46 protein-coding genes and 1 riboswitch (1 of these 47 cut by a window edge) are annotated in these 42,480 nt (G+C 45.8%); of the genes, 6 read left to right on the forward strand and 40 right to left on the reverse strand.

Features of this window, described 5'->3' with window-relative positions:
* From M3661_RS11175 to M3661_RS11255, 17 genes are all read right to left on the reverse strand, one after another.
* On the reverse strand, positions 1 to 1,342 hold the 5' portion of the coding sequence (locus M3661_RS11175; RefSeq protein ID WP_251484813.1) for a hypothetical protein. It extends 233 nt beyond the left edge of the window; 1,342 of the gene's 1,575 nt are visible here — the first part of the coding sequence; the start codon lies at positions 1,340 to 1,342; its stop codon lies beyond the left edge, outside the window.
* A gap of 204 nt (positions 1,343 to 1,546) precedes the next feature.
* The gene (locus M3661_RS11180; RefSeq protein WP_251484816.1) at positions 1,547 to 2,281 is read right to left on the reverse strand and encodes a YfjL-like protein; all 735 of its coding nucleotides are present in this window, start codon (positions 2,279 to 2,281) and stop codon (positions 1,547 to 1,549) included.
* A gap of 111 nt (positions 2,282 to 2,392) precedes the next feature.
* Positions 2,393 to 2,947 carry a GNAT family N-acetyltransferase gene (locus M3661_RS11185; protein ID WP_285852959.1) on the reverse strand — a complete coding sequence of 185 codons (555 nt, stop codon included), beginning with the start codon at positions 2,945 to 2,947 and terminating at the stop codon, positions 2,393 to 2,395.
* 13 nt (positions 2,948 to 2,960) lie between these two features.
* A complete protein-coding gene (locus M3661_RS11190; protein WP_155987193.1) occupies positions 2,961 to 3,110 on the reverse strand; it encodes a hypothetical protein in 150 nt (49 codons plus the stop codon).
* 79 nt (positions 3,111 to 3,189) lie between these two features.
* Positions 3,190 to 4,062, reverse strand: coding sequence for a GNAT family N-acetyltransferase (locus tag M3661_RS11195; RefSeq protein ID WP_251484820.1), 873 nt, complete (start codon positions 4,060 to 4,062; stop codon positions 3,190 to 3,192).
* Between the two features lie 123 nt (positions 4,063 to 4,185).
* Entirely contained in the window at positions 4,186 to 4,620 is a 435-nt protein-coding gene (locus tag M3661_RS11200; protein ID WP_251484823.1) for a GNAT family N-acetyltransferase, read from the reverse strand.
* A gap of 56 nt (positions 4,621 to 4,676) precedes the next feature.
* The gene (corA, locus tag M3661_RS11205) at positions 4,677 to 5,630 is read right to left on the reverse strand and encodes a magnesium/cobalt transporter CorA (RefSeq protein ID WP_065290607.1); all 954 of its coding nucleotides are present in this window, start codon (positions 5,628 to 5,630) and stop codon (positions 4,677 to 4,679) included.
* Positions 5,631 to 5,870: 240 nt separating this feature from the next.
* Entirely contained in the window at positions 5,871 to 6,353 is a 483-nt protein-coding gene (locus M3661_RS11210; RefSeq protein WP_251484838.1) for a GyrI-like domain-containing protein, read from the reverse strand.
* 39 nt (positions 6,354 to 6,392) lie between these two features.
* Positions 6,393 to 6,941 carry a GNAT family N-acetyltransferase gene (locus M3661_RS11215; RefSeq protein WP_065290609.1) on the reverse strand — a complete coding sequence of 183 codons (549 nt, stop codon included), beginning with the start codon at positions 6,939 to 6,941 and terminating at the stop codon, positions 6,393 to 6,395.
* Positions 6,942 to 7,171: 230 nt separating this feature from the next.
* Positions 7,172 to 7,615 (reverse strand): NUDIX hydrolase, encoded by a 444-nt coding sequence (locus M3661_RS11220; RefSeq protein WP_065290627.1) that lies wholly within the window; start codon positions 7,613 to 7,615, stop codon positions 7,172 to 7,174.
* The gene (locus M3661_RS11225; protein WP_083189067.1) at positions 7,615 to 8,610 is read right to left on the reverse strand and encodes a 5'-nucleotidase; all 996 of its coding nucleotides are present in this window, start codon (positions 8,608 to 8,610) and stop codon (positions 7,615 to 7,617) included. The genes M3661_RS11220 and M3661_RS11225 overlap by 1 nt, the downstream gene beginning before the upstream one ends.
* Before the next feature lie 16 nt (positions 8,611 to 8,626).
* A complete protein-coding gene (locus M3661_RS11230) occupies positions 8,627 to 9,058 on the reverse strand; it encodes a hypothetical protein (protein WP_065290610.1) in 432 nt (143 codons plus the stop codon).
* Between the two features lie 102 nt (positions 9,059 to 9,160).
* The gene (locus M3661_RS11235) at positions 9,161 to 9,727 is read right to left on the reverse strand and encodes a GNAT family N-acetyltransferase (protein WP_065290611.1); all 567 of its coding nucleotides are present in this window, start codon (positions 9,725 to 9,727) and stop codon (positions 9,161 to 9,163) included.
* Positions 9,728 to 9,732: 5 nt separating this feature from the next.
* On the reverse strand, positions 9,733 to 10,203 hold the full coding sequence (locus M3661_RS11240; RefSeq protein WP_397376513.1) for an NUDIX domain-containing protein: 471 nt from the start codon (positions 10,201 to 10,203) through the stop codon (positions 9,733 to 9,735).
* Positions 10,204 to 10,289: 86 nt separating this feature from the next.
* Positions 10,290 to 10,649 (reverse strand): VOC family protein, encoded by a 360-nt coding sequence (locus M3661_RS11245; protein ID WP_251484843.1) that lies wholly within the window; start codon positions 10,647 to 10,649, stop codon positions 10,290 to 10,292.
* Between the two features lie 296 nt (positions 10,650 to 10,945).
* Positions 10,946 to 12,043 carry a DUF4303 domain-containing protein gene (locus tag M3661_RS11250; protein ID WP_251484846.1) on the reverse strand — a complete coding sequence of 366 codons (1,098 nt, stop codon included), beginning with the start codon at positions 12,041 to 12,043 and terminating at the stop codon, positions 10,946 to 10,948.
* Positions 12,044 to 12,210: 167 nt separating this feature from the next.
* Positions 12,211 to 12,969, reverse strand: a complete 759-nt coding sequence (locus M3661_RS11255; RefSeq protein WP_251484849.1) for an SMI1/KNR4 family protein — start codon at positions 12,967 to 12,969, stop codon at positions 12,211 to 12,213.
* 233 nt (positions 12,970 to 13,202) lie between these two features.
* Here M3661_RS11255 and M3661_RS11260 point away from each other — a divergent pair, with 233 nt between their 5' ends.
* The gene (locus M3661_RS11260; protein WP_251484852.1) at positions 13,203 to 13,619 is read left to right on the forward strand and encodes a hypothetical protein; all 417 of its coding nucleotides are present in this window, start codon (positions 13,203 to 13,205) and stop codon (positions 13,617 to 13,619) included.
* Between the two features lie 24 nt (positions 13,620 to 13,643).
* On the forward strand, positions 13,644 to 14,726 hold the full coding sequence (locus tag M3661_RS11265; RefSeq protein WP_251484854.1) for an ankyrin repeat domain-containing protein: 1,083 nt from the start codon (positions 13,644 to 13,646) through the stop codon (positions 14,724 to 14,726).
* A gap of 123 nt (positions 14,727 to 14,849) precedes the next feature.
* Here the strand turns inward: M3661_RS11265 and M3661_RS11270 are convergent, their stop codons facing one another.
* On the reverse strand, positions 14,850 to 15,827 hold the full coding sequence (locus M3661_RS11270) for a serine hydrolase domain-containing protein (RefSeq protein WP_251484857.1): 978 nt from the start codon (positions 15,825 to 15,827) through the stop codon (positions 14,850 to 14,852).
* 391 nt (positions 15,828 to 16,218) lie between these two features.
* On the opposite strand from M3661_RS11270, the gene M3661_RS11275 reads away from it, so the two are divergent.
* Complete coding sequence (locus tag M3661_RS11275; RefSeq protein ID WP_251484860.1) at positions 16,219 to 16,560, forward strand: DUF485 domain-containing protein; 342 nt, start codon at positions 16,219 to 16,221, stop codon at positions 16,558 to 16,560.
* Positions 16,561 to 16,563: 3 nt separating this feature from the next.
* Positions 16,564 to 18,111: a solute symporter family protein gene (locus tag M3661_RS11280; protein ID WP_251484862.1), complete on the forward strand. Its 1,548-nt coding sequence runs from the start codon at positions 16,564 to 16,566 to the stop codon at positions 18,109 to 18,111.
* Positions 18,112 to 18,540: 429 nt separating this feature from the next.
* On the opposite strand, the gene M3661_RS11285 is transcribed toward M3661_RS11280, so the two are convergent.
* Both M3661_RS11285 and M3661_RS11290 read right to left on the reverse strand, forming a co-directional pair.
* A complete protein-coding gene (locus M3661_RS11285) occupies positions 18,541 to 19,986 on the reverse strand; it encodes an MFS transporter (protein ID WP_251484864.1) in 1,446 nt (481 codons plus the stop codon).
* Entirely contained in the window at positions 19,983 to 21,047 is a 1,065-nt protein-coding gene (locus M3661_RS11290; RefSeq protein ID WP_251484866.1) for a bifunctional transcriptional activator/DNA repair enzyme AdaA, read from the reverse strand. The genes M3661_RS11285 and M3661_RS11290 overlap by 4 nt, the downstream gene beginning before the upstream one ends.
* A gap of 544 nt (positions 21,048 to 21,591) precedes the next feature.
* Between M3661_RS11290 and M3661_RS11295 the strand changes: the two genes are divergently transcribed.
* Positions 21,592 to 22,101 carry a GrpB family protein gene (locus tag M3661_RS11295; protein WP_251484868.1) on the forward strand — a complete coding sequence of 170 codons (510 nt, stop codon included), beginning with the start codon at positions 21,592 to 21,594 and terminating at the stop codon, positions 22,099 to 22,101.
* A 409-nt stretch (positions 22,102 to 22,510) separates the two neighbouring features.
* Positions 22,511 to 23,488, forward strand: coding sequence for an EndoS/ChiA family endoglycosidase (locus tag M3661_RS11300; protein WP_065293806.1), 978 nt, complete (start codon positions 22,511 to 22,513; stop codon positions 23,486 to 23,488).
* Positions 23,489 to 23,707: 219 nt separating this feature from the next.
* Here M3661_RS11300 and eutH read toward each other — a convergent pair whose 3' ends face one another.
* The 20 genes from eutH to M3661_RS11400 all read right to left on the reverse strand — a co-directional run bounded on the left by eutH (position 23,708) and on the right by M3661_RS11400 (position 42,222).
* Positions 23,708 to 24,823 (reverse strand): ethanolamine utilization protein EutH, encoded by a 1,116-nt coding sequence (gene eutH / locus M3661_RS11305; RefSeq protein WP_065293805.1) that lies wholly within the window; start codon positions 24,821 to 24,823, stop codon positions 23,708 to 23,710.
* A 274-nt stretch (positions 24,824 to 25,097) separates the two neighbouring features.
* Positions 25,098 to 25,643 (reverse strand): BMC domain-containing protein, encoded by a 546-nt coding sequence (locus M3661_RS11310; protein WP_065293804.1) that lies wholly within the window; start codon positions 25,641 to 25,643, stop codon positions 25,098 to 25,100.
* Entirely contained in the window at positions 25,636 to 25,911 is a 276-nt protein-coding gene (locus M3661_RS11315) for a EutN/CcmL family microcompartment protein (RefSeq protein ID WP_021252525.1), read from the reverse strand. Before M3661_RS11315 ends, M3661_RS11310 begins: the two co-directional genes overlap by 8 nt.
* A gap of 15 nt (positions 25,912 to 25,926) precedes the next feature.
* Entirely contained in the window at positions 25,927 to 26,655 is a 729-nt protein-coding gene (locus M3661_RS11320) for an ethanolamine utilization protein (protein ID WP_251484870.1), read from the reverse strand.
* 18 nt (positions 26,656 to 26,673) lie between these two features.
* On the reverse strand, positions 26,674 to 27,309 hold the full coding sequence (gene eutD, locus M3661_RS11325) for an ethanolamine utilization phosphate acetyltransferase EutD (protein WP_251484942.1): 636 nt from the start codon (positions 27,307 to 27,309) through the stop codon (positions 26,674 to 26,676).
* Positions 27,310 to 27,319: 10 nt separating this feature from the next.
* A complete protein-coding gene (locus tag M3661_RS11330) occupies positions 27,320 to 28,135 on the reverse strand; it encodes a cobalamin adenosyltransferase (RefSeq protein WP_065293801.1) in 816 nt (271 codons plus the stop codon).
* Positions 28,126 to 28,263 carry a hypothetical protein gene (locus tag M3661_RS11335; protein ID WP_155987197.1) on the reverse strand — a complete coding sequence of 46 codons (138 nt, stop codon included), beginning with the start codon at positions 28,261 to 28,263 and terminating at the stop codon, positions 28,126 to 28,128. The genes M3661_RS11330 and M3661_RS11335 overlap by 10 nt, the downstream gene beginning before the upstream one ends.
* A gap of 40 nt (positions 28,264 to 28,303) precedes the next feature.
* Positions 28,304 to 28,594: a BMC domain-containing protein gene (locus M3661_RS11340; protein ID WP_005549798.1), complete on the reverse strand. Its 291-nt coding sequence runs from the start codon at positions 28,592 to 28,594 to the stop codon at positions 28,304 to 28,306.
* 107 nt (positions 28,595 to 28,701) lie between these two features.
* Entirely contained in the window at positions 28,702 to 30,177 is a 1,476-nt protein-coding gene (locus M3661_RS11345) for an acetaldehyde dehydrogenase (acetylating) (RefSeq protein ID WP_251484872.1), read from the reverse strand.
* Positions 30,178 to 30,204: 27 nt separating this feature from the next.
* On the reverse strand, positions 30,205 to 31,134 hold the full coding sequence (locus tag M3661_RS30740) for a BMC domain-containing protein (RefSeq protein ID WP_285852961.1): 930 nt from the start codon (positions 31,132 to 31,134) through the stop codon (positions 30,205 to 30,207).
* 11 nt (positions 31,135 to 31,145) lie between these two features.
* Positions 31,146 to 31,799, reverse strand: coding sequence for an ethanolamine utilization microcompartment protein EutL (eutL, locus tag M3661_RS11355; protein ID WP_021252532.1), 654 nt, complete (start codon positions 31,797 to 31,799; stop codon positions 31,146 to 31,148).
* Positions 31,800 to 31,877: 78 nt separating this feature from the next.
* The gene (gene eutC, locus M3661_RS11360) at positions 31,878 to 32,843 is read right to left on the reverse strand and encodes an ethanolamine ammonia-lyase subunit EutC (protein ID WP_251484874.1); all 966 of its coding nucleotides are present in this window, start codon (positions 32,841 to 32,843) and stop codon (positions 31,878 to 31,880) included.
* An 18-nt stretch (positions 32,844 to 32,861) separates the two neighbouring features.
* Positions 32,862 to 34,226 carry an ethanolamine ammonia-lyase subunit EutB gene (locus M3661_RS11365; RefSeq protein WP_251484876.1) on the reverse strand — a complete coding sequence of 455 codons (1,365 nt, stop codon included), beginning with the start codon at positions 34,224 to 34,226 and terminating at the stop codon, positions 32,862 to 32,864.
* 218 nt (positions 34,227 to 34,444) lie between these two features.
* Positions 34,445 to 35,875, reverse strand: a complete 1,431-nt coding sequence (gene eutA, locus M3661_RS11370; protein ID WP_251484878.1) for an ethanolamine ammonia-lyase reactivating factor EutA — start codon at positions 35,873 to 35,875, stop codon at positions 34,445 to 34,447.
* Between the two features lie 173 nt (positions 35,876 to 36,048).
* Positions 36,049 to 37,473 carry a sensor histidine kinase gene (locus M3661_RS11375; RefSeq protein ID WP_065293518.1) on the reverse strand — a complete coding sequence of 475 codons (1,425 nt, stop codon included), beginning with the start codon at positions 37,471 to 37,473 and terminating at the stop codon, positions 36,049 to 36,051.
* Positions 37,466 to 38,038 carry an ANTAR domain-containing response regulator gene (locus M3661_RS11380; RefSeq protein ID WP_251484881.1) on the reverse strand — a complete coding sequence of 191 codons (573 nt, stop codon included), beginning with the start codon at positions 38,036 to 38,038 and terminating at the stop codon, positions 37,466 to 37,468. Before M3661_RS11380 ends, M3661_RS11375 begins: the two co-directional genes overlap by 8 nt.
* Positions 38,039 to 38,115: 77 nt before the next feature.
* Positions 38,116 to 38,547, reverse strand: coding sequence for a EutP/PduV family microcompartment system protein (locus M3661_RS11385; RefSeq protein ID WP_065293522.1), 432 nt, complete (start codon positions 38,545 to 38,547; stop codon positions 38,116 to 38,118).
* Between the two features lie 12 nt (positions 38,548 to 38,559).
* Positions 38,560 to 38,916, reverse strand: a complete 357-nt coding sequence (locus tag M3661_RS11390) for a BMC domain-containing protein (protein WP_021252539.1) — start codon at positions 38,914 to 38,916, stop codon at positions 38,560 to 38,562.
* 195 nt (positions 38,917 to 39,111) lie between these two features.
* Positions 39,112 to 40,254 carry a 1-propanol dehydrogenase PduQ gene (locus M3661_RS11395; protein WP_251484884.1) on the reverse strand — a complete coding sequence of 381 codons (1,143 nt, stop codon included), beginning with the start codon at positions 40,252 to 40,254 and terminating at the stop codon, positions 39,112 to 39,114.
* A gap of 387 nt (positions 40,255 to 40,641) precedes the next feature.
* Positions 40,642 to 40,793, reverse strand: a riboswitch (adenosylcobalamin (AdoCbl) riboswitch).
* Between the two features lie 112 nt (positions 40,794 to 40,905).
* Positions 40,906 to 42,222 (reverse strand): alpha/beta hydrolase family protein, encoded by a 1,317-nt coding sequence (locus M3661_RS11400; RefSeq protein ID WP_251484887.1) that lies wholly within the window; start codon positions 42,220 to 42,222, stop codon positions 40,906 to 40,908.
* Positions 42,223 to 42,480 lie beyond the last annotated feature (258 nt).

Raw genomic sequence — 42,480 nt, forward strand, 5'->3', positions numbered from 1 at the left:
CGGACGCATGCCCCTCAACCTGAGTTAGCGCCTTCTGAAGGGACTGGCGAAGCGCAATTGTGAAATCTACATCCACACTTCCATACCAATTATCCCTCGAATAGACCCATACTACCGGATAACCATGCAGCGGCTCCCCCACCGCAATAATAGACTCACCTCCCATGATACCTAGCGACTGCAAATAATACTGACATCGGCTGTCTGCTACATGTTCAAATCGCAGTCGCGATACGATCATCTGATTCGCCCCGTGTCGGCTGCGGTCAATACGATCCTGCAATCGTTTCGTCAAGCATGCCCTAATTCCCCGTCCAACAGCTTCAGCTGCCTCACAACCTGCACCTACACCGATAGCAGCCACATGGTCATTCCCCGATACAGGGAACAGAAACGGTAATAAACGTGCCGCATACGCTTCCAATCCTGCAAGCCCCGACTCACGCCGAGCCTCTTCATGTGTCAATCCACTGCATATGATTGCTGGCAGTAGTCGGACAAATGATTCTGATGCCGGATCAATCGGCTGAACCATGCATTGTGCGAGAGGAAGCTGCACAATTCCCGCCTCTTCCCATTTGTGAAAATTTCCAATTGAAGAGGAAGTCATATCGACGAAGCTGGTATACCAATCTGAATCATTCATTCGCTCAGTACTTGCTGTGATGATTTCATCCACTGTAGATATACGGCAAGCCGCCTTACTCCCTCGTTCAACATCGAAGAGATGTGAACGAATGGAATGCCAGCTCCCTGTTAAGCTGTTCGGATCAAAAATATAGCATTGATCTCTACAATTCCCGTCTCTTCCTGCTGTCACTTCCCGATGATATTCATGCACAACCAGATTTGTAAGAATATGAAGTGCCGTTAACGAGAAGCTCTGTTGCTCATTCTCACTTCGGAACACGGTCGGGTGCAGGCTCCGCCACACCGCTTCTGGTCGTGCTGATCCGTCCACATCTAACAATGGCCCAACTAATCCAACCCCACGTAAGGTTATCGCAGGCAGAAGGGGTTTCCCCTCCAATTCACATGCATCTTGAAGGTCTCTCCATTCAACCAAATTATCAAGTTGAGCGGCGTATAGGATAAAACGGTATGGTCGAATAATACTGAGCCAATCTTGTTTGAGATCTCTCCGTTTCATCGTGACATTTGAGGTCAATCCTCCCTGTTCGTCAGGCTCCTGATATACCGCAAATGCAACATGATCGGGAGTTTCCGTGTCAGTTATGCAAACCGTCAGTGTGAAGTCTCCCGCTTCATGCCAGGTTTTAACCAATGAATCCAGCATGGATCCCGAGCCAATAGCAAGTACTCCCTTCTCTTGCTTAGACATAAACAATCCTCCTTTCCCACAAACACCTATATTTCATTGAATTCGATTCGCTTCGTTATCGTGAATCCGACCTAGAAATGTCATTGTTAACGTATGTCGACGTCTGCTTCACTATGACTCGCTTATGGCCCAGTCCTACTGCAACAAAAAAAGAGCTGCCTCATGTCATTAGCGTAATGACAGTTGAGACAGCTCTGCGTTCCCTTACAAGAGCTTTATGTTCTTCTTCAAATCCTCTATAGACTGGATAAACTTGAGTTGATCGTGCTCTAGATGAAGAATTTCGTTCTTTGACATTTTATTTTGTTGAGTCCCTTTCGTCTCAGCTGCCCTTACGAAGACACCCATGGGTTGGGAGGTTCTCACCATATCATTGATTACCTCACGCAATTGCTCCAACACATGGTCGCCTATATCGACAGACTTCAATCGAATAAACAATTCAGGAACATCCTTCGGCTTTACCGGAATGTGCACCCCGTTCTGATCCTGATCACCGCTGAGCCCTTCGGTAAGTGATAATGTGTAATATGCGTATTCAATCTGAATCGATTCAATATCTTGAAGCTTGAACAGATCAGGATGCTTTACTTGCAGTCCATCGCGAATAGATTCAGACCAATACACAAGGGTATAATCGTCTTGCAATCGCTTCCCAACATAGTTGCCCTCGGCGTCGAAGTCACTATCATCGTCCACACGAATAATCGCTTTGTTCGAATCCTTCACGTTATATACTTTCGCTGTATATACTTTAAATTTAAAATTATAAGAACTTCCTTCCGCTGCAACATCCATATTGTACTTTTGTTTCATATAATCGATTGCCTTCCGCTTTACTTCAGCATGTTTCCAAGGTAATCCTTCAATTTCCGTATAGACGAAAAACACAAAGGACAAAAGCAAGACAACAACCACAATCGATATTATTTTCTTCATGCAACACCTACCTAACCTAATTGTACACACTAGCTTCATTGTTCTCACTTCTCCGCGTAACTGATTCGTGTACTACATGCGAGTGAGGGGTGTACAGTATCACTTCATCTTTTATATGTTTTCTGCATGATCCTTTTGAAGCTTGGCAAATAGAATAGCATCTATAAACCTGTCATTTTTGCGATAGCACTCCTGCAGCAATCCTTCTTGGTGGAATCCGGACTTCTCAAGCAGTTTTTGTGAAGCCGTATTTGTTCCAAACACATAGGCTTCGATTCGGTTTAATTGCATCTCCTCAAATCCAAATGCGACTATGCGGTTCAATGCTTCCATCATCAGGCCCTTACTCCAATGACTTGGATTCAATTCGTATCCTATCTCGGCTTTGCAATCTGCTCTCCGCCAGTTGTGATAGCCGCAAGTCCCAATGATTCTATCCTCCGATCGTAGTGCAATTCCCCAGCGAATGCTCTGTCCTTCCTCAAATCGTTGGTTCCATCTCTCTATTAATTGTTCGGCTTGTTCAATCGCCACGAAATTATCCAAGTTATAATACTGCGTTACTTCGTCCGTTGAGAAGTTCTCGAATAGATTGGGCGCATCCTCCGACCTGAGCTGCCGTAGAATCATTCTGTCCGTTTCTAATCTAGGAAATGTTGATATCATCTTGCTTCCTCCTTCAATTCTTCATGTTCTTTAATTCATCCAAGATATCCTGAAGCTGTTTCATTATCTTCTTATCATTATCAAGCTTCTTCTTGGTGTTAATTTCAATTCTGACGAGTGTAGCTAAGAAGAAAAACGAAATAATAAGAGCAGACCACTCCATATTCATTTCACCTCAGTTTACATTGTCGTTGACCAGCTACACGCGTATGGGCAAGACACTTCTGACCTAGTTCCACCCGTTATCCAAATATTTGCGCTGCAATCCCGTATAGTGTACGATTTCTTGCCGGCAGCTGTTGTGCATTCTTAATCATCACCGGAGGATGGGTTTCTCTCTCAAAACCAGCCTGTATCAACAGCTCGATAAATTCAGGTTGTTCCTCTGGCACATCAATACGAAGCAGCTTGCCCCGGTTATCTTCGGCCAAGTAATGAATCATGGCTGATGCCGCTTCCTGCCGTACAGCTACCACTGGTCCAAGAACGAGATACTTCGGGCCTTGAACGGCAAATCCATACCCGATCAGAGTACCTTTGTTATCCAGTACAACTACCCCCTGCTTCGCCTGTTTCCAGCGAGCAGATAGGAATGTCTCTCTGTCTGCTCCAATGGCCAACTGATCCAGCTCACGAATCCCGGGGAAGTGTTCCAACCCTAGCGGCATGGTACGCATTTCAGAGACATAGTCACTCCGATTAGATAATGTGGAATTGTAGCTAGAACATACAAGCTTATTGACGTACGACACGGTATGATATCCCATGCCTTCATACAAAGGTCGGCCTTCTTCCGTTGCAATCAGCATAATGGTGTCGCTGTTATCAACAGCGTCCATACAAGCTTGAACAACCGCCTTCCCTAAGCCCATCCCTCTATAGCGTTGATCAACGATAACCATACCAATGGTAGACAATCCAGGCTTGTAGGTAAGAATAGCGGCACTAGAAATAATGTCCCCTTGCTCATTGCGATGTCCCCATACCGTTCCCGATGACATAATCGTCTGAATATCCTGTTCATCATAATCCCAACCGATCGAAGCGGATAGGTCTATCAATCCCTGCGTATCTGTTATACGCAATTGCTCTACAGCTAATGTCTGATTCGGCATCAAATCTATCACCTTTCTGAGCACACACTTTAGAAATAGAAATAAAAGAACCCAGCTTTACAAGATCATGCTTCTGTAGGACTGGGTCTGAAGTCGAAATTCAATTATTCCATTATTATACACCTAATAACTCTTTAACACGCATAAAAATCGCTCCACACCCGGATATTTTTCACCAAGACTTGTAACATCAAAGCCAGCTCTCTGATAGAACCCAACCGCATCTCGATCCGTTTCTGCTTCAAGTCTAACAAGATTGTGGATCTGCATCACATGTTTGATCATCGCATGTCCAATTCCTTGACCACGAAGGTGCGGCTTTACCGCGATATGACGCAGTACGCCTTCTCCGGTTGCATCTGCACGTACACCAATTAATCCGACCAGCTCTGCTTGAATGACAACTCCATACAGGAACAGTGACTCATCGCTTCGGTAGAGAACAACCTGTCTATTGATCTTCTCTTCGTTTGGGTACATACATGCTGCTAGCAACTCTCGCACCTGTTCCCAATCCGAATCCCTCTTGAGGTTAACTGGTGTATTCATGTTGTTCATGTTGTTGCGGCCTCCCTATAGCGACTCTTATATTCTTGAATTCCCTGCTCCATTTTTCAATCAAACCAGCCTTTTCTTTTAAACCATGCGTACATTCCAATGCCGCCGCCAACGAGAACTGCCAAAACGATAAAATAACCCCATTTCCAATGAAGCTCAGGCATGTTATCAAAGTTCATACCGTATATTCCAACTATGAAAGTTAGTGGCATAAAAATAGTCGTTATGACTGTCAATGTCTTCATAATCGTATTCATTCGATTGGAGTTTAAGGACATATAGCTGTCTCTCATATCAGCAGTCATCTCACGGTTCGATTCGATCATTTCGGAGAGCTTCAACAAATGGTCATAAATATCTGTGAAGTAGAGCATGTTGGTCTTTACGCCTTCGATACGCTCGGAATTAATGATTCGGTACATCAATTCCCTCATCGGCAATATCGTTTTTCGCAGTTTTAACAGCTTGGATCTGATTTCAAATATGTCGTCCATCACGCTTTGGATAGAGTCTTTCCCCTCTTTGGATTCAATATCAGACAATTGATCTTCAAGCTGATAGGCCGCAGGGAAATATTGATCGACTAACTTATCGATAACCAAATGAGCCGCATACACATGGCCAGCTTCGAACAACTGCTGATTCTCCGCAATGCGATTCCATGCGTCGTCGATTTCCTGTGAAGGATTCAAATGAAATGTTACAATAAAATTGTCTCCCCAAAATAAATCCACTTCTTCCGCCGCAAATGTATGAGGGTGGAGTGAGTGCAGAACAAAAAAATGAGTGTTTTCATAATGATCAACTTTCGGCCGCTGCAGCAAATGGTGCAAGCAATCTTCAACTGCCAACGGGTGGAAATGGAAATACTGCTCCAGGAGCAACGCTTCTTCAGGCGAAGGTTCATTGAAGTCGACCCAGTACCACTTTGCTTGTATCTGCTTAAGCTCCTCTAAGGTGATATCCCTTCTCAATTCTAACTTATCCGTCACAGCCAATACACGAATCATAGTACATCGATCCCCTCAAGTTAGTTAAATGACATTCAGATAAAATAGGATCCAGTTGTATTATGTGTCATAATCATAACTTACTGCGTATAAATCGGACGACCATTCAGACGATATGCTTTCCATACCTTTCGAAAGATGAAATACAGTCTCACTTCGAGACTTGCTCGCCATAGTTTATACCGATTCGATCTAAGATTTGATTTTTGCTATTCCAAACAGCGTTCATCCCCACGCTCTTCACGATTCTGATATTATAGGCAGCATCAGCTCGATAACTTCTTCTCCTTGATCGCCTTCGACAGATACTCTTCGAAATTCAATGCCGTATGAATCAGCAAGTTCATAGGTTGATTGCTCAATCCAGTTATATAAAAAGTCATAGACTTGATAAGCTTCATGAGGTTGCCCTTGATAGGCAGCTCGAACATAAGTGCTGGCAGGAAGGGTAATCGAACTCATTCCTTCGGGAATGTTTTCTAATGAAGATACTTCTACAGCAGCCATCCATGTGAAGGGATCCGTTCTGTAATCATAATTGGGTGGATCGATAAAGATACCAATCGAATCATTATTCATTCTGTGCTCGATTTCACTTATCCGACTTTCGAATGCATCGTGAAGCTTCGGGATATTTCTTTCTTCCCGTTCAATTGGCAAGATCGCTTGTAATGAAACACCTACTGCCATCATCGACCCTTTATCAACAAGTATTGCCTCCATGCCCGCATCTCCCCTCAATAAATAGCATCCAAACAACGATTATGAAACTACAACTCCAATTTCCTTTTGGTATTTGCTATGACCGTCTGTACTCCCTACCTTTTCGAAGCCTTGTTTCAAGTAATATGCATTCAACTTCTCATTATCACCAACGCAATCAAGCCTTATATACTTCTTTGCAGAAGGAAATTGCAAGCCATTCTCTACCCACGTTATGATTTGCTTGCCTATCCCCGTCCCGGCATAGTCCCGTGACACGGCCAATCGATGAATCATTACAGAATCCTCTAGATTGGTATCAGGCCAAATATGGTGATCCCACTCCTCTGGTTCTATGAGAACACAAACCGTGCCAATCACAGTATCTCCTTGCAAGACGACATAGGCAGAACCACTGTCAATGCTCGCTGTAATATCATCTCTGCCATATCCGTCAAGAAAATGTCCCCATTGTCTTATTCCCTTGCTGTTGAGCCACTCGGCCGTCTCTAGAAATATGTTCAGCATTGCCTCAAAATGCTCAGATGTCGCCTGGCAAATCAGATATTCCTGAGCTATGTAATGTTGCTTGATGATCGTATTTTCCATTATTGTCACCCCGTCTGATGTTCACTTATTCCTCTTCTAATAATAGGATGCAAAACAACCCACATCTAGCGAATATCGAAAGGTGGGTTGCAGTACGTTTAGTTATGCAGCTATTCAAAAACGGAATATAAGGGATAGAAATCTCACGATGCGCTCTTTTCTTCCGATCCCAGATTTTAACTATACTACATTCTCTAACAAAATAAAAGAACGAATGTTCGCATTTTCATTCAAATGTCAGCATCAAGCTCGAACAATAAGGCTAGAAAAGGAGTAACTTTACACTTGGGCAAATCTTCAATGGCAATCCAACAAGCACCAAGTGAATCCTCCCCATCTCCGCCCACTCTCAATTCATGATCATTAGGTATGTCTACATTGTAAATGATGCCGATGTGATGGAGCTCTTCTAACGTATCCTCGGCATAGGGATAAATCAGGGTGTAAGAGAGCGCGGTTCGTATCGTTCCCGAACAATTCGTGACGCCTGTTTCTTCTTCTATTTCCCGCAAAAGCGCTGCATAGGGCTCTTCACCGAACTCGATTCTTCCTCCCGGAAGATCCCATTTCCCTGCATGCGGGCCTCTTGCTTTTTTGATTAGCAGTATTTCATTATTTCTCATCATCACGCCATATACGCCAAGATGAGTATGTTTTATTACGCTGCTCTGCATCACTGCATCCCAGTCCCTTCTGTTAAGAGGATCGATGCAAGTTCTCTGCTCTGTCGTGTTTCGCCTGCTGCCTCAACATTCTTTACTCCGAACGGGACGTGGACGGAAGGCGCGATTCTCGCAACTCCTTCTATATGCCCAACCTGGTCATCAAAGAAGATGTGCGGTTTAAAGATTTTAAGTACCCGCTCCTTCTCAACTCCGCCCAAGAAAAATGCTTCATCAATCCGAATATCCAGCTTTCGTAGAGTGGAAATCACCCGTTCATGCGCAGGAGCATTCCGTGCCGTCGCAATGGCGACTCTTATTTTCGGCCGGTAATCTGGATTCTCGATTCTGCGATTAATCTCTCTCCGCTGCAGCTTGGATATTTCAAGAAAGAAACGCAGCAACGGCCCGGCAGGGAGCGGCTCTCCCGCCTTCAACCGCTCATGCTGATGAAACAGCTCAATTGCTCCCTTTTCATATACAGCCTCTGCCGAATCATCTGCAATAATTCCGTCGAAATCAAAGGCAATACGGAGCTCTTCATCTTCCTCATCATCAACGAAATCAGTCGGATACACGCAGCCCGCTGGCAATCCCAACTCAACGGCCTGCTTCACATCATCCTTATTGCCAGACAAGAAGAGCGACGCATTAAAAGCATCCATATATACAAACGGATCATTTCCCGTGACGAATACCGCGCGCGTAATAGGCAGACCATAATGCTCTATCGATTTGAATACGCGTAGACCAGTATCCGGATCATTGCGGGACAACAGAACGACCTCAACGGCTTGAGCGCCGATATCCGCATCGTTCAGACCGAGCAATCTTTTAATAAGTGGGAAAGCCACACCTTTATCCAGCACTCGCTTCTCATTCTCACGCTGATACTTCCGATATTCTTCTTCACCATGTTCCTGAAACACAGCATCTGATTCTGTCAAATCAAACAACGCACTCGACGCTACAGCCACTACCAATTTATCTTGGATGTGATACCCCATATCATTTTCCTCTCTGCTAGATCTCCTGTCCTTTTTGGATATGCTCGCGCATTTTCTCCCCAATGATGTCATAGAACGACACGATATTATCCTCGGGACCGTTGACAATGCGTTTATATGCCTTCCCTATCGGATTGGCCTGGGCTCCATGAGCATTTAACAGGTACCCTCCATCAACCTCTTCCCATCTGCATTCTTCGCCCAGCTCAATCCTCATAATCTCTCCTACATAGATGCCCCAAATCGCCGCTATTGACCACACCTCTCGATCGAGCGGCTTAATCATATCATCATGACTCGCATAATCATTCGCGTAGTTATCCAATATGTCCTCCACCCGATGAATACTCTCGCTGCTGAAGTCCAGCGTGTGCCCCATCGTTTCAGCAATTTGAATGGCCAACTTCGTATGATGTGCGACCATTTCATTCAAGCTGTTTGTACCCATATTATGATCCTCCAATTTATTCTCGTTATTGTTATTCTCTCTCTTATCATGAACCAGTTCCTTTTCAAGCCCCAGGTGCTAAACATTCATTTCTTCACACTTCTACTTCCCAGTCCATTCAGACTTGCGCAGCTTGTAATACAAATGCGCCTTCCCATCGATATCGATCTCACCATATTGAATGAACCCACACTTTTGGATCACTCTATTTGAAGAAATATTGTTCAATAGCGCTACAGCATTCAGCTCTGTTACATCCGTATTCTCGAACAAATAGGCGATAAGCGCTCGTGCCGCCTGCGTCATATATCCCTTCCCGGAATAATCTCGGGAGATTGCATACGCAATTTCCCGATTCGGAGACGGCAATTCATCCTTCATCCCTGTTACGCACCAGCCTATAAATGCACCTGTCTCCTTCAGCACAATTCCCAAGCGTAGGCAAAGATCACCAATATGTCCGTCTTCTGCGACCGCCTGCAGAAAATGTTTATTCTCTACCAACTCGTAGTTGGCCATCCAATCCAACCTTTGCTCCTTCGTCGCGTTCCAATCCGGTAAGAATTCCAAAATAGCAGGCTGCTGCGTTAATGCACATATTGCATCCACATCTTCCATTCGATACTCACGCAGTAATATGTCGCCACAATCAATTGTTAACTCTGTCATTCTAGTCAGCTCTCCCCTGATGATGCAATGTCGCTCCCCCAGAAGGGAGTTCGATTGCCACTCTTACAATGTGTAATCGCTTCCCGAACAGGATACGGGAGTAGATTATGCTTGTCCATTTCATTGACATGAATCCAATAAAATTCTAAATGTTGTTCCTTCGATTCCGGGTTTCGAGAATGATCAATGCCCTGCGCATCCGCAATAAATAAATGATTGATTTCCTGATGATAAACATTGTTGTCTTCATAACCCGCTTCAACCGCACCAATATACTGCTTCACTTCACACTGTAGGCCCATCTCTTCGAATATTTCACGAGACAGCGACTCCTGCATTCCTTCCCGAAATTCAACATGTCCACCAGGCAGGAACGTATTGTCCATCCCAATACAATGTGCCACTAGCAGGTATTCCCCTGATAACATAATGCCTCTGGCTAACACGTGATATTTTTGTCGCATCTCACACTGCATTCCAAGCTCATTCCTCTCCGATGTTACCGCTCTTTTGCTACCTTCATGCAATAATGCACGCAAGAATCTATCCATTGATAGCTCAATTACGAATGATCCACATGTGCCAAAATATTTACAAGCTTTCCGAAAGGATCTCGCACATAAAAGCGTCTCACTCCCCATGGCTCATCTGCAGGCCCGTATTCAATCGGGAATCCAGCACGCTCCATCTTTTCTAGTACAGGATCGACATCATCCACTTCCATCGACACATCCGGCACAGGCGTGTCAGAACCTCCTTGTGAAGCAATGCTTATCTGGATGCTCATTTGGTCGTTAGAACCATAAGTAGCGATCCAGCCATGATCCATCATGAGATCAAGCCCCAAAATTTCCTCGTAGAAACGCTTGGCTTCCGATAGATTCGACGCAGCTATATTGGCAACGATTCGTTTAACCGTCATAGGTACCTCCATCATAAGAAATCAGACCTGACTCTGCATTCGCCTCGGACTACCATGAACTTCCTTTCTTAAGTGTACTTTACCTACAAAAGGAAGTATATACTATCATTTCGATGAAGCGATGATAACCATATGCATCGTAATTTTGGACTGTTTTGTCAATGAACCTTTTTGGGGTTTGGCAAAAAACAAGCCAGAGCGTATTGCTCGGGCTTGTCGGAATTTTATTAATTCTGCTGTTCAAAATCTTTCTTAGCTCCAACGACCTTAATAGATTTGCGAAAAGTTGAACTCTTTCAATATGCCAAAAGTGCGCGGATCTTTTTCCTTTTTGCAATAGAAACATCGCCGTTTGAAGCGCCGACACTAAGCAAGACTGGTGAATTATATTCTTCGGAGAAGAAATCCTCTGCTTTTAATTCCACCAATACGTCCGTACAAAGATCAAGCAACTTATCGCGGAAACGTTTCATTTTGCCATCTGATCCCAAAGCCGCACTATACATGGCAAGTTCGTTGCAAATCGGCTCGAACAAATCGAGCGTAAAATCTGTGCCTTCATAACGCCATTCGTTAGTGGCGTAAGCAAAATAATCCTTATCTGAGGGATCTTCAGCCACAAGTTTTTCGAAATGTGCTTTTGTATTTGCCGCGTCCGCTACCATAGAGCCTTCATCATCAACGTACAGGCCAAAAGAGATAATTACTTCATGTCCATGCGCTTTTATTATTTCGCGGAATGATTTTTGTGCGGCTTGTTTCAATGGCGCTTTTAGTGCTGCAAAGTCAAAGGCGGGCAGTTTGGGCATAACGATAAGGTCTTTGATATATGCATCAAAAGTAGGGGCAACGGTTGTCAATTCCCAATAATATGTTTCGTTAATATTCCGCCAGTCTTCTTTTCCATTGACAGGTTCGCCGTTTTTGCCACGTCGAACTTTTCGAGTTATGAAAGCTACAGACGGCTCCCCGCTTGTCCCACACTCCAAATAGTTTAAAACAAAGAAATCATAATAAGGTGCACCCAAGATGCTGCCAATTTCCAATAGATTTGGAATGTCATAGAAGAGTGGGGGCATATCACGCGCCTTGTGTCCGGCATAGTGCGTTGGAAGACTTTCATCTCCAGGACGGTGACCGATTGCATTAATATAATCAATTTTTACATGCCGAATCGTATTGCCGGATCCATCAAGAATAGGAAAGCCATTGCGTTTAAGTAATCCACCATTTTGCGATGTGGACACAAACTCAATGTAAGAAGCGGGAAGTTTAACGCCAAGCCGTTGCTCCAACGCTGCTAATTCTTCATCGGATGGCAGTGGCAGGATAAAATATGCTGATCCTTCCCTCTTCCATAAGTTTTTAAAATCAGCTTCAGTAAAATAACTCATCTAGGTACCCCTTTTCACAAGCATTCTTTGCGTTCGCCCAAAACATCCAAAACATCCAAAACAAGTCGTACACAAACGTCGCCACGCAAAATATAATTATTGCCGTTCGCTAAAATTGAACTACCTACGCCGTATGCTTATTAGGTGTATGTAAATTTATGCCCATACTACTGATCCAGTTCCTTACACGTCCCGTTCACTTCATCCCAAAATTCATTATTCAAATCAATTTCTAAAGACAGTTCGTTTAAATCAAAGGGAACCTCTAAATCTTTACTCTTGAGTACTCTCGAAATCTGTTCAAATTGTTCTAACGTATCTGCAATTTTAATCGGAACCCACTTTCCCGTTCCGTGATATGAAAAGTAAACAGGAAAGCCAATATCTTTTTGAGTAAAGTCAATATAAAAAGGATCGTCCATCGTGTTCACCGCGAAAACATACCAGCCATCTTGCCAATCGCCGTTTTTATCTGAAACGAGAAATTCCCCTGAGAGAGAGTTAAAGCGATAGCCTTCCTGCATTTTATTAAAATCATTTATGTCTGCGTAATATGCTGGAAGCATTCCTATATAATCAAAGCAGATATCAAGATTTATAAATTCTACTAGTTGCTTCGGCAATTCTGGAATCTGTTTGGCTTCCTCGGGGATCCGAGCTTCAACGGATATCACTTCCTCCCTATCATCCCTTTCGATGATTTGAAGGATCTCTGGGTTCTTTAGTCGCTTTACTAAATAGTCGGCTGTACCAAAGTACACCTTTTCCATAAGCGTATATGGCAATGACTTAGATTGTTGGTATAAATGTGTGGCATTCGTGGTGAGTTGCAAGGCTTCTCTAAGATGTACAAACCCCTTCAAGCCATCAGGTGGCAACTTAACAAGCACGATATCAACCCATACACGGTTAGGCCTATCCTTCATCCTCTAAAACCTCCTGTCTGTATTGCAAATACGGTAGCATACCCACCTACTAAAATCTACATCTAGACTGTCTGTCAATGTTTTTATATCTGTTGAAAGCCTTATTTATACTCAAATTTTGATTTTTGAGTGCATACAACCGATTGAACTTTTTGGAGTAATCTGGTGTAATTAATGAAGTTGAATGTTGATAGAAATCGTTGAGAAATTATATAGTGCGAGGATTTAAAAGTATGTTAATTTTAAAACCTGTAATGCCCGAATTCAAAATATCCACCACTGACCTAAAGGTAGTTTATACAGAATCTGATGGCGTAAAAGTTGAAGTTGGTGCTATACCATTGAAGAATCCGCAAAGCATAGATTGGGACAAGTGTGTGAATATTGAAATTTGTTTCCCACTAGTGGCAGAAGCTAAATGCGTAACTGTACCTTTCTATGAGAATCATTATAATGGTTATTATATTGATGTCCCTGATCAAGAAAAATTTCATCATTTAGGTTTTTATGAAGTGGTTAATTCTACATACCTGCAGGAAAATGTTAAAAAATATGACCCTAAAAATAGGCTTGGTCTAAGGCATTATATGATTACAGGATATGATGGCTATGTTGAATTAATAGCTTCAACGTTTTCGGTCAATGAATAACTGCTGTAGAGTGGAGTTGTTGAGATGTTTAAGCTAAAGGACATTGGAACCGATACGTCGCTTCCTGATCTTGTCAGACACATCAATGAAGGCAATCTATCAGAGCTGCGCGATGCCATTGCACAGGGCTGGGATATGGAACAAGAGATTAGAATAAGCCAATATACGACTGTGATCCCGATAGAAGCAGCCTTAATTGCGGGACAATTCGAGGTAATTAAATTGCTTATCGAGCATGGTGTGAATTTGAATCATAAGAAGGAACCGTCCTTCCTGCTCGCTGTTCGCTATTGTGAAGAGGAGATCATAAGATACATCGTAGCGCATGGAGCCAAGGTCGATGCCCTAGATCAGCTTAAGTCCAATGCCTATCAACAAGCTTATTACGGGAACAAACACAACCTTCCGCTTATCCATGAGCTTGGCTTGGATGCAGCCAGTTATGGCGGCTATACACTACGTAAAGCCGTTAACGATCGGGATTGGCGTACAATTGAATTTATGCTTCAGCATGGAGTGGATATCAATTTCAATAAGCCGGATATGGTCTTCCCTTATTGTGCTACCCCCTTAACCACTGCCGCACGAAATGGCGATTTGAAGATGGTTCAATACTTAGTTGAACATGGAGCCGATGTGTGTATATGTGAAAAAGGCGGTGATCGTGCCTATACGATTGCTGTGCAAAATAAAGATAGCGCGATGGCCGAGTATTTGAAGTCAGTGGAACCTGCAGAATTCCATACCTATGAAAATAAAAAATTGGCACTGAAGAACTATAAACTGCCGCAAAACGTTATTGATTTTCTAATGGGAGACAAGCTGCGGATCGAATTGCCTGACAATGAGTTCGAAATCGGCTACATCGAGTTCTTCACTTTTTCAGATACGATTGAAATGAAGGCAGGTAGGAAGAAATTGCTGCGTCTCTCCGCAGTCGTTGATAATTATTCTTCGATTCTCCTTGTCTGGAATCCAAAGACGAAATGCGTCGGTTACTATGATGAAGAGCACCAGGAATACGGCGATGTATGTAGTTTCGAGGATTTCCTTGCACAGCCAGAGCTCTATATGACCAAGTTTGTCGAGGGAGACTTGGTGACATAAAACAGTAGTTCTAATTTTGTGTCATACATATGATGTAATGAGAATCAGGTTAGCAAGCTCTCGAAATATCGAGAGCTTCTTTCTTGTATCTCGTAGATGATAACCTTCTAACACAGTTTTTCACTACATTTTCTCGATCATATTGCACACCATATTGCCAAACGTTTTAATATCCTCTAAATAGTCATAACTTGCAGGATTTCCACCCTGTTGATTGTACATTCTTACTGCCACCGTTTGATATTTTGGAATGACAAGGCAAGCGCAGCCAGTTATGCCGAGCGATTGAAACGAACCTCCCGGAAGCTGATCCCCCAGCTCAGATGCAGCGCGCGGAACATCCTGAACAAACCAGAAGAAACCGTTCCTCGGCAAATGCGTCTCTAATTGAGGCGGTGTACATATGGATGTAGCCAGTTCGAAGACTTCTGCTGGAATGATTTTAGTTCCCTGGTACATGCCCTTATCTAAATGAAGCTGTCCCCATCTCGCCAACTCACGTGCACTTACAAATAAATTCCCATCATTCCCCTGATCATCCGTATATTCTTCATGAAGCCAGACCAGATTATCATCTCGTTCTTTACTCCATCCTGTCTCTGTAAATCCGCACGGGTGGAACACTGTTTCCTCCAATACGTGGACAAACGGCTTCTCATACAGTTTCTCCATCAACTTAATAAGTAGGTTTACACCCATGTTGTTATAGGCCCAGTCGGTACCGGCAGGAAACAATCTTCGATTCAAATGATGGAGTCCGTGCGTATGAGTCAGCAAATGACGTATCGTCGTCCCTCTTAGCGTCGCTGCCATTTGTTGATCTGTGATATCTATATAGTCGTCTATGTAGTCCGTGATAGAGTCATCCAAGTTGCGGATTTTCCCTTCATACAATGCCAAGCTGACCACGAACCCTAGATATGTTTTCCTCACCGATGCGACGTTGAAGCGGGACGCTGCATGAGTTCCAGAGTACCATTCGTTAACAACTTCCTGCTTATGAAGAATATAGGTAGCCGCTGCTGTGGCTGAAATCTGATGTTGAATCCGCTCAACATATTCATTCAATGCTGCGAAATGCTGCGTACATGGCTTATTCATAGGTTACGCTTCCGCCCCCTTCTGCTTCGAATCTTAACAGATCGTTTACTTCTTATCTAGTTCCCGCAATTATAAACACAGGTATAAACCACCAGTATGGTGCATATAACGTTACACATTCAACTTCACAGCATGAGATCAGCAATCAAGCCTATTTCGAAGACACTCTTCACGATTACAAATCGTAATGGACTGAAATAAAGTCATAAATCAGGTATATCTTTACAACAATTCATTTTATAGTATAATATCTTCGAATTATATTTTCACAAGTTGTACACATCTACATGAACATTAAAGGTGGTGGCCACTTCTAACTGCACGGAGTATTTTGTAAGCGCTTCGTTTTTTGTACGATGCAGGTATACTCATTGAATGAGAGGGATTGCTGATGGCAGGTAAAAAGGTAACAGCCAAGCACAAGAGGCAGGAATTAACTCCCGAACAATACTCATCAATTGCGAAATCAGATAGCTTCAGAATGCTGATTCGAACCAAGAAAACCTTCATTATTCCTTTCACAATCTTCTTCCTTTGCTTCTATTTCGCCTTGCCGATCCTTACATCCTACACGGACATCTTGAATTATTCCTTTTACGGCAGTATTACATGGGCTTGGGTCTTTGCCTTACTGCAATTTGTGATGACCTGGGCATTTTGTATGATTTACTACAAAAAGGCATCTACATTTGATAAAGCCTCCGACCAAATTATTGCTGAGAAAGGGAGGTAAACCATGAATACTGCTGCATTTATTATGTTTTTAGCCATCGTTGCGGTGACACTCATTATTACCTATTGGGCATCGAAAAAGAGTAAATCTGCAAGCGAATTCTATACAGCTGGAGGCGGCTTAACCGGATGGCAGAACGGGATGGCGATTGCCGGGGACTATATGTCAGCGGCTTCGTTCTTGGGGATTGCGGGATCGATTGCGCTAGCAGGATTTGATGGATTTTTCTACAGCATCGGCTTCCTTGTTGCTTACTTGGTCGTACTCTTCTTGGTTGCAGAACCTTTACGAAATTTAGGGAAATATACGTTTGCGGATATGATTGCCGCTCGCTTTAAAACGACAAAAATTCGCGGATTCGCAGCGTTTAATACCATTGCCATATCCATCTTCTACATGATTGCACAGCTTGTAGGGGCAGGAGCTTTGATCAAGCTGCTTCTCGGCATTGATTTTGCAACCTCCGTCATCATCGTAGGTGTTCTTATGACCATCTACGTCACTTTTGGCGGAATGCACGCAACGAGTTGGGTACAGATTGTCAAAGCAATTCTGCTTATGGCCGGCACGCTTCTTATCTCGATTCTCGTGCTGTACAAATTCAACTGGAGCCTCACAGGCATGTTTGATCATGTCAAAGATGCAACACCACTCAAAGAGAAATTCCTTAATCCTGGTGTTAAGTATAAAGATGGTCTTGACACACTCTCCTTAACGATGGGCTTAGTTCTTGGAACCGCGGGCCTTCCTCATATTCTTGTCCGCTTCTTTACGGTTAAAAATGCGAAGACAGCTCGCAGCTCGGTTGTATACGCAACTTGGATAATCGGTATTTTCTATGTGATGACGATATTCCTAGGTTTTGGGGCTGCTGCATTTGTTGGAAATGGAGATATTACCGCCGCGGATAAAGCAGGGAACATGGCAGCTCCGCTCCTCGCAAAAGCACTGGGTGGCAATATGCTATTTGCATTTATTTCTGCTGTCGCCTTCGCAACCATTCTCGCCGTTGTAGCAGGACTTGTACTTACCGCTGCTGCAGCCTTCTCCCATGACTTCTACAATCAAATCTTGAGAAAAGGGCAAGCGACAGAGAAGCAGCAGGTCAATATGGCACGCTATGCTTCCATTGGGATATCTGTTATTTCCATTATTCTAGCCTTATTTGCACAAAATCTTAACGTTGCATTCCTCGTATCGCTAGCGTTTGCCGTTGCAGCAAGTGCAAACCTGCCTGTTATTCTATATACGATTTTCTGGAGGCGTTTTAATACGAATGGTGCGATCTGGGCCATGATGGTTGGTCTGATCACCTCCGTGGGGCTCGTTCTCGTCAGTCCGAACGTATTTCATCCTGAAGCTGGAAAGGCGATCTTCGTTGGACACGCGCTGTATCCGCTCACGACTCCAGGTATTGTCTCCATTCCACTCGGCTTCATCGCTGGTTATATCGGAACCATATTGTCTAGTAAAACAGGAAAAGCCGACAATCAAGTCGAATTCGATGAAATTCTCGTACGCTCCAATACGGGAATCGATACCGCGGTGTAATCCTAAATTAGCAAAAAGCATCCGTTCTGCGGATGCTTTTTGCTGTATCTCTTGCTCACAATGCATCATGGATACGAGACGTTGCATCATCTGCGACGCGATGCCCTATCTCGTCTTGATAGCCTGAGTACATTCGGTTACACTTCGCTCCGACCTACTTTGAATCTGATCTGATCGCTTTACATGAAATGGTGAAGATACGAACTATTTATTTTTCAATCCATTGTTAAGTGTCGGCGGCAGAGAGCTACTTTACGAAATTTGATTCTATGAGCCACTAATATATTACCGCTAGGGTCATAAAAATCGAAATCCATACCAAGGATCTCTGTTTCTCTTGATTCGGTTCTAATAGCCCCTCTGTCTTTTCTTTCCTCACCAACTTGTACCTCTATACTCTTTAGGCCTTTTCAATTTCAGGAGGTATGTTTATTCGTTATTGTAAGTGTTTGCTTGTTCCCTCGCAGTCTTGTGCTGCGGTCGTAGTAAAAATAGTCCAAGCACAACTGCAAGTGCGAGAAAGACTGCGAAGAATCGGAAACCGAGGTTAGTAGCTCGAATCAGGACTTCCTTCGAATGAACCAACTCGTAACCCCCGACTAAAGGAACATCGGAGTTGACCACTAATTGAACTACAGCTAACGCAAGCGCTTGGCTAATAGCCCTGCACATGTTGTATACGGTCCAGAACATACCTGATGCAGAACCAGCTTGCTCTTGTGGAGCGGCTGATAGTACCGCTTTAGCTAGTGATGGCCATGAAAGTCCGGTTGCTGCAGAAATAATTAAGAGCGGAACAATGACAGCTATATTCGACAGTTCAGGCCCGAGTTGTCCAAGCATCAGTAGCGCGAGACCAATAAAAAACGATCCGAGCAGAATCATTCTTGCAGGGCCGATACGATCGGCAAGCCTACCTCCGAGTGGGGCTGTGAACAACTGGGGCACTGATAGCGGAATCAATAACAACCCCGACTCTAACGGACTGAGGTGTAATGCAGCTTGCATATACAGCGTGAGCAGAATGGTGACGGCGAAATAACCGATACAGTAGCTCATTGTGATTCCAAGTCCTATGGAGTATTCCCGATAAGCGAAAAGACCCAAATGAAACAATGGATGCTTAACCTTCTTCTCAATGAAGATGAAGATAATCCAAAGGAACAGCGCTACTGCGAACAGTCCGAACGTTTTTTCCGATATCCACCCCCAAGTTTGGGCCTCGGACAAGGCGATAAGCAGTGCGGTTAAACCTGTTCCGTACGTCAACACGCCGAGCCAGTCAGTCTTCGTTTTTTCGCTCGATTTATCATCTTTTAGAATTAGAATACCGGCGACCAAACCAACAATACCGATCGGAACGACCGCGTAGAACATGGAACGCCATCCAAATTCGCCGATTAGTAGACCTCCGGCAACAGGACCAATGAGAGAGCCTGTCACCCATGCGATATTGTTAATGCCGAGTGCGACCCCAAGTTCATTAGGCGGAAATGTCCGTATCAAGATCGGAGTGGATGCCGCCATCGCCATGGCAGCACCGGTACCTTGCAGAAGGCGAGCCGCGATTAGAACTGCGCCGGAGTCTGACATACCGCAAAAAGCAGTAGCAATCGTGAACAAAGCGAACCCCCATAGAAAAATGCGTTTGGTACCGAACATATCGGACCATCGGCCAGAAGGAAGGAGGAATACTGTACTCGTAATGTAGAACGAGGTGATCGTCCACATTCCCGTTCCAATCGAAAGATGCAGTTCTTCCATGAGTGGAGGGAGACCGTTAACCACAATCGTAGCATCTAGATTCGTAATAAATGACACGAGTGTAACCACGAGTAAAATGGACCACTTGCCCGACTGCTTGATCTTCATCATCTTATGTCCTCCTCCACGCTCCCATTCTTCTCATGGTCAAGCAGCCATTGTTTCCGAGATATACCTCCTCCATAACCGCCCAAGTCGCCGTTCGAGTTGATAACACGGTGACATGGAATCACAATCGCCATCTGGTTGGCTCCATTTGCTTGGGCTACGGCACGATAAGCACTTGGCTTTCCAATCGCCGAGGCAATGTCGGCATACGAAGTCGCCTGACCTGGAGGAATTTGCCGCAATTGTTCCCACACCTTCTTCTGAAAAGGCGATCCAAGCAATTTCACTGGCGTTTTGAATTCTGTTAACTTACCTTCGAAATAATCCCTGAGTTCCCTTTCAATCGAATTGATCGGCGCTGTGCTGCCCGGAATGACCGCGGATTTTGCCTTCCTTCTCAGGCGTTCAATCTCTCGCTCCAATCCTCTGCGGTCTATAAATTCGAGTAAATATAGCGCTTGTTCATCAGCGATTGCGATCATCGGACCAAGACGCGTATCCAACCACGATGCCTTTAAAATCTGTTGATTGCCCAGCCCGGCAGGTGCTGTACCCATAATGCGCGAAAACGCATCCCTGAAGCCGCTGCCGGATTCATAACCTGCGGACAACTGCGCTTCTATGACCGTGCTGCCTGCCCGGATATGCTTCAAGGCTATTCCCATTCGCCGAGATCTCGCATATTCAACAAAAGTCATTCCGAACCTCTTCTTTAACTGGCGGCGCGCAGTTGAAGCATCCACGGATAATTTTCGGAAGTCTTCGTCCGTCCAGCGGTGTTCCGGGTTTTCTTCCACCGCGTTGACTAGTTTACGAACCAGCTCCGAGACATGGCCCGGATGAGATAGCGGACGGCAGCGCTGGCAGGGTCGGAATGATGCCAGAAGGGCTTCCTTGGCTGTCTCATAAAATTCACAATTTTCAAATTTTGGTTTTCTTGCCGGACATGTAGGTCGGCAAAACACACCGGTTGTCTTCACTCCGACATAGAAAATGCCTTCATACTCGGACTTTTTATCGATAAGCGCCTGGTAATACACGAGTTTCCTGTCGGTCGGTATCATTCTGCTCCTCCTTTTAATACGGTTTTGAATTCTTTGAAGCCATTGCGAAACACTGTTATGATTATAACGTTTCCGAAAAATAGTTCCGCCGAAAATCGGGCATTTATTTTTTCATGTTAATCCACATTAAAATATAGAAGTCAACTTAAGCGAAGCGTTGATCAAGATGCCGAGCGCTTTGGCAATTTCCAGCAACCCAGTAGCCGTCACGATCAAGTCTGGTCTGGGAAAAGCCGGAGGAGCACGACGGATCACCTTACATTAGCCCGTTTAGATAACCTTTCTTTCGTGCCAGTTTGTTGCGAAATCTGCCTTATAGTATTCCTACGAGTGATTTAGCGTTTGAACATAAAACGAGCCCCTCGGTTACGATAGACTGTTCGTCGGAGTATATTTATATAATGCTACTCTTCCGCTCTCTCCTACTTCGAAACCGACCAGATCGTTTACTTCTTATATTATCCCCCCCTATTATATATCTACAGGAATAGATCGCTAGTAAGATCAACATAACGTACAGGTTCGAAGGAGGAGATCTGTAGCGATGAACGTAATCGTCACGAAATATAATGAAAACTGGAATCGTATGTTCGAGGATGAAGCGCAAAAAATAAAAGCGATATTCAGAGATGAGTTGATCGAAATCCATCATATCGGCAGCACTTCAGTACCCGGGTTACAAGCCAAACCGATTATCGATATGATGCCTGTTGTAAAGGACATCACCAGAATCGATTCTTTTAATGAGCAAATGAAGGAACTCGGTTACGAATGCATGGGCGAGTTCGGCATGAAAGGAAGACGGTATTTCAGAAAGGGCGGAGATCATCGAACCCATCACGTGCATACATTTCAGTTCGATAACACGGAAGATATTCATCGTCATTTGGCAGTAAGGGATTATTTGCGAATACACTCCGACATTGCATCACGATATGGCCGCTTAAAAGAAAGGCTAGCGCGACAATACCCTGATGACATCGAAGCTTATATGGACGGGAAGGATTCATTCGTGAAGAACCTTGAAAGAGAAGCAATAGATTGGCATGCCTAAATCACGTTGTATAGTTGATAGAAAAAAAGCCTCGGACTAATCTGAGGCTAACCTATTTCTAGGGATATTATCCTTTCCCCCTTATAGCCAATGTGGCTTTACTACTGGATTCACGCCGAATGAAACGGTCTTGGGAGAAGAAATAGTGGCAACTGGATCCAAAAAATAGCATTAATTTTACGATTTCACTTCACTTTTTTGTACTTCTGTACGATAATAGTAATGACTCAACTTTTGCAGATGCAGGAATTTACGCCTATGGTGAGTCAAACCGTAATACGTGAATACTTCTTTGGGGAGGCTTTGAATTTATGGGATGAAAGACAGCGCTGAAGACATGATTTTCTCTGAAATGTAACCGCTTACTTTATTTTGGTAAATTATCATCTAAGAAAGGGAGTTATCATTTATGAAAAAAACATCCATGTTGTTGCTCTTGTCAACCGTTTTAATTTTATCTTTAGTGAGTGGCTCAATTGTTTCAGCTAGTCCTTCAACTTCTTTAGCAAACGAATTGACCAAAGGTCAAAAATCTCCTGTAATGATGGCATACTACAGAACATGGCGTGACATAACTATGCCTCATGATGCAAATTCAACTCTCCCAGACCCTAATGTGACAGCGATGACAGATATTCCTGAAGGAGTCGATATCGTTTCTGTCTTCCACTATGTTAACCCAGGTACAAATGAAAAGTTATTTTGGGACACGCTTCGTGATACATATGTGCCTGCCTTACACGAACGTCAAACCAAAGTGATACGCACGATAGATATAAGGGAGCTATATAACGTTCCTAGTATGGGTACAATGCCCACATCCAAAGAATATGATAATCATGCGCAATCTTTAGTTGATAAATACATAACTCCCTACAATTTAGATGGCTTAGACATTGATATGGAGGAAACGTTAACACAAGACAAAGAAACAAAAGCTTCTGGTACTTTTGAAGCTCTGTCTAAACGTTTAGGACCACTGTCGAACAGTGGCAAATTGCTTATCTATGATACAAACAAAGACAATCATAGCCTGTTCAAAAAAGTAGCTCCATTCTGTGACTATTTGTTCCTTCAAGCTTACGGCAGAACCCCTAGTAGACTAGATACTACATGGGCAACTTATAAAAATACGATCTCCCCTGATCAATTTCTTCCGGGAATATCTTTTCAAGAAGAATTAGGTGCCAACTGGGGTGATGCTCAGGAACCATTTGAAACAAGCAGAGCTTACAAATATGCAGCTTGGCAGCCAAAAGATGGCCCTAAGGGCGGAATGTTTATCTATGCCATCGATAGAGATGGAAAAGTATACGGAGATAATACAATTACAAAAACAGACTTTAGCTGGACAAAAAGATTAATTGATGTCATGAGAAACAACTAAATATCCTTAATTCGGGTGCATGAGATTTCATTCATGCACCCGATTACGTTCACTTTCCGACACACCACTGTCCACATTGTATGGCTCCGAGTTAGTAATTTCCCTAACCAATATCAAAAAAAGAACCCTTCTTAGGCATTACACCTAAAGAAGAGTTCAAAACAATTTATATCATGCCCATATACATAAAATAGAGAGATAGAGTGCCCATACCATTCATTAGATCGATTCCGGAAGCTCTTCCTTCTGCTCCGGTTCGGGTGCCAACTTTTTGGCCAAGAACATAGCGACGATAATCGCTGTAATACCACCTACAAGCTTGCCGACGATCATTGGGAAGATCATTTCCTTCGCAACCCCAGCCGTAAAGCCGAGGTGATCGCCGAATACGAATGCGGCAGAGACAGCAAATGCAACGTTGATGACCTTACCGCGCACATCCATATCCTTCATCATACCGAACATCGGGATAACGTTAGCAAGCGTTGCTACCAAGCCCGCTGCAGCAATCTCGTTCATACCGAGCATTTTGCCCAGCTTCATAAGCGGCTTGTTGAATACCTTCGTAATGACGAATACCATCGCAAAAGCACCAGCCAATACAATGGAGATGTCGCCAACGATCTTAATTCCTTCTTCAATCGGTGCAAGTCCCGGAATGATTGTAATATCGGTCAACTGCTGCGTGATACCAACCGCAAGTCCAAGCGTCGCAACAATGACGATGAACTGACCGAAGATCGTGAAGCCCTTAATCATTCCATTCGGGAATTTCCATAAACCTAACACAATCAGCACTGCGAACAGGATGATTGGAACTAGGTTGGTCAAAATCATTGAAATCGAGTAACCTGCCACCAATCCCCCGATTAAGCAACCAAGAGGAATGGTAACTATACCAGCCAATACGCCGGTTGCCAAGTACTTCTGGTCTTCCTTCTTAATAATGCCGAGTGCGACTGGAATAATGAATACGATTGTTGGCCCGAGCATGGCGCCTAGAATCGTACCTGCGAACAATCCCGCTTCCGGCGTCTGCGCCAATTCCTGTGCGAGTGAGAACCCGCCCATATCGTTGGCTAACAGCGTCGTGGCAAACATTGCCGGGTCTGCTCCGAGCGCACTGTACAGCGGTACGACCACCGGACTTAGCACCTTGGCCAATACTGGGGACAGAGAGATAATCCCCACCATGGCTAGTGTAAGCGACCCCATTGCCATAATACCCTCATCGAACTGGTGTCCCAATCCGAATTTATACCCGATGCACTTGTCGATCGCACCGAGAATCATGAAGATAACCATGCCGTAAATGATGATTTCATTAATCTCCACGAACGTGCTCCTCCATTCATACCTAAGATCAAAAGCGAGCTTTTTAAACTACCTATTTTCAATCACGTTTAAAAAGATCGGTTTTCAGCACCGAGAAGGTTGCGGGAACTCGAAGCCTATGCTTTCGTAGCGAGTTTTGCGTTGCAAAACTTGTAAGGAGCAGCGCAGTGTAGCCTAAACTACATGAGCAGAGGACTTCAAGAGTGAACGCAAGATTCGATGCCGAGTTGCTTTCAATTTTACTTCGTGATCAAAAGCGAGCTTTTTAAACTACCTATCGGAAGTGTTGTTTGAGTTCTTCGGATGGGGAAGGTATCACGGAATAATGTATAATCCGCTTTTGATCCATGGAGGATACGAACACCTTCATCCCCTGCTCGACATCGCTCACACTACCCGTGAATACGGCGAGGAACTTGCCGCCGATAGCCATGCCGAGATTCATTTTCTTCACGTGAATGTCACTTTGCTTCAGTGCTTCATTCAGTGCATAAATACCGGAAGACACTGTAGAAGTCTCCACAATTCCAAGTGCATCCACAGGTAGTGAAGCGTTGCTGCGTTTCAGCCCCTCGACGACTTCGGAATGAACACCGTGCAGTTCGAAATCGCTAATACGGAAATCACTTGCTTCCGCTCGGGCTGCTTCCATCGCAGCCTGAACATCTGCCGTGTCACCACTCATCATAATGAGGAACTTCCCCGGGCAGATCGGCTTCATATGATGCACGCTGACGGGAGATGTCTTCAGCATGCGGTCAGCCGTCTCATAGCCTTTGCTTATGCTGCGCAGCTCAATCACACCGATTGCACTAGTCATGAGATACCTCGATGGAATCGACAATGCCGACAATAACCGCGTCGACCGGTATGTCTGAGTTCGTGAATGATGCACGGGCTGCGCTTCCCGTTGTCACGAGCACAGTATCACCGATGCCCGCTCCTGCATTATCTGCCGCGACGAAGTAATCACGCTGAACGGGTTCATCATGATTCGATAACGGCTTGACCACCAGGAAGGTCAGACCATTCAGCTTGTTGTCCTTGCGGGTCGCCCACAGGCTTCCCGTAACTTGTCCCACGATCATAGCTTCACCCCGCCGTTATCTTCTGTGCACCTGCATCTTCTGCATGCGCAAGTAGTCTTGCGCGAGCGGTGTAATGATGCTGTGCCGATCAATGACAATTTCTTTTCCGTTATGCAGACGATGCTTCTTCAATTCCGCTTCCGTAATAACCTTGCGATTCAGCACTAGCGCGTGAGACGCTAGGTCGCTTACTACGGATTCAACCCGATTATCTTCCGTTGAAGCCAATGGCTGTTGTCCAACTTGCAGTTTTCCAGAGACATTGCCATTCTCTAGGCAGGCTGCAGGAAGATCCTGCTCTTTTACCAGCCGAATGCCGTAAGCACTAAGCTTTGCCGCAAACTCGTCATACATCTTGTACAACAGTACAGGTGCCGTCGACTTGTATTTGCGATACAGCAATCCTTCTTCGAGTGCGATAACCTCTCGCCCCTTAAGCAGCATCGTCAAGACAAATCGTTCGCGCGGGCCTGCACTTATGCCGTTAGCGAGATTGGCTAGCAGCTGAATGCATAGCTTCGGAATAATTAATACATCACAATCTCTGAGCGTCTCATCATAATAATGAACGTCAACATGCGAATTCAGTACGCTCTCCAATTCCGGTACCGCTTCCATGGATAGAAGAACCGCTTGCTTTCTCGCTGCAATCGGTTCTTTCTTGTCCTGTTGCCCTAGTCTTTTGATTACCTCTGCTGCTACGGCTTCAATGATTGCAGCCCGGTCTTGAGCTTCTATGTTCATTTTTTCACACTCCTAAACCTAGATGCTCTGCTTTACAATTATGCCCTTCGTCCCTTTCGCAAAGCCGCATGCATTTGCCTCATCATAGTCGATATGCATGTAAGTCTCATAGTTGGAGCTGACACGTACAAGCACATCGTCGAAAATAAGCGGGCGCTTGCCATACACTTTCACCTGTACGATCTCGCCATTTTTCACGTTGAACTTCTCAGCATCCTCAGCTTTCACATGAATATGGCGCTGTGCAGCGATGAGTCCTTTCTCCAATCGAATCATGTTGCTGCCAGAAGCAATCACGATGCCCGGAGTTCCTTCCAGCTTGCCGCTTTCTTTTACAGGTACAGACACACCAAGCACAACAGAATCTGTCAGTGATACCTCCACTTGAGATTCCTTGCGCTCAGGGCCGAGCACGACTACGTTATGCAGAGAGCCCTTCGGACCGATTAGTGTAACGCGTTCTTTACAGGCATATTGCCCAGGCTGAGACAAATCCTTCGCCTTCGTCAATTGATAGCCTTCGCCGAACAACGCATCGATCGCTTCCCGGTTCAAATGCACATGCTTGCCGGATGCTTCCACCTCGAAGCAGGCTTCATTCTGCACACGTTTCACCACTTCGTTAATAATGCTTTCTACCAGTTGGTTATCCACCATTTTCACCTCATTTATCGTAGTGTCCAACACGGATACGGAACATGATAATCCAGAACAAGGAGGACAATCGGTTCAGCGAACGGATAATATCCTCGCGATCTGCTTCGCCATGCTCCTTCTTGAAGGCCTGATAAGCCAACAGTTCCGTCTCCCTTGTCAATGTGCGCAACGCATTTATAACAACAACCGCTTCGCCCATTTCATAGCTGGGTTGAAAATGTTCCAATCCAAAGTACTTCTTAGGAAAATGAGATTGCTCTCGCAGTTCCTTCGCTGTCATCCCAAGCAAATGAAACTCTTCAATGCTCTCACTCAGTACCTCGCACCGCACGACTCGCCGTACGAATTGCAGGATTTCTTCCAAATCATCGACCAGCTTGGTCATGTTCAACTTGAAGCAGCTAATTTGCGCTTCTAATAATTTTGTTTCCAATGAATCCAACTTCCCGCGGAAGAGGATCCGTGGATGATCCTTGAATACAAGCATATTGCCATATAAATGGGTCATATGCTCCGGCTTCGTTTCCAAAAAACCGCCATACAGCGTGCGAAACCGCTTCTTGCCTTCTGTCGCAGGTTCGACATCCAAGTTTTTCGTAATCTGCAGTTTAACTTCCTTAGTCGCCGACGGTGCCTCCACCGTGGCCGTATTCGCCCCAGGTTCAGGAGCCGTCACATATCGGAGTTCGATCTGGTGATCGGTCAAGAAGCTCTTGGCCGACGGCGTTAGAATTGTACCTGCCGCCGTCTCATATACGGCAACATCCTTCAAATTCTGGTTTCGAAAATGCTTGCGGAGTTCGCTTTCCGTAATCAGAGCCATGTTCTCACATCCTTCTCGTGCGAATGCGTGTTGTTCAAATCCATCTCGTTAACGCCAATCATCTCGGCTTGAACAAGCCGATTCATCACGATAGATGAGTTGCAGGATGCCGAGCTTAACGCCAGCATCCTGCTTCATCTCTTTCAATAGACTCGTCCGGAATCCGAATTACTCTACTGTTTTTGTCTTAGGCAAGATTGCATCCACTTCGGAATGTGGTCTTGGAATTACGTGTACGGACAACAATTCGCCAACACGTTCTGCTGCTGCCGCACCTGCATCTGTAGCTGCTTTAACTGCGCCTACGTCGCCGCGAACCATTACAGTTACGAGACCTGCACCGATTTGCTCTTTGCCGATCAATGTAACGTTAGCTGCTTTTACCATTGCGTCTGCTGCTTCGATTGCGCCTACCAAACCTTTAGTTTCTACCATTCCCAATGCGTTTGCGTTTGCCATAATAAAATTCCTCCTAGTAGTCAATAAATTAGAATTAGTTGTATATAAAATGTTGAGTTACCATTGTTGTGAAACAAATAAATAGGAATCCTCATGAATCTATCAACTTACAGTTTTTCGAGAATACGAGCGACGATCATGCCGATCAGCTCTTCTTTGTCTCCCAAATTAAGGCTTGCCAATTTATCTTGCTGAGCCACAGGCTGCTCCTGCTCCATCAAATCTTCCATCTCGCGAAGTCCATAAGCGACTCTGCGGATGTTAAGCAGGTTAAGTGGGCTGATGTTGTCGGATGTCGAGCTGCCGCCAACGGCACCGCATCCCAGCGTAAGCGCCGGTGCAATTGCTGTTGTTGCGCCGATACCGCCAAGTGTACCCGGTGTGTTCACAAGCAAGCGGGATACTGGCTTCTTCAATGCGAACTCGCGAATGATTTCTTCATTTTCGGAGTGAATGACCATCGTGTGGCCTGCACCCTCGCCATGCAGAATCTCGATGCAGCGCTCGCATGCCGCTTCCCAGCTGTCTTCTGTGTAGAAGGCAAGAATCGGAGCCAGCTTCTCGCGAGAGTATGGAACCTTCGGTCCAACTTGTGTCTCTTCTGCGATCAGCACGCGTGCATCTGCTGGAATGCTCAGGTTCGCGAGCTTCGCGATATGTTCCACACTGCGTCCGACGATTTGCGGGTTCATAGTGCCATTGGCGCGCATAATGAACTTGCCAAGCTGTGCTGCCTCTTCCTTGGAAAGGAAGTAAGCCCCCTGCTTTTTAAATTCCGCAATTACCGCATCCTTACTGCATGCTTCCACAACAACGGATTGTTCGGATGCACAGATTGTGCCGTTGTCGAACGTTTTGGAATCCATGATGCGCTTGACTGCAAGCGGGATGTTCGCACTCTTCTCAATGAAGGCAGGGCCGTTGCCTGGGCCAACCCCGATTGCCGGCGTACCGGAGGAATAAGCGGCTTTGACCATCGCTGTTCCACCAGTTGCAAGAATCAAGGCAACATCTTTGTGCTTCATCAATTGATCCGTACCTTGGATCGTAGGAACGGTCATGACGCCGATGGCACCTTCCGGACAACCTGCTTGCACAGCTGCCTCGCTAATGTCCTTCACTGTTTCCAAAATGCTCTTGAGCGCGTTCGGATGTGGAGAGAACACAATGCTATTCCCAGCTTTCAACGCGATGAGCGCCTTGTAGATAACTGTCGATGTTGGATTCGTAGACGGAATCAGGCCCGCAATAACGCCGACTGGAACCGCTACCTCCATCACCTTATGTGCCTTGTCATCCTTCAACACGCCAACTGTCTTCATGTCCTTGATCGATGCATACACGTGCTTCGAAGCAAATGAGTTCTTGATGATTTTATCCTGCCAACGGCCGAAGCCAGTTTCCTCATTCGCCATCTTCGCGAGCTTCTCGCGATGCTTGTAGCCAGCATCCGCTACTGCCTTGACGATTGCGTCAATCTGCTCCTGCGTCATGACGGCAAGCTTGGCTTGTGCTTCTTTCGCTTTCTTGATCAGATCACGGACTTCTTGAATGGATCGCAGGTCTTTATCCAATGTTTCCATCAATATTCCTTCTCTCTACTCCATTTTTTACGAACTTGCTTTTTTTGTGCTTTTGCTCCGTTTCGCGGCTGGTGAAGGCACTGGCTTTACGCGTGCAGCGCCGCCATTTCCGGTTCCAGCTTGCTTCTGCTTGTCGCCAACAGTTGACGTATTCAAACCCGCAGAATTCGAAGCATGAGCGGTTTTCGTTATGCCAGCGTTTTCCTTACTTTCAACAGTACTGTTGGAAGCCTTAGCAGCAGTTGATTCTGCTTTCGCTTGCGAAACCTTCGGAGCAGCTACTTTTTCAGACTTAGCAACAGTTTCTTCCTTAACATTAGCATCCTCAGCCGCAGGAGCTTCATCTGCTTGAATTGCGTTCACGGAATCCGTGATTGCAGGAATGCGTTCCTGGCCAGTTGCAGCAACTGCATCGTTACTTCCTTCGGTCGACTCTAGCTTGACCGACTTCGAAACTTCATCCGAAGCATCATGCTTTTCGCTTCTGAAATTCTTCTCGTCAGCTTCGTTGATGCTCGTTGCAGCGAACTTATTTGCAACATCCTTAGCTTCTTTCGTATCTGTTACGGCTTCATGTACAGCCGCAATCTCAGATACGAGCTCCGCCTCGCCTTGCTCTTTTTGACTCGTGCTGTCGCTCTCTTGAACCTGACAGTGATTGTCGCCTTCGTCATCAGGAGTATCAGGAGTCGCAACCATTGCTGCTGTCTCTTCATGCATGCGAGCAATCACATGACGAGTGACGAGTACATCCAGCTGCTTGGCCAGCTCTGCTCCCGCTTCAACGGCAGCTTGTACAGCTCCGACATCACCATCTAGCTTCACCGTTACCAATCCACCATTGATGATTTCTACACCGATACAAGTAACGCTTGCTGCCTTCAAAGCGGCATCTGCCGCAGCGACTGCTCCGAGATATCCCCTAACTTCAACCAATCCTAATGCACTATTTCTCATCGCCCGTTACCTTAATAACTCGTCGGATTGTCTGCGACGAATTGGACAGCGTCTGCGAACGCATCGCATGCTGCCTTGCAGGCCGATTGACTGCCCGTAAGCAATGCACCACCGAAGTTGGTTTCGGAAGGTGGTCCGAAGAAAGCGGCAATTGTCACATCTGCGGCCTTCAGTGCTGCATCGAGTGCATACATTGCTTCAAGTGGAGGAGCGATTAAGTAAGCGATCGCTTCTCCTTCCTTGATGCCTGCTGTCTCGGATAAGTGCGTTCCTGTACGGGATACACAGTGAGCGAAATACGTAATGCTGTTATCTTCATTTGCACTCACGAAATGCGCTCCGCTCTCGATGAAATCCGCAACGGCGCTCATGCCGCTGCGCACTTCTTCTGGATTGGGTCCTGCCAGAATACCAATGACCTCGCCTGCCAGCTTCGTTGAAGCATTGGCCGATCCGGCATACATGCTTTTTGCATAGACAACATCTACGGCTGCTGCTTTTGTCGCTTCATCCAATGCCACGTACGTGACATCGTCAATGTCAGCAGTAATAATACCTAAGCTCTTATGGTGCGGCTTCAGCTCCAGCTTGCTTGCCATATCCAGGCTTACGTTGGAAATGAGCTTCATGCCGAGCACCGTTGCATGAATCGGTTCGTTTCTCATACGTGCCTTCCTCCTTGCGATAGCTTATAAATTGCGTGTTCAACATGTCGTGATTAGTGAACGACATTGGAATGAACGCTACAGTTTCAAATCAATACCTGATGCTTTGCGGTCGATCATCGTCTTGATCAGCTCCGCAATATGCGCGCCCGCTTCAACCGCAGGCGTACCGCCTGAGTGAATGTTGGAGATAACCGTACGTCTCGCTTCCGGCATACCTACCGTCGGCTTGTATGCGATATAGGCGCTCATCGATTCTGCGGTTACCAATCCTGGTCGCTCTCCTACGAGCAGGCATACGACATCTGCTTCTGTTACATCGCCGATGACATCCATCGAAGGAACGCGGCAATGCTTAACGAACAAGATATTGCCGACTTCATAACCGTACATCTTCAGACCTTGCGTGATGGATGGAATGATGTCGCGCAAATTGGCTTCAATCGCGGCGGAACTTAAGCCATCGCCAACCATAATCTGAACTTTCGCCTGATTGGTCGTACGCTGTTTAATCGTCGCAATCGTTTCATCCGAGAATTGGCGCCCCAAGTCAGGGCGCGTAATATATTCATCCTTGTCCTGACACTTTGTTGCAATCGGCACAAGATTCATTTCCTTCACGAAGTCCTCAGACACGTAGGAAAACACGGCGTCTTGAGCGGCAGCATGGTCAGCGCGGAAGCGCAGCGACGTAAGTGTCTTGTATCGCGGGCCTGCACGCCACACGCCAAGGCGTGCAGGTGTTTTTTCTTTCATTTTCAAGTAGCCTTCGCGGTCTTCCGGATCAGGAACGAGCAGCAGCTTGCGCAGATCGATATCTGTAATATCATCCAGACATTCGCCCTCGTCCACTTGCTCGTCTGCTGGCATACTAGCTTGAACTAGACCACCTACAGCAGACTCCGTTTTTCCCTCTTGCGGAGCAGTCACTTCCACTGCCTTCGTGACGACTTCCTTCACTACTTCTGCAGCTGGCTCCGTCTCGTTTCCTACCATTTCGTTCAATATCGATTCAATCATCGATTTCAGATCTTTTTCGTTCATGAGAGCTTCCTCCTTTCCCTACTTAAGAAACACTGATGCGTCTCCGGCTTTTTTCGTCAACTTGCCATTTTCAATGAAGCCCATCTTCTCCATCCATTGTTCGAACTCGCGGATTGGACGCAAGCCAAGCAATTCACGCAGCGTCGCGGTTTCATGATAGCCTGTTGTCTGATAGTTAAGCATGACATCATCGCCATGCGGGATGCCCATGAAGAAGTTACAACCTGCTGCGGACAAGAGAACAGCCAAGTTCTCCAAGTCATTCTGATCAGCCTTCATATGGTTCGTGTAGCAAGCATCACAACCCATGGAGACGCCTGTCAGCTTGCCCATGAAGTGATCTTCCAAGCCGGCGCGAACGACTTGCTTCGCATCGTACAGATACTCAGGTCCGATGAATCCAACAACAGTATTGACTAGGAATGGATTGTATTTCTTCGCAAAACCGTAGCAGCGCGCTTCCATCGTCACTTGGTCAATGCCGTGATGCGCTTCGGAAGACAACTCCGAGCCTTGCCCTGTTTCAAAGTACATGACGTCTGGCCCTGCTACTTGCCCGTGCTGCAAGACAAGCTGCTGCGCTTCCGCAATCGTGTCGGCGTTGAAGCCGAATGCTTCATTCCCTTTTTGAGAGCCGGCGATCGATTGGAAGATAAGTCCTGTCGGCGCGCCGCGCTTCACCGCTTCCATTTGCGTGGTAACGTGAGCCAAAACGCAAGTTTGCGTTGGAATCTCCCACTTCTGACGGAATTCCTCGAATCGCTTCAATACACGCGTTACACTCTCAACAGAGTCGTCAACTGGATTGAGACCAAGTACGGCATCCCCGATACCGAAGGTCAAGCCTTCCATAAGGGAAGCCATGATTCCATCCGGATCATCTGTCGGGTGATTCGGCTGCAAACGTGCGGACAACGTACCTGCACGGCCAATCGTCGTATTGGCAGTAGCCTCAATGCGAATCTTCTTCGCACCGTACATCAGGTCAAGGTTGGACATAATCTTCGCAACCGCTGCAATCATTTCGGCTGTCAACCCGCGCGATACGCGCTTAATGTCAGCTTCAGTCGTGTTCTCATTCAAGATCCACTCACGCAGCTCTTCAACCGTCCAGTTTTGAATTTCACTGTAAATGCGTTCATTAACCCCATCTTGGATAATGCGGGTAACCTCATCCACCTCGTAAGGAACGGCTGGATTGTTGCGCAGATCAGACAGCTTAATTTGGGAGAGCACTACCTTCGCAGCTACACGCTCTTCAGACGAAGTAGCACCCAGCCCAGCCAGTGTATCCCCTGATTTTTCCTCGTTTGCTTTTGCCATAACTTCCATAAGGCTGCTGAACTGATACACGCGGCCAAACAACTTCGTTTTTAAAATCACAAAAGCTCCTCCTTCCAACTCATAATCAATTTGTCTTAATAATAAAACTTCAAAAAGTTCGGTTTTCAGCACCGAGAAGATTGTGAGAACTCGAAGAAAGAGCAGCGCAGTGTAGTCAAGACTACATGAGCAGCGGATTTCGAGAGTGAACGCAATGTTCGATGCCGAGTCACTACCAGTATCACTTCGTGATCAAAATCGAAATTTTTGAACCTCCTCTAATGAAATACGAGGGTTTTAATGACGACTGGCAGCACCTTGCCATTCGCAATCGGCTTGCCGATATCGATATAGTCGCCGTTATCAACCACAACACTATCGATGCAGACAACATCCTTCTTGTAGTCAAGCAGGGCGTACAGCGTCTGTCCCAGCACTTTCGCCATGTCGTGATGGACGATCACGATGAGGGGGTAATCCCGCTCCAGCAGCTCGGACATGCCTTGATACAGCCCTTGCGCATATTTCTGAACCTCTTGGAAGCTGGGGCTCTTCTTCCCTTCCAATGCGATCGCAACCCGCTGCAGATCGTTGTTCAGCTTGAACCAATTCAGCTTGTCGGCAATCGCCTGCGCCAGCGTCCCACTGCTTCCCGACTCATCTGCAGCAGCAAGCTTCAGAATCGGAATATTCTTAATCGGGAAGCTCTCTTCCGTGTACGTAATCGTGCTGCCGCTAATTTCCGTCGTATGAGATCCTGCTCCAACTACGGTTGCTCGGATGGTCTCAGCCGATCGGGCTACTGTCATTTGCGTCGTAAGCGGAGACGCTGCGATGGCACGGCCGAGCAAGATGCCGATGTCACCGTACTGGAACACATCGCCCGTCGCCTCTTCATAAATGTAGTCCGCTACGCCGCCGGAGAAAGAAATGCACGGAATCGAACGATCCAGCTTAATCCCTTTATTCGTAATAATCGTGTTATAGAAGTCGCCTGTCTGCCTCAGGCCAACGCTCTCTTCGAGCAGCTTGACCATCTCTCCGATAATCGGCTCCAAGTCGGCTGGAGTAACTTGCTGACCGAGTGCGAGCTTAATGCCTCTCCGCTCTGCCAGCTGCTTAATTTTCGGTGCAATGTACGTCACTTCATGTGTGGCTTGATCCACCTTGATGAGTCGTCCACCGATATCGAGACAGCCTGTATCGATGAGATCGCCGCTAGCGAATAGCGCCAGATTGCTCGTACCTCCGCCAATATCGATATTGACGATGGAAGTCGAATGCTCCTTGGAATACGTATGGGCACCTGCACCTTTCGCAGCGATAATGCTCTCCAGATCCGGACCAGCCGTCGCAACTACGAAATCTCCAGCGAAACCGCTTAGCGACAGAACCGCTTCGTTGGCATTGTCTTTGCGAGCTGTTTCCCCCGTAATAATGACGGCGCCTGTCTGAATATCTTCCTTGCGAATGCCAGCCTTCGCATACTGCTCTTCAATAAACACCTGAATCTGCTGCATATCGATGCGATTGTCCTCCATTACAGGCGTGAAGCAAATATCGCTTCGATATACAACTTCTTTGTCCGTAATGACCAATCGCGGCACTGTGAAGGAAGATGCCATGTTCTGAATGTGAAGCTTCGATAACACAATCTGTGTCGTAGAAGTCCCCATATCGATGCCTACACTCAGCAATTGTTCTTCCACTTTCCTCACCCCCACCGATTGATTTCCGTGTAATTCCACTGGGCATAGTTCCTGTATCGCATCACGATACATTCGAACAAAAAAAGGCTTAAAGCACCACTTCCGATTCACACCGGATATGGTTGACTTTAAGCCTCTTTGCTTCTAAAACTACGCCCTTGTAGTTCGAATATTTATTTTTTGAACGTAAATGTAACAGCCGTGCCTTTATCACTTGATGCAATCGTGAGCTTCCCTTTCAGCTTATCCTTCACATAGCTGCGAACAATCGACAGCCCTAAGCTCTTGCGAGAAGTTTCTTCTACCACGAATCCTGTTCCGTTGTCTGCAACAACGACGGTAACAAGACCTCCTTCAACTTGCGCCGTGATCGTGATTTCACCAGACGTACAATCCTCGAACGCATGCTCATAGCTATTGTGCAGCAGCTCACTTACAATCAGCGCGATATCTACGGTACGATCACTATCTAAGCAAATACTGTCCGTTGAAGAGATGTTCACACCGACAGCATGGCAATGGACGAAGCAGCGCTCAATGTTCGATGCTATGAGCCGTATGACATCGAGCAGATCTACCTGAGCATCGATTTCCGTTGATAGCAATTCATGAGTTGCCGCAATTGCCAATACCCGACTGACACTGTCATCCAGACATTTCTTAGCCTCGGGGCTCTTGCATTGTCGGCCTTGAATGCGCAGCAGGGACGCCACCGTCTGCAAATTATTCTTCACCCGGTGGTGAATTTCACGAATAGCTACCGACTTCGAGATGATCTCTGCTTCCTTGTCCTTAATTTCGGTTACATCGTGCAGAATGACGCCTACGCACAGATCCTTCTCCTCAATGAATAGCCGCTTTACTTGGAAGTAACGGCCCGCAGCCTTCACATCTGTCGTCAATGGACAACACGGCGAAGATGAATGCTGCTTCATCACCTCGGAGAACATCGTCTGATCGAGCGACAAATTGTCATAATGCAAGCCTTGTATATCCTCCAAATAACCAAGCTGTCTATAATACGCATCTGCCTGCTTATTTTTGAGCTTCAAAAATCCATGCTTGTCGAACACGAGAACAGCGTCCTCTAACTGATTGATAAGCGAATCCTTGAAGCGAAGCATAGCCGTCAGCATAGAAGACATCTCGCCATCTTCATACGGCGCACCCGCCATATTGAAGTGAGCTTGAATATTGTCACTCACATCTTTTTCATATATGACGACCGCGATGACGCCATTTTGATTTTTCATCGGATATACGGTCTGCCGAACAAGATGATTCTCCTGCGTGTTGGCAACGAGACCTTGTGACATAATGCCAGTCTCCAGTGTTCTCAGAACACCCGGCTCATTCTCGCGCAGCGCCTTCTCTCCCATAACTGGACGCTCATACAAGGACTGTCGTTCGCTCGGACGGCGATGATATACGACGATAGCCTCGTTCGATACACTGGACAGTACATCAATGAACACATCGTCTTGCACCTCGGTATGTTCAAAAGACTCCGCAATTTCGCATATCCACGCCATATCCGATTCAGACAACCCCGTATGGAGTCTGCACAGCTGCTTGATTCGTTCTTTGAAATCAATCATAGGACATGACGATCGTGGTTGCGATTTCAATCATCGGACACCGTCTATCCATACTTAATTTGCGCAGGGTTTGATAGGCTTCCTCTTCGGTATAGCCATTTTCCTTCATCAAGATCCCTTTCGCCTTCTCCACTGCTTTGCGCTCTTCCATCTTCTGCGTCAGCTTCGATAGATTCTGCTCCAGCTTGCGTATTTCCTTGCCTTTGGCAATGGTCACTTCCACCATGGGAATGAACGACTTTTCATCAAGCGGCTTTACCAGATAGCCAAGCGCACCGACAGCCGAGGCTTTCTCGATAGTTTGCTTGTCGCTGAAGGCGGTCAGGAGAAGAATTCCTCCTGCCAGCTGCTCTGTTAAGATTCGTTTACTAGCCTTGAGCCCATCGAGGATGGGCATTTGAACATCCATGATGACGAGGTCAGGCAGATGCTTCTTACATAATTCGATGGCTTCAAATCCATCGGAAGCTTCGCCTACTACATTGTAGTCCGCCTCTTCGAGCATCTCACGAATATCCATTCTTGTAATAGGTTCGTCGTCGACTATTACAATTTTTCCATTCATGTGTCATGCACCTCATTGTCTGCCGTTATTTGCTTGTCTATTGGTATTGCGCCTCTTGTAATAATAGAATCAGCCGTTTACGCTTCCAAGTATTGCTGAAGCGCCTCCACTCCCACATTCTCTATCGTCGAGACTTCAAATATCTGTTCCACACCAGCCGCCTGCAGATGAGCTCTCGCTTGTGCGATTTGCTCCTGCGACTCGGCCAGTTCCACCTTCGTCACCACGCCGATGACCGGCTTGGCGAATACAGTTGCGAAGGCCGGTGGGAAGTAGCTATCTTCCTTCGTGCAATCTTGCACAAGCCCGATTACGTCAGCATCTACGCTGGTTACGAGCAGCATCTTGTATAAATATCGGTTCTCGATGCACTCGCCCGGCGTATCGATCGCTTGGTCGAAGCTTTCAATCGCTTGCGTCTTTTTATAGGCAATTTCTTGACCGTGCAGCCATTGGCACAGTGTCGTCTTGCCAGAACCGGTACTTCCGGCGAAAATAATTTTTCTCATCAGCTTCTTCACCTACGTTCTCGTTATGTTCGCAGCAGTTGAGAAGCCTAAAATATTTTGAAGTCCAAACAGCACTTCACTTATAGCAGATTCGACAGAGGATACATCGCCTGTAATGACGAGTGATCCGCTGAAGCGATCGACGAAGCCGATCTGTACGCCAGCCGCCTTCGTCGCGATATCCGCTGCAATAATGGAAGCCTCGCTTGGTGTTATCGTCATGACTCCGATTGAATCATGTGCGTCATTCCCTAATCCCAGCTTCTTATAGATATCAGGGTTCGGATTCGCGATAATATGAGCCAGCGTGACCTGTTTACCAGGCACGTACTCTTGGATAACGCGTTGTTTCTCAGTGTGTTGCTCCATACCATCATCTCACTCTCATGTCAGAAACACGTGAAATTGCTGTAAAAAAACATAAAAGCCCCTTAAAAGTTCACACAGGAATTTTAAGAAGCCTCTTTGCTTGGTTTTGTATGCAACACGCCGTTGTGTTACCTTTACTATATTTTAATACTGCAAACGTTGTCAATACACATTCAGACAAAATTCGACGCAAACCTACGATTGAAACATTTTGTTCAAAATTTCAGCCACATCTCCAGTTGTTGGTACACGAGGATTCGTCGCTGTGCAGCCGTCTTTCAACGCACCTTCAGCAATCGACTCTCTCATTTCGTCCAGCAGCGCCTTCTCAATTCCGCATTCCTTCAGCGTCTGCGGCATCTGCAATTGCTTCTGCAGCTGCTTGATAGCTTGCACCAAGCTGCGTACACCGCTCTTCGGATTCGGTGCGGATAGACCCAAGCTTTTCGCGATTTCTGCATAGCGAACCGCTGAAGCTGTGCTCTCTTCCCTGCCATAGCCTGGCTTATAATTCGCATTGAATTCAATAACATGCGGGAGCAGCATCGCATTCATGCGGCCATGCGCAATTTTGAATTTGGCTCCAGCGACATGCGCAATGCCATGGTTAAGCCCCAGCGAAGTAATATTAAATGCCATGCCCGCAATACAGGAGGCATTATGCATCTTCTCACGTGCTTCTAAATCTCCACCATCCTTATATGCACGTGGCAAGTAAGCAAACACCAGCTTAATTGCCTTCTCGGCAAGCGCATCGGATATATCATTCGCTTTTGTAGACACATAAGCTTCAATCGCATGCGTCAATACATCCATTCCAGTATCTGCCGTAATGAAGTCCGGCACACTCTTAACCAGCTCCGGATCCAATATCGCCTCTTGCGGCAGCATATCATCGGATACGAGTGGGTATTTAATGTTCTTCTGTTTGTCGCTGATTACCGAAAATGATGTCACCTCGGAGCCCGTCCCGCTTGTCGTCGGGATTGCCACGAATGGAATCTCCTGCTGGTTCAGAAGCTTCTGCGCAAACAGCTTCATCGCCTTAGCCGCATCAATCGCAGACCCGCCGCCAATTGCAATGATTAAATCTGTGTTGAACGCACCCAATGCCTCAACACCTTCGGTTACGATTTCAACAGGAGGATCAGGTACGATATTGCTGAAAATATATTGCTCATTGCTCTCATGCAGCCGATCGAATACCATGTTGATCATCCCTGACTTGACCATGAATGGATCGGTAACGATGAAAATCCGCTTATTACGCCATTCCATCAGACGATCCAGCGCGCCATGCCCCATATAGAGATCGGCTTTGATCGAAAGTTTATCCACGTAAAGCACCTCCAACGAGTAGTTGCAACAAAAAAAGAGGCCTCTCAAAGGGATGGATCCCTTCAAAAAGCCTCTTTGCTTGTTATGTCGTGTGCACGCCATTGTGCAACTTATCATTCAATTATCATCTATACTGTACATCGTAACGCAAACAGGCGTCAACCTCAATATAATCGAGTTCATCATTACGACAAATCTGTATAAGAAAAAAGGTGGGACATGCACATCATTGTGCATTTGGTTCTTCTTCGTTGAAAAACGTCCCGCTTGCCCAGCTTGTACATCTTTGTATTTTCGGCGGCGACCACCAGGCTGACTCGACTGCGTTGTCGACAGCCTCCAAGAAAATATAAAAAAGCCTAGCGAGGCGCAATCGTCACTAGACTTGTAAACCAGTCACTTTCGCCTCGAAATGACTGGCCTGGCAAAGTTACTAGACAAAAGACCTGACTTAAGACCGAGCATTCGGCCTATCACAGTGGCGGGACCGCGTTGGATTTGCACCAAACTTCCATCGTCTATAACTTCTTCTATTGTGCATGACGTGAATGGGTCATCCATTCGACAATTATTATAGCACAAACAATCTGTAACGCAATATGAAAAAAAGATAAAAGTTGAGGATCGAAATAGTTAAGAGTGATTTGCCCGTCAATATGTCCCAGCAGATGTGAAGCTGCCCTGCCCTTTGAGATAGCAATCGAAAAACTGTACTAGAATATGATTCATCGTTTCAAGACAGTAATAGGGATCAATCTCCGCCACCCTGCCGCCCTGCAGCATATTGGATATTAGCGGGGAAATGAGAGACAGGTCGGTAAGACTCATATGCTCCGCTCCTTGGAAATGGACGGTATGCACGACTTTACCGTTTTTATCAATAACCTTGTTAGCTGCATAAGGGGATTTGCTGTTGTGCTGTAGTAGCTGTACCCACACACCGTCAGAATAGATATTAAGAAGTGGAGTCGTATAGGGCTGGTTGCTTGCCGCAAAATCATCGGTCTCCTTGTTGTATATGAGCTCGCTAAACATTGGGGCATCGATATTGACAACGGCGCCAACATCATCACGCTCCCTGCCAAGCCAAGCGCTTGCTGCTCCGCCCATGGAGTGTCCAAACACACCTATCTTTTGAGTATTCACTAGCGGATACACCTTGTCACTGCTCGTTATTGCTTTTTCCACAATCGTATCGATTACAAAATTCATGTCATCCGTACGCAGCTTCATCCATTTTTGGATAAGCCCATACATTTGTTCTACCGTGTATTTGCCCTTGTTGGAGTCATTGACTTCCTTCATATATCCCGAATCGATGAATGTCCTGTTTCCGTCTTCAGATGCCGTATAATAAGAATGAAATGGATGATCGATAGCGCATACTACGTACCCGTGGCTCGCAAGCTCCATATAGGTTGAGATATTGCTTCCTTTGCTGCCGAATGCACCAGGAGAAAATACCAACAGCGGATAGGTTTCGTCTGCATGCTCAGGATACCAAAACTCAACATTGACGTGCCGAATTTCTCCTGTGTCTGTAAATTGTTCGATACGATTTTTATCAACATAGGTATATGATGCGGTTGCGACTTGATACTTCCCCGTAATTGGGGGCAAATGATACTGCGGAAATACGAGAGCAGGAGTTACAGCAATGACGACGAGCATAAACATACCAACTGCATTCCTGATAACGCGGCCTCTTTTATATTCTTTGTGTTCCTCTTTGCTGCGTATGAGCGTCCATACTCCAAGTAGCGCCCAGACAAGCAGCAGCAGTCCAAGTCCCATCCAACGGAAGCTCCACTCAATGACCGAAGCCAATGTGAAAATTAGGAATGCTGCAAAAGCGCCAATCCTTATCAAAGCTTTGATCTTTTTCTGATATGACTTTGTACAAATGCGGAATACTGCAAATGATATCTCACAAACTGCTGCAATAATCAATATGATGTTTCCTATCATCCAAATCCAAGCCTCCTCTGCTTCATTCGTGCAGCATCAGCATACATAACGATTGGTGCAGAGTAAATATGAACGACACTATGCTGTATGAATAACAAAGTAAGCTGTAAAAAAGACGAGGTAAGCTGCTGTGAAGTGCTCCCTGTCAAGTGGACAGTTTAAAAAACAAAAATGGTTAGTTTAGATACCTCAGCTCATATGAATAGAGCTGAGGTATCTTTATTATGAAGCTCGTCGGTACTCGTTAGGTGAAAAGCC

It is taken from the genome of Paenibacillus sp. MER 180 (genome assembly GCF_023713665.1).
In the GTDB taxonomy this organism is placed as follows: Bacteria; Bacillota; Bacilli; order Paenibacillales; family Paenibacillaceae; genus Paenibacillus_B; species Paenibacillus_B suaedae.

Coding starts and splice junctions, on each gene's coding strand:
- M3661_RS11275 (WP_251484860.1), top strand. CDS start 16,219: ATGGCAGGTAAAAAGGTAACAGCCAAGCACAAGAGGCAGGAATTAACT.
- M3661_RS11335 (WP_155987197.1), bottom strand. CDS start 28,263: ATGCTGGCGTTAAGCTCGGCATCCTGCAACTCATCTATCGTGATGAAT.
- M3661_RS30740 (WP_285852961.1), bottom strand. CDS start 31,134: ATGAGAAATAGTGCATTAGGATTGGTTGAAGTTAGGGGATATCTCGGA.
- M3661_RS11190 (WP_155987193.1), bottom strand. CDS start 3,110: ATGGAGTGGTCTGCTCTTATTATTTCGTTTTTCTTCTTAGCTACACTC.
- M3661_RS11230 (WP_065290610.1), bottom strand. CDS start 9,058: ATGGGTACAAACAGCTTGAATGAAATGGTCGCACATCATACGAAGTTG.
- M3661_RS11245 (WP_251484843.1), bottom strand. CDS start 10,649: ATGACGGTTAAACGAATCGTTGCCAATATAGCTGCGTCGAATCTATCG.
- M3661_RS11220 (WP_065290627.1), bottom strand. CDS start 7,615: ATGCAGAGCAGCGTAATAAAACATACTCATCTTGGCGTATATGGCGTG.
- M3661_RS11255 (WP_251484849.1), bottom strand. CDS start 12,969: ATGAAGGATAGGCCTAACCGTGTATGGGTTGATATCGTGCTTGTTAAG.
- M3661_RS11215 (WP_065290609.1), bottom strand. CDS start 6,941: ATGGAAAATACGATCATCAAGCAACATTACATAGCTCAGGAATATCTG.
- M3661_RS11400 (WP_251484887.1), bottom strand. CDS start 42,222: ATGATAGGAAACATCATATTGATTATTGCAGCAGTTTGTGAGATATCA.
- M3661_RS11280 (WP_251484862.1), top strand. CDS start 16,564: ATGAATACTGCTGCATTTATTATGTTTTTAGCCATCGTTGCGGTGACA.
- M3661_RS11290 (WP_251484866.1), bottom strand. CDS start 21,047: ATGATACCGACCGACAGGAAACTCGTGTATTACCAGGCGCTTATCGAT.
- M3661_RS11235 (WP_065290611.1), bottom strand. CDS start 9,727: ATGACAGAGTTAACAATTGATTGTGGCGACATATTACTGCGTGAGTAT.
- M3661_RS11270 (WP_251484857.1), bottom strand. CDS start 15,827: ATGAATAAGCCATGTACGCAGCATTTCGCAGCATTGAATGAATATGTT.
- M3661_RS11210 (WP_251484838.1), bottom strand. CDS start 6,353: ATGGAGGCAATACTTGTTGATAAAGGGTCGATGATGGCAGTAGGTGTT.
- M3661_RS11375 (WP_065293518.1), bottom strand. CDS start 37,473: ATGATTGATTTCAAAGAACGAATCAAGCAGCTGTGCAGACTCCATACG.
- M3661_RS11385 (WP_065293522.1), bottom strand. CDS start 38,547: ATGAGAAAAATTATTTTCGCCGGAAGTACCGGTTCTGGCAAGACGACA.
- M3661_RS11180 (WP_251484816.1), bottom strand. CDS start 2,281: ATGAAGAAAATAATATCGATTGTGGTTGTTGTCTTGCTTTTGTCCTTT.
- M3661_RS11320 (WP_251484870.1), bottom strand. CDS start 26,655: ATGAACATAGAAGCTCAAGACCGGGCTGCAATCATTGAAGCCGTAGCA.
- M3661_RS11260 (WP_251484852.1), top strand. CDS start 13,203: ATGTTAATTTTAAAACCTGTAATGCCCGAATTCAAAATATCCACCACT.
- M3661_RS11240 (WP_397376513.1), bottom strand. CDS start 10,203: ATGCAGTGTGAGATGCGACAAAAATATCACGTGTTAGCCAGAGGCATT.
- M3661_RS11340 (WP_005549798.1), bottom strand. CDS start 28,594: ATGGCAAACGCAAACGCATTGGGAATGGTAGAAACTAAAGGTTTGGTA.
- M3661_RS11265 (WP_251484854.1), top strand. CDS start 13,644: ATGTTTAAGCTAAAGGACATTGGAACCGATACGTCGCTTCCTGATCTT.
- M3661_RS11345 (WP_251484872.1), bottom strand. CDS start 30,177: ATGGAAACATTGGATAAAGACCTGCGATCCATTCAAGAAGTCCGTGAT.
- eutC (WP_251484874.1), bottom strand. CDS start 32,843: ATGAACGAAAAAGATCTGAAATCGATGATTGAATCGATATTGAACGAA.
- M3661_RS11315 (WP_021252525.1), bottom strand. CDS start 25,911: ATGATCGTGGGACAAGTTACGGGAAGCCTGTGGGCGACCCGCAAGGAC.
- M3661_RS11380 (WP_251484881.1), bottom strand. CDS start 38,038: ATGAATGGAAAAATTGTAATAGTCGACGACGAACCTATTACAAGAATG.
- M3661_RS11200 (WP_251484823.1), bottom strand. CDS start 4,620: ATGAACAACATGAATACACCAGTTAACCTCAAGAGGGATTCGGATTGG.
- M3661_RS11250 (WP_251484846.1), bottom strand. CDS start 12,043: ATGAGTTATTTTACTGAAGCTGATTTTAAAAACTTATGGAAGAGGGAA.
- M3661_RS11310 (WP_065293804.1), bottom strand. CDS start 25,643: ATGACTAGTGCAATCGGTGTGATTGAGCTGCGCAGCATAAGCAAAGGC.
- M3661_RS11390 (WP_021252539.1), bottom strand. CDS start 38,916: ATGGAGCAACACACTGAGAAACAACGCGTTATCCAAGAGTACGTGCCT.
- M3661_RS11185 (WP_285852959.1), bottom strand. CDS start 2,947: ATGATATCAACATTTCCTAGATTAGAAACGGACAGAATGATTCTACGG.
- M3661_RS11285 (WP_251484864.1), bottom strand. CDS start 19,986: ATGATGAAGATCAAGCAGTCGGGCAAGTGGTCCATTTTACTCGTGGTT.
- eutL (WP_021252532.1), bottom strand. CDS start 31,799: ATGAGAAACGAACCGATTCATGCAACGGTGCTCGGCATGAAGCTCATT.
- M3661_RS11300 (WP_065293806.1), top strand. CDS start 22,511: ATGAAAAAAACATCCATGTTGTTGCTCTTGTCAACCGTTTTAATTTTA.
- corA (WP_065290607.1), bottom strand. CDS start 5,630: ATGATTCGTGTATTGGCTGTGACGGATAAGTTAGAATTGAGAAGGGAT.
- M3661_RS11330 (WP_065293801.1), bottom strand. CDS start 28,135: ATGGCTCTGATTACGGAAAGCGAACTCCGCAAGCATTTTCGAAACCAG.
- M3661_RS11195 (WP_251484820.1), bottom strand. CDS start 4,062: ATGCCGAATCAGACATTAGCTGTAGAGCAATTGCGTATAACAGATACG.
- M3661_RS11225 (WP_083189067.1), bottom strand. CDS start 8,610: ATGGGGTATCACATCCAAGATAAATTGGTAGTGGCTGTAGCGTCGAGT.
- M3661_RS11295 (WP_251484868.1), top strand. CDS start 21,592: ATGAACGTAATCGTCACGAAATATAATGAAAACTGGAATCGTATGTTC.